At 45.0% G+C, this 40,624-nt stretch carries 40 protein-coding genes and 2 pseudogenes; 18 read left to right on the top strand and 24 right to left on the bottom strand.

Annotated elements, in window-relative coordinates; all coding sequences use genetic code 11:
• Positions 1 to 201: 201 nt before the first annotated feature.
• Complete coding sequence (locus tag PN466_RS01610; RefSeq protein WP_271936407.1) at positions 202 to 1,146, bottom strand: alpha/beta hydrolase; 945 nt, start codon at positions 1,144 to 1,146, stop codon at positions 202 to 204.
• 213 nt (positions 1,147 to 1,359) lie between these two features.
• Between PN466_RS01610 and PN466_RS01605 the strand changes: the two genes are divergently transcribed.
• Positions 1,360 to 1,950: a TetR/AcrR family transcriptional regulator gene (locus PN466_RS01605; RefSeq protein WP_271936406.1), complete on the top strand. Its 591-nt coding sequence runs from the start codon at positions 1,360 to 1,362 to the stop codon at positions 1,948 to 1,950.
• Between the two features lie 47 nt (positions 1,951 to 1,997).
• Here the strand turns inward: PN466_RS01605 and PN466_RS01600 are convergent, their stop codons facing one another.
• The 3 genes from PN466_RS01600 to arsC form a co-directional block, all read right to left on the bottom strand.
• Positions 1,998 to 2,384, bottom strand: coding sequence for a hypothetical protein (locus tag PN466_RS01600; protein ID WP_271936404.1), 387 nt, complete (start codon positions 2,382 to 2,384; stop codon positions 1,998 to 2,000).
• A gap of 87 nt (positions 2,385 to 2,471) precedes the next feature.
• A complete protein-coding gene (locus PN466_RS01595; RefSeq protein WP_271936402.1) occupies positions 2,472 to 3,095 on the bottom strand; it encodes an SMI1/KNR4 family protein in 624 nt (207 codons plus the stop codon).
• A gap of 114 nt (positions 3,096 to 3,209) precedes the next feature.
• Complete coding sequence (arsC, locus tag PN466_RS01590; RefSeq protein WP_271936400.1) at positions 3,210 to 3,629, bottom strand: arsenate reductase (glutaredoxin); 420 nt, start codon at positions 3,627 to 3,629, stop codon at positions 3,210 to 3,212.
• A 149-nt stretch (positions 3,630 to 3,778) separates the two neighbouring features.
• Between arsC and PN466_RS01585 the strand changes: the two genes are divergently transcribed.
• Together PN466_RS01585 and PN466_RS01580 are read left to right on the top strand one after the other, a co-directional pair.
• Positions 3,779 to 5,119: a M16 family metallopeptidase gene (locus PN466_RS01585; RefSeq protein WP_271936397.1), complete on the top strand. Its 1,341-nt coding sequence runs from the start codon at positions 3,779 to 3,781 to the stop codon at positions 5,117 to 5,119.
• 73 nt (positions 5,120 to 5,192) lie between these two features.
• A complete protein-coding gene (locus PN466_RS01580) occupies positions 5,193 to 6,512 on the top strand; it encodes a M16 family metallopeptidase (protein ID WP_271936394.1) in 1,320 nt (439 codons plus the stop codon).
• Positions 6,513 to 6,567: 55 nt separating this feature from the next.
• Here the strand turns inward: PN466_RS01580 and PN466_RS01575 are convergent, their stop codons facing one another.
• The 6 genes from PN466_RS01575 to PN466_RS01550 all read right to left on the bottom strand — a co-directional run bounded on the left by PN466_RS01575 (position 6,568) and on the right by PN466_RS01550 (position 12,531).
• Positions 6,568 to 8,091, bottom strand: a complete 1,524-nt coding sequence (locus PN466_RS01575; protein ID WP_390889957.1) for a carboxypeptidase M32 — start codon at positions 8,089 to 8,091, stop codon at positions 6,568 to 6,570.
• Between the two features lie 350 nt (positions 8,092 to 8,441).
• Complete coding sequence (locus tag PN466_RS01570) at positions 8,442 to 8,720, bottom strand: Nif11-like leader peptide family natural product precursor (RefSeq protein WP_271936390.1); 279 nt, start codon at positions 8,718 to 8,720, stop codon at positions 8,442 to 8,444.
• A 106-nt stretch (positions 8,721 to 8,826) separates the two neighbouring features.
• Positions 8,827 to 10,020 (bottom strand): type IV pilus twitching motility protein PilT, encoded by a 1,194-nt coding sequence (locus PN466_RS01565; RefSeq protein ID WP_271936387.1) that lies wholly within the window; start codon positions 10,018 to 10,020, stop codon positions 8,827 to 8,829.
• 24 nt (positions 10,021 to 10,044) lie between these two features.
• The gene (locus PN466_RS01560; RefSeq protein WP_271936385.1) at positions 10,045 to 10,704 is read right to left on the bottom strand and encodes a Uma2 family endonuclease; all 660 of its coding nucleotides are present in this window, start codon (positions 10,702 to 10,704) and stop codon (positions 10,045 to 10,047) included.
• Between the two features lie 60 nt (positions 10,705 to 10,764).
• Positions 10,765 to 11,766 (bottom strand): zinc-dependent alcohol dehydrogenase family protein, encoded by a 1,002-nt coding sequence (locus PN466_RS01555; RefSeq protein WP_271936383.1) that lies wholly within the window; start codon positions 11,764 to 11,766, stop codon positions 10,765 to 10,767.
• Positions 11,767 to 11,793: 27 nt separating this feature from the next.
• Positions 11,794 to 12,531 (bottom strand): 2-phosphosulfolactate phosphatase family protein, encoded by a 738-nt coding sequence (locus PN466_RS01550; RefSeq protein WP_271936381.1) that lies wholly within the window; start codon positions 12,529 to 12,531, stop codon positions 11,794 to 11,796.
• A gap of 280 nt (positions 12,532 to 12,811) precedes the next feature.
• Here PN466_RS01550 and PN466_RS01545 point away from each other — a divergent pair, with 280 nt between their 5' ends.
• Positions 12,812 to 14,062 carry a bifunctional sterol desaturase/short chain dehydrogenase gene (locus tag PN466_RS01545; protein ID WP_278002953.1) on the top strand — a complete coding sequence of 417 codons (1,251 nt, stop codon included), beginning with the start codon at positions 12,812 to 12,814 and terminating at the stop codon, positions 14,060 to 14,062.
• Between the two features lie 102 nt (positions 14,063 to 14,164).
• Positions 14,165 to 16,177 (top strand): adenylate/guanylate cyclase domain-containing protein, encoded by a 2,013-nt coding sequence (locus PN466_RS01540; RefSeq protein WP_271936379.1) that lies wholly within the window; start codon positions 14,165 to 14,167, stop codon positions 16,175 to 16,177.
• A gap of 281 nt (positions 16,178 to 16,458) precedes the next feature.
• On the opposite strand, the gene PN466_RS01535 is transcribed toward PN466_RS01540, so the two are convergent.
• On the bottom strand, positions 16,459 to 17,217 hold the full coding sequence (locus PN466_RS01535) for a hypothetical protein (RefSeq protein WP_271936376.1): 759 nt from the start codon (positions 17,215 to 17,217) through the stop codon (positions 16,459 to 16,461).
• Between PN466_RS01535 and PN466_RS01530 the strand changes: the two genes are divergently transcribed.
• Both PN466_RS01530 and PN466_RS25835 read left to right on the top strand, forming a co-directional pair.
• On the top strand, positions 17,204 to 17,512 hold the full coding sequence (locus tag PN466_RS01530) for a hypothetical protein (protein WP_271936374.1): 309 nt from the start codon (positions 17,204 to 17,206) through the stop codon (positions 17,510 to 17,512). The genes PN466_RS01535 and PN466_RS01530 overlap by 14 nt on opposite strands.
• 33 nt (positions 17,513 to 17,545) lie before the next feature.
• Positions 17,546 to 18,337 carry an OmpA family protein gene (locus PN466_RS25835; RefSeq protein ID WP_271936372.1) on the top strand — a complete coding sequence of 264 codons (792 nt, stop codon included), beginning with the start codon at positions 17,546 to 17,548 and terminating at the stop codon, positions 18,335 to 18,337.
• A 45-nt stretch (positions 18,338 to 18,382) separates the two neighbouring features.
• On the opposite strand, the gene PN466_RS01520 is transcribed toward PN466_RS25835, so the two are convergent.
• The 5 genes from PN466_RS01520 to ebsA form a co-directional block, all read right to left on the bottom strand.
• A complete protein-coding gene (locus tag PN466_RS01520) occupies positions 18,383 to 18,877 on the bottom strand; it encodes a YajQ family cyclic di-GMP-binding protein (RefSeq protein WP_271936370.1) in 495 nt (164 codons plus the stop codon).
• A 62-nt stretch (positions 18,878 to 18,939) separates the two neighbouring features.
• Positions 18,940 to 19,353, bottom strand: coding sequence for an MAPEG family protein (locus tag PN466_RS01515; protein WP_271936409.1), 414 nt, complete (start codon positions 19,351 to 19,353; stop codon positions 18,940 to 18,942).
• A gap of 19 nt (positions 19,354 to 19,372) precedes the next feature.
• A complete protein-coding gene (locus PN466_RS01510; RefSeq protein WP_271936367.1) occupies positions 19,373 to 19,876 on the bottom strand; it encodes a DNA-processing protein DprA in 504 nt (167 codons plus the stop codon).
• Between the two features lie 174 nt (positions 19,877 to 20,050).
• Positions 20,051 to 21,118, bottom strand: a complete 1,068-nt coding sequence (locus tag PN466_RS01505; protein WP_271936365.1) for a phosphotransacetylase family protein — start codon at positions 21,116 to 21,118, stop codon at positions 20,051 to 20,053.
• A gap of 35 nt (positions 21,119 to 21,153) precedes the next feature.
• Positions 21,154 to 21,537 carry a type IV pilus biogenesis protein EbsA gene (ebsA, locus tag PN466_RS01500; RefSeq protein WP_271936364.1) on the bottom strand — a complete coding sequence of 128 codons (384 nt, stop codon included), beginning with the start codon at positions 21,535 to 21,537 and terminating at the stop codon, positions 21,154 to 21,156.
• A 514-nt stretch (positions 21,538 to 22,051) separates the two neighbouring features.
• Here ebsA and PN466_RS01495 point away from each other — a divergent pair.
• The 6 genes from PN466_RS01495 to pstB all read left to right on the top strand — a co-directional run bounded on the left by PN466_RS01495 (position 22,052) and on the right by pstB (position 28,899).
• Entirely contained in the window at positions 22,052 to 23,476 is a 1,425-nt protein-coding gene (locus tag PN466_RS01495) for a glycosyltransferase (protein ID WP_271936361.1), read from the top strand.
• Positions 23,477 to 23,646: 170 nt separating this feature from the next.
• Positions 23,647 to 24,645, top strand: a complete 999-nt coding sequence (locus tag PN466_RS01490; protein ID WP_271936359.1) for a M23 family metallopeptidase — start codon at positions 23,647 to 23,649, stop codon at positions 24,643 to 24,645.
• A 520-nt stretch (positions 24,646 to 25,165) separates the two neighbouring features.
• The gene (locus tag PN466_RS01485; protein ID WP_271936357.1) at positions 25,166 to 26,068 is read left to right on the top strand and encodes a PstS family phosphate ABC transporter substrate-binding protein; all 903 of its coding nucleotides are present in this window, start codon (positions 25,166 to 25,168) and stop codon (positions 26,066 to 26,068) included.
• 115 nt (positions 26,069 to 26,183) lie between these two features.
• Positions 26,184 to 27,116 carry a phosphate ABC transporter permease subunit PstC gene (gene pstC / locus PN466_RS01480; protein WP_271936355.1) on the top strand — a complete coding sequence of 311 codons (933 nt, stop codon included), beginning with the start codon at positions 26,184 to 26,186 and terminating at the stop codon, positions 27,114 to 27,116.
• A gap of 23 nt (positions 27,117 to 27,139) precedes the next feature.
• Positions 27,140 to 28,078, top strand: a complete 939-nt coding sequence (gene pstA, locus PN466_RS01475) for a phosphate ABC transporter permease PstA (RefSeq protein WP_271936353.1) — start codon at positions 27,140 to 27,142, stop codon at positions 28,076 to 28,078.
• A complete protein-coding gene (gene pstB, locus PN466_RS01470) occupies positions 28,072 to 28,899 on the top strand; it encodes a phosphate ABC transporter ATP-binding protein PstB (protein ID WP_271936351.1) in 828 nt (275 codons plus the stop codon). The genes pstA and pstB overlap by 7 nt, the downstream gene beginning before the upstream one ends.
• A 40-nt stretch (positions 28,900 to 28,939) precedes the next feature.
• On the opposite strand, the gene PN466_RS01465 is transcribed toward pstB, so the two are convergent.
• Positions 28,940 to 29,140, bottom strand: coding sequence for a DUF2949 domain-containing protein (locus PN466_RS01465; protein WP_271936349.1), 201 nt, complete (start codon positions 29,138 to 29,140; stop codon positions 28,940 to 28,942).
• A 156-nt stretch (positions 29,141 to 29,296) separates the two neighbouring features.
• On the opposite strand from PN466_RS01465, the gene PN466_RS01460 reads away from it, so the two are divergent.
• The gene (locus PN466_RS01460; RefSeq protein ID WP_271936347.1) at positions 29,297 to 29,761 is read left to right on the top strand and encodes a GNAT family N-acetyltransferase; all 465 of its coding nucleotides are present in this window, start codon (positions 29,297 to 29,299) and stop codon (positions 29,759 to 29,761) included.
• A 136-nt stretch (positions 29,762 to 29,897) separates the two neighbouring features.
• Here the strand turns inward: PN466_RS01460 and PN466_RS01455 are convergent, their stop codons facing one another.
• The 3 genes from PN466_RS01455 to PN466_RS01445 all read right to left on the bottom strand — a co-directional run bounded on the left by PN466_RS01455 (position 29,898) and on the right by PN466_RS01445 (position 35,299).
• On the bottom strand, positions 29,898 to 33,053 hold the full coding sequence (locus tag PN466_RS01455) for an efflux RND transporter permease subunit (RefSeq protein WP_271936346.1): 3,156 nt from the start codon (positions 33,051 to 33,053) through the stop codon (positions 29,898 to 29,900).
• A 174-nt stretch (positions 33,054 to 33,227) separates the two neighbouring features.
• Entirely contained in the window at positions 33,228 to 33,878 is a 651-nt protein-coding gene (locus PN466_RS01450; RefSeq protein ID WP_271936345.1) for an efflux RND transporter periplasmic adaptor subunit, read from the bottom strand.
• 68 nt (positions 33,879 to 33,946) lie between these two features.
• Entirely contained in the window at positions 33,947 to 35,299 is a 1,353-nt protein-coding gene (locus tag PN466_RS01445) for an MFS transporter (RefSeq protein ID WP_271936343.1), read from the bottom strand.
• Positions 35,300 to 35,732: 433 nt separating this feature from the next.
• On the opposite strand from PN466_RS01445, the gene rppA reads away from it, so the two are divergent.
• Positions 35,733 to 36,437 carry a two-component system response regulator RppA gene (rppA, locus tag PN466_RS01440; protein ID WP_271936342.1) on the top strand — a complete coding sequence of 235 codons (705 nt, stop codon included), beginning with the start codon at positions 35,733 to 35,735 and terminating at the stop codon, positions 36,435 to 36,437.
• A gap of 38 nt (positions 36,438 to 36,475) precedes the next feature.
• On the opposite strand, the pseudogene PN466_RS26145 reads toward rppA, so the two are convergent.
• Both PN466_RS26145 and hemB read right to left on the bottom strand, forming a co-directional pair.
• A pseudogene (locus PN466_RS26145) lies at positions 36,476 to 36,649 on the bottom strand (zinc ribbon domain-containing protein); the annotation flags it as partial.
• A 43-nt stretch (positions 36,650 to 36,692) separates the two neighbouring features.
• The gene (gene hemB / locus PN466_RS01430; protein ID WP_271936341.1) at positions 36,693 to 37,769 is read right to left on the bottom strand and encodes a porphobilinogen synthase; all 1,077 of its coding nucleotides are present in this window, start codon (positions 37,767 to 37,769) and stop codon (positions 36,693 to 36,695) included.
• 162 nt (positions 37,770 to 37,931) lie between these two features.
• On the opposite strand from hemB, the gene PN466_RS01425 reads away from it, so the two are divergent.
• A complete protein-coding gene (locus PN466_RS01425; protein WP_271936340.1) occupies positions 37,932 to 38,297 on the top strand; it encodes an ArsR/SmtB family transcription factor in 366 nt (121 codons plus the stop codon).
• Between the two features lie 100 nt (positions 38,298 to 38,397).
• The gene (locus tag PN466_RS01420; RefSeq protein ID WP_271936338.1) at positions 38,398 to 39,015 is read left to right on the top strand and encodes a cation transporter; all 618 of its coding nucleotides are present in this window, start codon (positions 38,398 to 38,400) and stop codon (positions 39,013 to 39,015) included.
• A gap of 61 nt (positions 39,016 to 39,076) precedes the next feature.
• Here the strand turns inward: PN466_RS01420 and PN466_RS01415 are convergent, their stop codons facing one another.
• The gene (locus PN466_RS01415; protein ID WP_271936336.1) at positions 39,077 to 39,961 is read right to left on the bottom strand and encodes an alpha/beta fold hydrolase; all 885 of its coding nucleotides are present in this window, start codon (positions 39,959 to 39,961) and stop codon (positions 39,077 to 39,079) included.
• Positions 39,962 to 40,073: 112 nt separating this feature from the next.
• On the opposite strand from PN466_RS01415, the pseudogene PN466_RS01410 reads away from it, so the two are divergent.
• Positions 40,074 to 40,487: pseudogene (locus tag PN466_RS01410) on the top strand (Uma2 family endonuclease); the annotation flags it as partial.
• Between the two features lie 14 nt (positions 40,488 to 40,501).
• Here PN466_RS01410 and PN466_RS01405 read toward each other — a convergent pair.
• Positions 40,502 to 40,624: transposase (locus PN466_RS01405; RefSeq protein ID WP_271936408.1), on the bottom strand; the 123-nt coding region annotated here is incomplete at its 5' end.

Raw genomic sequence — 40,624 nt, 5'->3', positions numbered from 1 at the left:
GAGCGGCCGCTCGCCCCTACAGCGTAGCAAACATTTAAGGATTTGATATGACTTAGATTTTTGAGTTTCTGTTAGGAAAAACTGTCGCGATCGCGGATGCTGCAAGAATTCTAGAATTCAGTCAAGACAAGTGTTTTCCCAGTTTGACAGAAGAGTGAATTGATTAGGTAGAGGTCATACTATGACCTCTACCTAATCAATTCACTTGTTGAAGAACTCAGCCACGGCATCGGTTGACGCTTTTACAGCGTCTGGCTTGTAGTAGAAATCAACATGACCAAACTCATCGAAAGTCAGGACTTCATGCTCATTGGTTAGCTTCTCGACAAACTGAGTTGAGCAAATAGCTGTCCAGGCCGACTTGCTATATATAACCAGAGAAGGCTGAACAATCTTGTCTGCATAGGCTGCGCCTATAGAGAAGAGAGACTGCATGCCCTGATCGCCGATATGCATGTTGGTAAAAGTTTTAACCGCCTTCGGTCCTCTAAACCCATCTCTTCCATAGTAGTCATAGGTTTCAGCAGCCATTGGATTAACATTTAACTCAATATACTCTTCTCTTGATTGATCATCTGTAAGTCCAATAGGGGCAACATAGTCCGGTTCTCCTGTTTCATACATCTTTTGCATCGAAGCATTTGAGGCGGCAATTTGTTGATTTACCATTTCTTTGTTAGCCCATTGGAATTCATCCGCTGCCATCATGCCTGAAACCATAGCAATCTTCTTAATTCTATGATCTGTCACTGCTGCTGATGCGATAATTGAGCCACCTTGACACACACCCAGACCGTAGATTTCATCGACGAATGGAAGCGTTCCCAAGTATGAAACGGCATCCCAGGTATTTTCAATCAGCCTGAACATGTACCTTGATTGTTTGAACTCCCCTGGGAGTGCTGGAGAATCTCCCATCCCCAAGTAATCGAACCCCAAGAAGACGAATCCTTTTTTGGCCATTTCCGGTCCGTAAGTTGCCGGAATTTGATCTTTGACCTGTGGGAACGGGCTGGCGCTCACAATTGCCTTATACTTCTTGTTTTCATCAAAACCTTCGGGAAGGTAAAGATTGCCAACCAAATCCATTCCAAAGGATTTGAAAGTTACTTTGTTGTCGCCAGCAGTGAGAGTTTGGTTTGTCATTTTCTTTGTCCTTTCGGGTTGTTTGGCATTGAAAGCGTAATTTTTAACTATGCAGCTACTGTCAAGGCTGAGAGTACAGGTTCTTGCCATTTTTTATCCCATGTTCAGGTGGCAAAAGTAAAATTTTGTGTTTACATTATTCATACTAGGACATAAATTCAAAAATGTAAAGAGTAAATTTTACTTTTTGGGCAGAGCAACAGGTCAACCCACATGAAACTCACTGAAAAGAAACGAAAAAACATTATCGAGGCAGCCATTGAGGAGTTCCGGGAACAAGGGTTTCTCGGGGCAAACACCACTCGAATCGCCAAGCGTGCGGGTGTTTCGAGTCGTACGCTCTACAATCACTTTGAAAGCAAGGAAGAGCTGTTCGAGGCAATTTCTCAGATCATGATCGAGCGAAACACTGCCATGGAGCCAGTCGCCTACGATCCTGACCAACCGTTGGATATGCAGCTTGTCGATGCTTTGGAGCGCTATGTTGCCGCGATCGCCGAGCCTGAGACCATGGGGCTAAACAGGATGGTGATTTCTGAGCTTCTGCGCGATCTGGAAAGGTCGCGAGCATTCTTTGCAGAAATGATGACGCATGACTATCCCATCACCGAGCTCATCAAAGATGCCATGGAGGCTGGTGCGTTGCGTCATGCCGATCCTGAATATGCCACCAGCCAATTGTTGGGATTGGTAAAGAACTTCTTCTTCTGGCCGGAATTCCTCCTGGGTGAGAAACTGACACGAGAAGGGGTAATGCAAGACTGCGTTGCGATGTTTCTGTCTCACTACAAGACTGATCCATAAACTCTTGCATCGTATTTTCTTTTTGAGTGATTGGTAAAATTAAGTATTTACTCAATTTTGCTCTGGTCGTCTTTAGGATTCAATCCTTCTGATGCTGTTCCCCAGGATGGATATCTACCCATGACTGCTAAATAACCCGAAGGAATACCCCAAACCATAAAGCCGACAATGGCACGACCTAAATTATCAGTCTGGAAACTGTCAATAACATAGGCAATATAGGCGCAAAAAATGACTGTACCGATAATACGTAAGGTTACTGGATGAGTCTGTGCAAACAGGCAAGCAATGGCGATGACGATACACAGTATGGCCAGACCATAAAATACTGAAGCACCAGCAGGCAATCCACTCGGATCGAGGGCAGTCATGAAGAATCCCACTGCTGAGATTAATGAAACGATTGCGATCGCAATTCTAGATCCCTTGCTCATCTTGACTCTTTTTAGAATTTAGTGGATCGAATTCGGGGTAGTATAGACCTTTATTTTATCATAATGATGATGTAGTTCATCAAAATCTTAAGGATGATCGTAAAAATCTCCTGAAAAATGTTTTTCATATTGGTTAAGTGTTTGTTGGCGTACTCGATTATATTTGAGCTTAACCTCAGCCACTTTTTCCCGATCGACTTCTGTATACACCCGACCATTTTTTAGGATGGGTTGATAGGCTCCAACTTCATAACACTCTAAAATTGAGAATAACATAGCCTTGAGACTGTCATAAACAATACCATCATCGTGATAAACAAACCAAATTTGCCCACTTTCTTGTTTGGTCTTCTCTACTTGTATACAGTACCACTCTCCCTCAAAAGTAAAGAGTGGAAGTAAATCCTTTTGAATAAAGCCATCGTCCTGAAAGTCTTTCCATGTCTCTAAGGCCTCATCAAGGGTTAAAAAAGTGTGATAATGAAATAATTGACAGTCATAATCATCAAGATCGAATCCATCGTGCCACTGATAGAGTTCTTCAACTTCTTGAGGAAGGGAGAACGGAAAATTAAAATGGCACACTTTTGCTTGAATTTCTTGTCTTGAAAGTCCCGGTCTTAACTTGGCTCTTACTCGATCATCGATAGAAGTATAATTGAGGATTTTTTCCAAAATTTCAACTAAACTCAAATTACGATTCGCACTCATATTATCATCATCAAGAAAGAATATAAAGACACCTCTATTAATTTCTGTTTCCGAATTGGAATACATAGAGGTGAGCGTAAACTGTTAAATCCTAGATAGAGGAATAGAATCGAATTAACTAACTCGTTGACCCTTACTATCGATGATGAGTTCTCCATCTTCTTTAGCAAAGGGACCGGGGGGCCATTTTTCCAGAAGCTCGAGGACAACTTCGCTAGGACGACAGAGTTTAACCCCTTTTTCAGTACAGACAATGGGACGATTCACCAGAATTGGGTACTCTAGCATAGCATTGAGAATCTCTTCATCGGTTACATTGGGTGCTAAAAGACCGAGTTCGTCTGCTGGAGATTTAGTTTTGCGTAAAGCGGTCGATGGGGTTAAGTTAGCAGCAGCAAATAAAGCTAACAACTGAGGTCTTGTCCAGCCTTCTTTCAAATATTCGATGATGATGGGTTGATAGCCAGCCGTTTCAATCGCTTTGAGAACATTGCGGGACGTGCCACAGTCTGGGTTATGATGTATGACAATCATGGTTTTTTATTAGTTTTGAATTATTTATATCATTTTTAATTAATCTGTCACCCCGACTCAACTCGCCACTATTTTGTATCCTAAACTACAAAAAAATCAAAAAAAAGCGTGTAATATCTCGTGATCAAATAATATAACCTGTCAAACCCTTGGCACAATTATTGTCGCTCCCCCATTTTCCGGCTCGCACCCTAAAACTAGACAGTGGCTTAACCCTGATCCATCAGCAAATGTCAGCCACCCCCGCAGTGGTTGCGGATGTGTGGGTAAAAGCAGGGGCAATGCAAGAACCAGAAGACGCACCCGGACTCGCCCACTTCCTAGAACATATGGTGTTCAAAGGAACATCTCGCATTGGGCCGGGGATATTTGACCAAGTCATCGAAAATCGAGGTGGTGTCAGTAATGCGGCCACCAGCTATGATTATGCTCATTTCTACATTAATACTGCTGTTCATCATCTGGCTGATACCCTACCCTATTTAGCCCAAATTTTACTCCATCCGGCGATTCCGGAAGAGGAATTTTTGCAAGAACGAGAAGTAGTAATGTCAGAAATAAGACAAGTTCAGGACGATCCAGACTGGCTAGGGTTTTCTTCTTTGCTGGAAAATTTATATCCCGATCATCCTTATGGACGCTCTGTACTGGGAACGCAAGCACAAGTCTTAACCCATACTCCGCAACAAATGCAGGTATTTCATCAGCAGTGTTACCAACCGGAGAATATGACCGTGGTGTTAGTCGGAGATATTACGGAAACGGAAGCGATTCATTTAGTCAGTAAAAGTTTTGTGGGGTTTAAAAAAGAAAGGAGCAGTGAGAAAAAAGGAAGATCCCCCAAGCAATGGGTTCCATTATCGCCGCACCACCTCACCCCAGACCATAGCTACAAACCCCGAAAAGCACCTTCGATTTTTCCTCTAGAAACCATTCGTAGAAAGGAATTCAAGTACCCTCGCTTAGAAGAAGCCAGATTAATGATGGCATGGCTAGGGCCAGGAGTCGATCGCCTCAGTGACGCTTATGCTCTGGATTTAATTTCCGTACTTTTAGCCAGTGGACGGACTTCCCGTCTCGTGAGAGAATTACAACAAGAACAGGGTTTAGCTTATGGGGTTGGCAGTGACTTTTCTCTGCAACAGGATTCTAGCCTGTTTACAATTACAGCTTGGCTAGAGCCGAAATATCTGAACGATGTAGAATTGTTGATTCGCGATCGCCTGGATACCCTCCGCACAACCCCCATCTTGGAGACTGAATTGCGATCGTGCCAGCGTCAACTGTGTAATGATTATGCCTTCTCTACGGAAACCCCTAGTCAATTGGCAGGATTATATGGATATTACAATACCGTCGCTCAAGCCAGGCAAGCGGTGAGTTATCCCCATCGAGTGCGCTCTCTCACTCCCGAAGAAATCCAGCGTGTAGCTGGAGAATATTTACACCCCGATCGCTATGTTGTCACCCAGTTGAAACCGTTGTGGTGACGGTGTGGGGAGATGGGGGGATAGGGGAACTCGGAGATCGCCCATTACCCATGATTTTTAATTTTTAATTGACATGACAGTTAGTCTTCTCTCTTCACTTCAATCGAATCGAGCCTCTCGCTTGCAACTGAGCAATGGTATTGTGCTGTTAGTGGTAGAAAATGCGATCGCCGATATTGTTTCGAGTCGTTGGTTTTTGCGCTCTGGATGCAGTTGCGATCCTCCGGAAAAAGCAGGTATCGCTAACTTAGTCGCCTCCTTGCTCACCAAAGGAACCCCGGACTTTTCTTGGTCAGATATTGCCGAACAAATTGAGTCGGTGGGAGCAAGCTGTGGTGCAGATGCAGCCGCAGATTATTTTCTCATGAGTCTGAAAACCGTTTCTGGGGATTTTGTGCCTTTATTTAAGTTAGTCGCCCAGTTGATGCGATCGCCCACTTTTCCCCTAGAGCAAATACAATTAGAAAAGCGCCTAGTTTTACAAAGTATTCGCCAATCCCAAGAACAACCGTTTTCCTTAGCGTTCAAAGGCTTGCGCGAAGCCATGTATGGGGATCATCCCTACGGAAAATCGACTCTGGGAACCCTAGAAAGTGTTGAGCGCATTACCCAGAACGATTTACAAGCCTTCCATAAAGCCCATTTTCGTCCCGATAACTTAGTCATTAGCATCTGTGGACGGATTAATGTATCAGAAGCTGTTTCCTTAGTTGAGGATATCTTAGGCGATTGGGAAGCACCAGAAAAACCCATCCCTCAAGCGCCTTTTCCACCCTTCAATCTCGATCGGATGTCTGGGATATCTCCTGTCATTCAACCCCAAGACACCCAACAATCCATTGTCATGGTCGGCTATCCAGGCGCACCGGTCAAGAGTCCAGATTATGCCGTGTTGAAATTGCTCAATACTTATTTAGGTAATGGCTTATCGAGCCGCTTGTTTGTGGAATTGCGGGAAAAACGGGGATTAGCCTATGATGTTTCCGCCTTTTATCCCACTCGTCAAGATTTGTCCCAGTTTGTCGTATATATGGGGACTGCTCCGAGTAATACGGAAATTGCCATTACTTCCCTACAAGAAGAAGTCGAGCGCTTAAGCGAAACGTCCCTAACCCTAGATGACTTGAGTACGAGTAAAAATAAACTGCTGGGGCAATATGCATTAGGCAAACAAACCAATTCCCAGATTGCCCAAATTTTGGGATGGTATGAAACCATTGGGTTAGGAATTGAATTTGATGACCACTTTCAAGAAACGATTGCTCAAGTGACCCTTGACCAAGCCCAGGCTATTTCTAAAATTTATCTTACTTCTGGCTGTCTGTCGATTGTTGGCCCTGAACAAGTCGTTGGTGAAAACAATATCGTTGATTCGATTAACAGTGAGACATAGTTGTAGGGGCGAAAGTTTTTTCGCCCCTACTTGTGGTAATTAGGGTTTGCACTTATTAGAAATCATACAACTGCCGATATTTCTGCTGAATGTAATCCAAAAATGGGGTGATTTTCAGATCGCTACCTGTGACGTTTTGCATTAATTCTAGTGGAGTATAGACACTGCCAAATTGATAGATATGATCGATTAACCAGTTCTGTAAAGGGGCAAAATCACCTTGGGCAATGTTGTCTTTAAGGTGAGGAAGATCCTGGAGAGCGGCTTGATAAATTTGAGCGCTCATGATGTTTCCCAAAGTGTAGCATTGGAACATGGCTCCTAGCGTCGAGGTATACCAATGAACATCCTGAAGTACACCCAGGCGATCGCTCGGCGGACACACGCCCAGATCGGACTGATAGCGAGCATTCCAAGCATCAGGAAGATCGCGTACTTCTAACGATCCTTCTAATAACTCTAATTCGAGATCAAAACGAATCATCACATGAAGATTATAAGTAACCTCATCCGCATCCGTACGAATGAGAGATCGCTCCACCCGGTTGATCGCTCGATAAAACGTATCTAAGGACACCGGTTTCAGTTCCTCTGGGAACATTTCTTGCAATTGGGGATAAAAATACTGCCAAAATTCTGGCGATCGCCCGACCAAATTTTCCCACAGTCGAGACTGACTTTCATGGACTCCAGCGGATGTCCCTTCTGCTAAAGGTGTCCCTTCTAAAGTTCGATCTAACCCTTGCTCGTAGAAAGCATGGCCCATCTCATGGATCGTACTAAACAAAGCCTCCGTCAGATCATTCTCCCGTACACGAGTCGTAATCCGCACATCGCCGATGGAAAAACTGGTAGTAAACGGATGCAAGCTTTCATCCTGACGACCGCGATAAAAATCATACCCCACCTGCCGCAGGAGATTCAGGGTAAACTGCAATTGTTTTTGGCGATCGAACCCTTGTTGTACACAGGAGACATCGAGTGGAGGACAAGAGGAGATCGCCTCTACCAAAGGGACTAACTCCTTACGCAACTGGGCAAACAACGGCCTCAGCGTTGCCGTCGTCATCCCATAATCAACCTCTTCAATTAATGGATCGGCAATATGATCATAGCCAGAAAAAAAATTCGCATACTGGCGAGTGAAATCTAGGTTTTTTTCTAACTCCGCTTGCACTAGAGCAAAATTATCTTCTTCCTTAGCTTTAGCCCACGCTTCATAACATCGACTGCGATGGGCCGAAAACTGAGCCACAAAATCCCCAGGTACTTGGATCGCTCTTTGATAATTCCGATAAGTGAGGCGAATCAAACTTGCTTCTGGGGAACTATAATCCCAGGTTTTCTCCTGAGTCTGTAAATCCGCTAACAACTTTCCTAAGCTAGGATCGGTCAACTTCTGATGAGCAATTTGGCGCAAGAGGGCCATCTGTCGTCCCCTCGCACCAGCCCCTCCAGAGGGCATATAGGTCGATTGATCCCAATAGAGTACGGAAACAGCCGCATTAATATCGTAGATCTCGGTGACCCGCGTTTTTAGTTCTTCTAATTGAGGAGTTGTAGACTTCAGGGTTGCTATCATTTTTCAAAGAGAATGGGTTGAAGTGATCGGATTAAACTTTATCCAAGCAACACGATAAGATTGTGGCTAAAGTTTTTGTATATTGTCTATAGGAATGATGACACCCTGCAAAAAAATATCCTTTTTCAATTTAGTGGACAGATCCCTCTAGAGGGAATACTGTTTTACACCCTCAAGGAAACAGTACCCAGAGTAATCAGCCATCCAATCCGTCTCGATCGCTGGTTTCCTTTCTATAGCGCTGCGCGCTAGGGAATAGGGAATGGGGAATAGGGAATAGGTTTCAGTATTGAACTGGAGTCCTAACTGACTCTTTCTCTGCTATATCTTCCCACACTAGCCATCCATCAAGGCGATGTCGTTTTCGTGCGATCGAGCCAATTGACATTGCGTAACCAATGCCACACGCCCGTTGGCCGACGAATGGTAATCCCTTTAGCTTCACCCTGTTCATGGGCTACTTCTTCGAGTTCAGCTATTTCAAAGTCGTATCCCTCTTTATTTACGATTTGGATAAATGTCTCTGGGTTAGTCGCTTCTTCCAACGCTTCGCGTAAATCTTGATGTTCCGGCTTTTCATTGTCCATCACCTCGTGCAAAAACCGTATTACTTCCTCTTTAGACATAGAAATTGTCTCCTCCTTAATTTTGTAGACCAGTCGTAACTCTTGAGAATCTTACTGAGAATAATTGTACTGTATTGATTCAGCTCCAAAACTGAAAATTTTCTAACTATTGCCAATCCCGTGGAGATTGATGAGTATCATAACCTCCAGTCCTCATTAACCGATCCAACTCACCCGCATCAGCAGAAATCTTTTGTGCTTCCTCAATCGTAATCCGGCCATCTAAAATCAGTTTATACAGGGATTGATTCATCACACACATGCCCTCCATCTCGCCCGTTTGCATTAATTGGAACGCTTCCTCTTCAGCGCCTTTCAATAAATAATCTTGCATCGCTGGAGTATTCACCAAGATTTCATGGGCGGCTGTTCTTCTTCCATCCGTGGTCGGAAGTAGTAATTGAGCTACAACCCCCACCAGACAATCTGCTACCTGAATGCGAACTGATGGCTGTTCTTCAGCATTATAAAGGTTTAAAAGACGATTGATGGCATTAATCGCATTGCGAGTATGGAGGGTTCCTAACACCAAATGCCCGGTTTGAGCGGCTTGCAAAGCCGTATTTACAGTTACGCGATCGCGCATTTCCCCAATTAAAATTACATCCGGGTCTTCCCGCAAAACCGATCGCAAGGCTTGGTGAAAATCATGGGTATGCAAACCCACTTCCCGTTGACTGAGTAAACACTTATGGGATGGATGCACATACTCAATGGGATCTTCAATGGTGACAATATGCTTATGTTCGCTCTTATTAAGAAAATCAATCATTGCTGCCAATGTAGTTGATTTTCCTGACCCCGTTGGCCCAGTGACTAAAATGAGACCTTGTTGACTACAAATGATATTTTGTAGCACTTCCGGTAAACCCAATTGCTCGATGGTGGGAATCTCCAGACTAATCAACCGTAACACCATCGCTCCCCCAGTTAGGGAATCAAAACAATTGACCCGACAGCGCACCAATCCTTCATAAAATATGGCGGTATCTAATTCCTTATCTTGGGCAAATTGTTGCCGTTGCTCTGGGGTAAGAATATCAGCCAAATACTGTTCAAAGAGTTCTGGCGTAACCGCATTTTGCTCTTTTAACTTTATCATTTTGCCCCGCACTCGAAATCGAGTCACCTGCCCAACCCGAATATGAACATCTGAGGCTTTATTGGCGTGGGCGTGTTTAACAATTTTTTTAATTAAATTTCCGGGTTGAAAGGGTTTTGAGATTTGGGCTGGGTGGCTAGGTGGAGGCAAGGGTTTTTTTGTTAAATTTTGACCTTTATCGGTATCAGAAACAGTCATTTTATGGTTCTCCTCTGTTCGGCTTTAACCATTATCCCTTTTAATATTCTGGCACACAAAGTCGCGAAGGGTTTTCTCTGCTTCCATCTCGTCCTTTTGGGCTTCGGCTAAGAAATTATAGAGATATGCTTTTTTTACCCAAGGAAATAGGGGGCTGCGATCGCACTCTTCATAAACTTCCCCTTGCAGTTGATAAATCCGCCACTCTTTCCCGTTATAGCGCCACAACTCCAACACTCCTAAGCTGGCATAGAACTGATTTTTATCAATATCCGTGTGGGTAATGTCTACTTCGACCACCAAATTGGGGGGAGGATCGACCTCAAAATTGACCGGACGACCAGCCACTTGAGACTGATGTTGAATATAGTAAGCACAATCCGGTTCAGAGCTACGGTCTAGGGATTCACGGTTTATGGTCGTCGATCCCATAGTTTTAATTTTCATCCCCATTTCGTAGATCAAAATCAGAATAAAGCGTTCAATCAGTCGTAGGCAGAATTCATGGTATTCGGAGGGCACTGTAATTTCTAAAACGCCACAATCATAGGTTAAACGTGCCCCTCGACGTTCAGGTAGCGCCTGAAGGATTTGTTGATAGTTTTGCCAGTTCAAACCCGGTAAGGTGACCCGATGTTCCCCGATGAGGTCTTGGGTATATACTTGCCCTACAGTCATGACCATGGCTTTTATCTCCTCATGTCGTTGGAAGGGAATAGGGAAAAATTAGGTTTTTCCTATTCCCTATTCTTCAATCAACAGGGCAATTTTGCCCATCATTGAGCCGTTCTCTAGGAGTTCATGGGCGGCTGCGGCATCTTTGAGGGCAAAAGTAGTTCCCAAATGGATTTTTAGGTCTCCCCGATCAATTAAACGAGCGCACTGCTGGAGAATTTTGGCTTGATCTTGTTGAGCATACACCAGACCTTGCACCATGGGCGTGAGCATTAATTCTAAACTAATGCTCAGATTCCGGTCTCTGGCAATTTTCCAGTTAGTATCAGCGGCGGGAGACAGAATAGTGACGAGATCGCCATAGACGCGAACTGCGGGAAAACTTTGGGCAAAGGTTGCCCCACCCACGGTATCGAAGGCTACGTCAACTCCTTCTCCCGATGTCCAGTTGAGAGTTTCCTGAACAAAGTCGGTTTCTTTATAAAAGATGGCTCGATCTCCACCTAGGCTTTGCACAAAGTCAGCTTTTTCTACGGAGCCGATAGTGGTACAAACCGATGCACCTTGCAATTTAGCGAGCTGCACGGCCACATGACCGACTCCACCCGCACCAGCATGGATGAGGGTGGTTTGGCCCGGTTGCAGGTGAGCGCGATCATAGAGAGCTTCCCAGGCAGTAATTAGCACTAAGGGTGCGGCGGCGGCTTCTGCAAAGCTGAGGGAGGTAGGTTTGTGGGCTACAAACCGTTCATCCACAGTGGCAAATTGGGCGTAGTTTCCCGGATGGCTGCCGAGTCCAGCGTTGCAAAAATAGACTGCATCACCGACCTTAAAGTTTTGCACCCCTGATCCGATCGCCTCTACGACTCCTGCCCCATCGCAACCGAGAATGGCAGGCATTCGATCGGGGTAAAAGGTTCCTCGTTTTCGCAGTTTGGTGTCAATGGGGTTAACTCCAGCCGCTTTCAGGCGCACCAGCAGTTGGCGCTCCCCTTCGAGTTTAGGTTCCGGGACATCCTGGAGTTGTAGTACATCTGGCCTCCCAGGAGCGCTCATTACAATCGCTTTCATAAGTTACGTTGATCAACCTCCAAATGGTTAATGATGGGAGACTAAAACTCCAGGTTCTTTCTGAATCGGTAAAACATGTACACTATCGAGTTGGGCACAATACTCAATATCTTCTATACCATTTAAACTCAGTAGTCGCTTACCATGACTAGCCTGTTGGAGCAGCTCGACTAAGTCTTCTTGCCATTGGCGATAGAGGGCAATGGCAGCAATGACTTCATCGTTCACTTCCGAAACCGCAGAAGACAGGGGAAATTCCGTTAACAGACTATGGGCGATCGCCCCCGCACAAACGGTATCCTCTAAGGAGAATTGCCCTTCCCATCCCGATCCAACAATCCAGATACTCTCTGGTTCGTGGCTGGTAATATAATTGACGACTGATTGACGATTAATTAAGGCTCCAGTAATGACGCTTTTTGCTGCTTCTACCCGCTGTAGAGCGCGAGTTCCATTGGTTGTACTCATAAAAATACGCTTGCCTTTGACCACCTCTGGCGTACAACTTAAGGGAGAATTGCCAAGATCGCATCCTTCAACTTTTGCTCCTCCTCTCTCTCCAAAGCGTAGACGTTGATCTTCTGGCCATTCCGTACTGACATCCATCAGTTTCTGTATATCACTAAACACTTGTACCGCTTCTGCGCCAGAGTCAAGGGCTGTGGCAATAGTCGTCGTAGCCCTAAGAACATCTACAGCGATCGCACATTCGGGTAAATGGTCAGTCGGGGTTAATTCGGGCGTATGGTAAACAAAAAGTTTCACAACCTCACCTGGAGTTTTGAGTAACAGTCAACATCCCATTTTAGGATTGTTTGAACCTTTCCGCATTTAAGCGACAGTTTACCGCATATTCTGTAAGCTGAATGGTGATTCGTGAAAAGCAATTGTAAACTGAGATGAAACCCTTATAGTGCTGGGCGCTAGAAATAGGGCGATATAAAGATGGTGGTCTGTAGGAGTCTGTATGTTCAGTTGGTTCGTTCTACTCTTGTTTGCGTTAGATGGTCTATTATGGGCAGAGTGGATGAATACTCTGGATCGGTTGAGCTGGCTGAGTTTAGGTTGGGGCTTACTGGCGATCGCCGCTGTGGAGTGTGTACGTGATGGTTATCATGCTTTAGCCCATGTTTGGAAGCCCCTCTATCGCTTGCATGTTTGGCATCATCGGGTGTTTCGCCCCGATTTGACTCCCGTTAGCACAGAGATTTATCAAAAAGCCCATTGGTACAATGATGTGCCGGAAAGTCTGGTGATGGTACTCTCTGCCAGTTTAGGGTTGGCTATAGCTGTGTATTTCAACGATCAACTGTGGGGCATAGGGGCGGCCATTCTTTATTCTGCTACGTTTTTATTAACGGCCATCGGTCGAGGATCGGGAGTTCCGGGAATGGAGGAGTGGACAGACTCAACTCACCGTCCAGGGGCATTTGATGCTATTCCTAGCCAGGGAATGGTCAATCGTAGTTATCATTGGCGACATCATTTTGATAATCAGAATGCTTATTTTTGTGGCACGTTTACATTGGTGGATCGGATTATGGGAACGGCTTTATCTTTAAAGGGCAAAACGGTAGCGGTAACGGGTGCTTCTGGATCGTTAGGGCGATCGCTGCTTTATAATCTACACTTACAGGGTGCAAAACCCATCGCTCTCACTTCTGGAGAGGGTGATATTGAGATTACCATTGACTCTGAAGCTGTAGCTATTCCGACCATTTCTTGGCAAGTGGGGAAAGAGGCGGAACTAGAGGCTCACCTGCAAAAGATTGATATTCTGATTCTCAACCATGGCATTAATGTGCATGGCGATCGCACTCCAGAGGCGATCGAACAGTCCTATCAGGTGAATGCTTTTTCCACATGGCGGTTGATGGAGCAATTCCTAAAAACCATTCACACTAACCGAGATATGGCTTGTAAAGAAGTTTGGGTCAATACGTCTGAAGCCGAAGTTTCACCTGCTTTCAGTCCCTTATATGAACTCTCTAAACGCACCATCGGCGATCTAGTTACCCTACGTCGTTTGGATGCCCCTTGTATTGTTCGTAAACTGATTTTAGGGCCGTTTAAGAGTAATCTGAATCCCATTGGAGTGTTATCTGCTGATTGGGTCGCCGAGCAAATTATTCATCAAGCGAAAGCCGATAGTCGCAATATTATTGTGACAATTAACCCGATCACGTTTTTAGCGTTTCCGATTAAAGAATGGTGCAATTCCTTATATTTTCAATTCTTTAGTCAAAAAGCTACCTCTCTCGATCCAGAGACTGAAACCGAACAACAAGGGGTCTAGAAGTGGTTTGATTCTCCTCTGAAAAATGGGGAGACATCAAGATGCCCCATTCCCCATTGCCTATTCCCCATTCCCCATTGCCTATTGCCTATTCCCTCAACTATGATACCCAGATTATCTTTATCTAATCAGCTTTCCCTGCGTGCCGTTTTGATTGTGCCTTTTATTGTGCAAATTTCCGCCGCTGTGGGAATTACTGGGTACCTATCTTGGCGTAATGGACAACAAGCAGTGAATCAGCTCGCCGGTCAGTTACGGGATGAAGTGACAAAACGAACGCAACAACATCTCACCGATTATCTACAAGAACCGCCTCAGATTAATCAGGTCAATCGTCAGGCAGTAGAAGCGGGCAAACTGGATGAGGATAATGTTCAGCAACTACAAGACCATTTTTGGCAACAAATTCAGCTTTTCCCGAGGTTGCGAGAACTCTATATTGGCAAACCCAATGGCGGTTATTTTGCCATTAGTCGAGAGGCGGATCAAAGCTTAATTGTTAAGGAAGTACTGGGAGAAGACGATCAGATCGGGCGCTTCTATGCACTCTCAGAAAACGGCGATCGCCAGAATCTCATTCGCGAAACGGCTCCCTACGATCCTCGCCAAAGACCCTGGTATCAAGCCGCACTCGAATCCAGAACCGGGACGTGGAGTGATATTTATTTGTTTCGTTATGGCGCTCTCGGCATTACCGCCTCTGAGTTATTTTTGAATGCTGATGGCAGTATGGGTGGCGTGATGGCGGTGGATTTGGTTCTCAGTGGCATGAGTGAGTTTTTATCCACTATTGAAGTCAGTCCCTCTGGCAAAATTTTTATTATCGAGCGATCCGGTCTTTTAGTCGCGAGTTCAAGCACTGTTCCGCCTTTTCTCTTAGGTGCAGGGGGCAAAAATCCACAACGATTAATGGCTCGTGAAAGTTCCGATCGCTTAATTCGAGAAACGGCTGAGTTTTTGATGCAGGAGAGACAGTTAGAGAGCATCGAAGAGGTAAAACAATTGAATTTTGGCCAGTCTAGCGATCGCTCCTTTGTGCAAGTTTCGCCCTATCAAGATAATTTGGGCTTAGATTGGTTGATTGTGGTGGTGGTTCCAGAGTCTGATTTTATGGGTCAAATTTATGCCAATACCTGGCGCACGATTCAACTGTGTTCCCTGGCTCTGCTCATTGCGACTGGGTTTGGATGGATGAGTGCCCATTGGATTAGCGAACCCATTATGCAGCTTATCGACGGCTCTCAGAAGTTAGCGAAAGCTGCATTAAGTCGTTGTAATAATGATACCTTAGCCCAGAATGTGGAAGTCAGAGGGGTGCAAGAGGTAAAAATCTTAGCCCACTCTTTTAATCAAATGGCTTCCCAACTTCAAGAGTCTTTTGCTGCCCTGGAAAGAAGTAATCAAGAATTAGAGTTACGGGTAGAAAAGAGAACCGCAGATTTGCGTCGAGAGCGAGAGAAATCAGAAGAATTATTACTGAACATTTTACCAGAGGCGATCGCAGAGAAACTAAAGCAAGAAACTCAGGCGATCGCCGAATACTTTGAATCGGTCACTATCTTATTTTCCGATATCGTCGGCTTTACCACCTTATCGGCTCGCCTAGCTCCCATTGATTTGGTTAATTGCCTGAATGAAATGTTTTCCAGTTTTGACCATTTAGCCGAAAAACATGGATTAGAAAAGATCAAAACCATTGGGGATGCCTATATGATGGTTGGCGGACTGCCTATCCCTCAACCCGATCATGCCGCAGCTATGGCAGCCATGGCATTAGACATGCAGAAAGTAATGCAAGACTTTACCCTAGAAAATGGGGAAGCTCTACAAATTCGCATTGGTATCCACACCGGACCGGTGGTGGCTGGAGTCATTGGAGTCCGCAAGTTTAGTTATGATTTATGGGGCGATACCGTGAATACAGCCTCGCGCATGGAATCTTCAGGAACTGCGGGTAGAATTCATGTCAGTTATCAGGTTTATGAGGTGTTAAAAGACCGTTTTCAGTTTGAAGAACGGGGCATCATTTCGGTAAAGGGCAAAGGAGAAATGAAGACCTATTGGTTGGTTCAGAGTTATAGCGCTTTGCGCTTTGCGCTAGGGAATAGGGAATAGGCTTTCGGTACATAGCTTTGAGGATTCAATACTCTCTCTCATAACGCCAGCAAAGCGCTGTAAGAACCTATTTATCAACCCAAAATATAGTTGCTTCAAAAGGAAAATGATACGATCCTTCTTCTATCCGTCTCCGAAAAAGGAGAGTCAAACCTCGATTCTTTCGTCAGCAATCGCTGGTTATAATGAGGCAAATTCCTCGGAATCTCGGAAAATGACAGAAGAGGAATCATAATTACTCTTTAGCAACTATTAAATTATTAGGAAATTCTCGTAGTAAGCTAACGATGATAGTGGGCTTGGGGGCCGGCCCAAGCTTCAGCGACCGAACGACCAAAGGTCTGAGGCCGATCATCTGTTGCAAGGAGTGTTTTACCCTCTGGATTGACTGCCCACATTGGCCAATTTTCATCTCCGAGAATACCGGCTCTAAATAGCACATGATTGGCATTATTGGCTGACCAACCGAGCAATACAGCATGGCTATAATTCACTTGGGCTGGGGCTACTGTTTTCGTTTGATTGAGATGACGGTTCCAAATAACTGCATAATCCGATACCGTAGAAGAACTAAACACTCCTTCAAACTGCCGCGCCAAGAGGCGATCGCCCAATTCCGACCAAGACACGGGTACTAACATGGTAATCACCCCGGGCAATTGAACTTCTGGGTTCCCATCAAACGGATTATTGGCCAAAGGAGAACTAGCCGTCACCACCTCTAGATTACCGGTTTGCAAATTCTCCAAAAACATCACACTCGTGACTCGACTCGAATGCAGTTGCGATCGGATCTGAAACTGAATCCGACTATAGGCTGCATATTGACCATCTGGAGAGACCAAGGAAGGAGTGCGATAATAGCGAAGTCCTGAACCTTGGGTTGAAGAAACTTCTGCGTGGGTATTCATGACCCAACTCCAGGGGATGGGATAGGGACTATCGAGGGGATCGCTATATTCTGAACTTGGATTCATGGGGTTTGCAGCAGCTTCAGGGGTAGAATTACCAGAGGCCGAATCTGAAATGGTCCCAGCCATTGCAGATTTAGGCAGCAGCAGCAGTAAAAGTGCTAACAGCAGCACGGAGGGTTTAGGTAAGAGCGATTTTAGGCTCCATGGGAATTTAGGCATTGAACTTCAAGCTCGCGAATGGGGGATGTGTGAGAAGCAAAGCCCCAGTGAGGAGTATAAGTCCTTCCTGTCTCTACTAGAGTACAAGGAATTAGGCTTTAAAAGGAAGGGATCTTCAAGAGATTTAAAATTTCTTTGTGTTCTGGCCGCGATCGCCTTCCTTACGGTACGATTTTTGTGGTCTTTCGATCTGAGTCCCTAATAACACATTCAGTTGATTGTGGATAACCTATCTGTGACTGAAGCATCTGATTCTCCCAATCCTACTCCTACTCCCCAGAGAACGGTTGTTACGTTTCTCTTAGTGACGATATTTCGTCTGTTGTTGCTAGGGGTGAGCAGCTCTATTGCCTTTCTAGTGGGTATTATCATTGCTTTCTTTTACCCCGATCCCTATCCACAAATGCCCTTGATTGAACGGGTGTTTGAGCAACCGTTTAATCCCCTCAATGCTCAATGGTGGCAATTTCGTTCCTCAGCCACCTTACTTTCGGTTAGTCCAGAGCAGCGTCAGCAAGCTCTAGAAGATTTAAACCAACTGCAAGAAGACTTAACCACCTTGGAGGAGCGTCTCACCGAGTTGGAACTTCAACTCAATCAACCCTTAGCCCAAAAACCGATTCAGACTCGTCTGAGCTTACTAGAGCAGCAATTATCCGGTCAATCGGGTTACGCTTCCCGCAAGAGTTTCATGGTGACGCTACCGAGTGACTTGCTCTTTGAAGGCGATCGCACTACCCTAAATCCTAAACAATCAGACTTACTCAATAGCATTATCGCTGAATTACGCAATTTCCCCGACTCTACCATTCAAATTAACGCCTATACCGATAATTTAGGAGATGCCCAAGAAAACCTAGAACTCTCCTTACAACAAGCAGAATCCGTCTATGAATATCTCTATATTGGATTAGGAGATGGCTACCATTTTCTCCGAGTTGGTTATGGAGAAACTCAGTTTTTAGTCCCCAATGACTCTGACTCTACACGACAACGCAATCGTCGCGTGGAAATTATCATTGAATAGGGGGAATGAGGGATCGGGAGACACGAATATTACCCATTACCCAAACTAACGATAATTGGTAAACTGCAAAGCTACGGGTAAATCTTCCTGTTTCAACATTTGCATTACCTGTTGCAATTCATCCTTAGATTTTGATGAAACTCGCAAAGAATCCCCTTGAATCGATGCTTGCACCTTCTTAAATTGATCGCGAATGCGCTTATTGATCTTTTTCCCCAAATCCTGATCGATACCACGTTGAAGCTTAATTTCCTGACGGACTCGGTTGCCTCCAGCAGCCTCGATATCCCCAAATTGGAAAATTTTCAAGGATAGGTTACGCTTGGCGGCTTTAGTCCGCAAAATGGTAGAGACTGACTCTAACGTTAAATTACTATCCGTATTGATGGTAATTGTAGTTTTGTCCACCAATTCTACAATCGTCTTTGAGTCTTTTAAGTCATAACGCGATTTAATTTCCCGTTGCGTTTGGTCTAGAGCATTAACTAACTCTTGTTCATCAAAGTCACTAACTACATCAAAGGAATAGGAAGAAGCCATAGGAATAATCAAACACTAGCGGACACAATTAGCCTATCCCCCATTCCGGGGAAAGCCAAAATTTAGAGACTCACTTGAAGCAAGCTTAAGGCAAACAGAGTCAGACTACATAACGACCCAATGCCAAACATAAGCGATCGCCCCAAGGGAATATTGAGAATATAAAAGATACTATACAATCCACGAACGATCAAGAATACTCCAGCCGCATAAGCTGCCACCATAGAGTCTATCCCAGTCGCATAGGCCATACCCGCAGCAGCGGCAAAAATCATAAACGCTTCAATGGAATTCTGGTGGGCCCAATTGGCACGTTTGGCATAATCGGGCAATTGATCGCTCAGCGCTCTGGGAGTTTCTAAATACTGCATCCCCCCTTGAAACCGAGCATAGGCGACCCAAAAAAAGGGAAAATAGATTAAAAAAGCTGCTCCAGCGATCGCATAGAGTAACAGAGCAGAGACAGAAACGGACAAATCCATCACCTCACGATCGTTAATCAAAATAAAACAAGGTTACCACTTTACGTTGCTCTTCCGCATCACGGCAAGTTTGCAGTAAGGTCGTACTATCATGGAAGGCAAAACAAATCAGTTGCTGACATCGGGTAATAATTTCTGCATTACACAGGGAACTGGCTTCAGCCAGAGATAATTCATTGTTCTCCGGTTTTTCTACCAAGTGAATGACTTGTTCCAGGAGTTGCCGAGATTCTCTGGGTTGACGGTCTAAGCTTTGAGGTAGAATCACCGTCAGCAAGTTGGGATCGGCTCGCATTGCTCCTCGGACTGAAGCAAAATTGGTCCCTGTTGCTCCGGAGGTAATGATATGGTTTCCCGATAGAACCAAGGAGTAACTCATCGTTTCAATCAGATGTTGATGAGTTATGGGAACATGGCGAGAACCGAGGATGGCCAGCCGCTTCGATCCGGTTTGCTGGATTGTTGCCAGTTCTTGCTCTAGGGTATCAAGTTTAGGAATTTCTAAGGATTGACTCAATGCCAATAACAACTAGGCGCTACAACGGAGTTATTCTAGCAGATAATTTGAATTTGAGGTGAATTTGGGGGCAATATGCACTTTACCATCGGACCTTATCTCCGTGTCTGGAGTGTCTCCATACCTCCCTGTCCCCCCATCCTCCCCATGCTCCCCTTCTTCCCCATCTCCTACCTAGGCGAGGCAACCTAAAAGTCGGTCTAGGTCAAAGTGGGCAGCGATTAACTCAGAAATACACTTGACTTTGACTGGCTCGTGAAGGGGAACTGTGCCGAAGGCATTATCAATGATTTCCACAGTGGTCAACGTGTCGAGGTCTACCGTAAGAATGGGAATTTCCAACTCGTCAGCTCGACTAATAATTAATTCTGAGGGAGAGAGATGACCCGTGAGGATTAAACATTGGGTTGAGGTTTCTAGGGCGGCCAATTGAATATCCGTGCGATCGCCCCCCGTGACCACTGCCATATTTTGTCCTTTACGGAAATATTTCAGGGCTGAATTGACATTCATCGCTCCAATGCGTAGACTTTCGACCATCAAATCTAGGCGATCGCTTCGACAGAGTACGGTTGCGTTTAGACGATCCACCAATTCTCGCACGCTAATACTTCGCAATAAATTACTCCGAGGCAGTTGGCCAAGAACGGGAATACCCTGAGATTCCAAATAGGGCACATAGTCTTGGGGAAACCGCTCGATAAAGTCTTCCGTAATATCGTTGACAATAATACCGAGGAGGCGATCGCCCAAACGCTCTTTCGCTGAAAGGGCCTGATCGATAATCTGTTGTGCCTCAAAGGAAATTACTAACAGAATTCCGGCTGAGAGTTGATCGGCCATCTGCGCTAAAGACAAACCAAATAATCTCCCCTCATCGAGAGTTCCCGGTCCTTCCAACAGCACCAACTGATCGGGTGCAGTCGGATAATGTTGTGCAAAACTGCCCTGAGGATTATCTGAATTAGTCTGAGTTAATCGCTCTTCAATGGTCTGGCAATCCATTGAGACTAACGTTGGATAGAGGCGATCGCTCGGTAACTCTAGAATCTGAGCAATAAAAGAGCCATCTTCATCCATCCCTTTACCCATCAGCTTTCTATGTCCAGTAGATAAGGGCTTACCATAGGCGATATCCCAACCTCGCTTTTTCAGTTGTGCCCCAATGCCTAATAAACTTGCTGACTTACCACTGTAAGATTCTAGGGAACCTATCAGCAGATATTGACTAATACCGGTCACGCACGCACTCCCAACTGTTTAATCATCATTAATCCTTAGTCATCTAATCGTAATAGTTTTCGGTAGAACGTTTGCGAAAAATCAACCGTTTTCGTTCTTCGCCAAGTCACATACAACTCAATCAAAAACTCAATAAATTCATGATTGGGCAGTTTCACCTCATACGTCAGCTCTGACTGACCATCAAACTGCATCCGACAGACCGTCTCATCTGCGGGGAGTTTCGAGACAATAAACCAAGTAGCTAGAAAAGGGATACTCTCTCCTCTTTCAATCCGGCGTTCCCCTTCCAACGAAGTTTTTTCATACAAACCTATGGCATAGGGTAAGGCAGCACGCTTACCACCTTGGTAGTAAGGCTGATAAACGCCGATAACTCCGCCTTGGGCAGGTTCAATGGCACTGAGATCAGTAGTCATAAAAGTTGTACTTACACGCCCGGTCTTAACAATAAGGGTTCTACAGTTTATCCTACCAAAGAATTTGGGTTTAAAGCTCCGTCCTGGAAGGACGGCTTTGATGCCAGGAAACGACTAGGTAAGCTTCATTTGAAAATCCAAAGACATCGTTAAGCACGAGAACTCATTCGTTCCCAACTTGCAAATTGGAAGTATGCCAAGATACAGTGGCGGCGATGAACATTTTGCACAAAGGCATGAAGAAATTGGGTGAAAATTGGACTCAATACGGTACTGTTGGGCAAGCAGAAACCGCTTCTAATTCAGAAGGAACGCCAGGGTTCCTGTCTCACCCATGCTTGTTGCAAGGAAACCCAATCAAGTAAGTGATCTCGTCAGAAACCTGGAATAAATGAGAATCTCCAGCCTTTAGCGAAGCGGAGGCTGGAGAGTATGTCAAAATAAAGCACATCCTCTCTGGTCTCAGAGGGGATCAATACAAATATTCAGTCAGGATAAGAGCCTCCATAACCTTATGTCGGAGAAGTCCAATTCTATCGGCGATCGCCAGAACAGCCCTGATAGCGATCCTCAAGTCGTTCAACCCACCTCCAGAGATTTCGTGCAGCAGGACATAAGCCCGTCCTGTTTTGATCGGATTGTCTATGAAGGCCGCAGGCGGAAAGCAGCGGTGTTATTAATTGTGATTTGGAGTGGGACGATCGCCCTACATTTGCTCTCTTGGGGTTTGTGGCTGATTTGGGGAATGGTTGCCCTCATGGGAATTCATGCCATTCGAGTTTTAACCGCTAAACCCAGCAAACCTTTAGAACCGTTGGCTCTGGACTCTCCTTCTGATGTGCCTTTAGTCTCTTTGTTAGTAGCGGCCAAAAATGAGGAACGGGTGATTGCGCCTTTGGTCAAGATGCTCTGTACTCAGGACTATCCCTTAGACCACTATGAAGTCTGGGTGATTGATGACAATAGCAGCGATCGCACCCCCCAAGTGTTGGAAAGTCTTTGCCAAGAGTATCCCCATCTGCGGGTGATGCGACGCTCGGCCGAAGCAACTGGGGGTAAATCTGGAGCGCTCAATCAGGTATTACCCTTAACTCGAGGTGAGGTACTGGCGGTTTTTGATGCAGATGCCCAAGTTGCGCCAGATTTATTACGACGAGTTTTACCCGGGTTCGATCGCCAGGAGGTTGGCGCAATTCAACTGCAAAAAGCGATCGCCAATGCTCCGGTGAATGTTTGGACTCACAGTCAAGCCTCGGAAATGGCCCTCGATTCCTATTTCCAGCAACAACGAATTGCCCTAGGAGGGATTGGAGAGTTACGAGGCAATGGTCAATTTGTCCGACGCACGGCACTCGAACAATGTGGGGGATGGAATGAAGAGACGATTACCGATGATTTGGATTTAACCCTACGCCTGCATTTGGAACAGTGGGATGTAGACTTTATCCTCGATCCTCCCGTCCAGGAAGAAGGGGTCACCAGCGCTTTAGCCCTATGGCATCAGCGCAATCGTTGGGCAGAGGGCGGATATCAACGATATATGGATTATTGGCGGTTGATTTTTAGTAAGCGGATGCCCTGGATAAAAATCTGGGATATGTTTATGTTTTGGATTATACAATACTTTATCCCCAATGCAGCAATTCCCGATTGTTTGATGGCGATCGCTAAAAATCGCCTGCCCGTTTATAGTCCCATGACAACTCTGATGGTCGGCATGTCTATAATTGCTATGATTCAAGGGATTCGTCGGGTTAATCGAGTCAAGGGCGCGGTATCGAGTTTACCTACGCTGCTCTGGCAAACCTTGAGAGGAACTATCTATATGCTCCATTGGCTCTTAATTGTGGCTAGTACATCTGCCCGGATTGCGGTACGTCCCAAAACCTTAAAATGGGTCAAAACCACTCATAAAGGTACTGTGGTTGTTGATAGTTAACCCTTAACCATTAATAATTAACCATTAACAATTATTAATGGTTAATGATTTAAACTATCCGGAATACTCACCCTTAGTATAGAAAGAGCCGATAAGATAAGTCTTCAATCTAAGATTAACGCAATCGTTTGGATCTTTGGGTCTTGGGAGGAATAATAATGAAAATAAGTATGCACTTGGCTATATTGGGGTTAGCGGTCGCCCTCTTACCCTTAACCCGTGTATTCATTCCTCAACAAAAATCCATGGCCCAAAGCTGGGGTTTGTCGTCATCTGCCACCGACACCTGTACCTTAAAGAACCGATTTATCTTTATTCAAAATACCCAAGATCGAGATATTCCTGAAATTAGCCGCCTCACAGGAATTCCCAAGCATCGGATGCAAGCGTGTCATTTATTTCAACAATTAGGAAGCCAACAAGAACCAGTCGAGGGTCTACAAGCCCTGACCGATGGGCAAAGTATGGCTTCTATTGTTCTTCCCTTAAGAGATCGAGGGTATCAAGTCTTTTCCCATTTTGCCATTGGTGCTGATGGTGTAATCCCCACTACAGGAGGCTTATCGACCGCTCAAGTACCAGAGCGTCGATTTCCACAACCCTCTCTAGAACCCCGGAATCCATGGGAAAATCGAACCGAAAATCCAACAGAAAATGGCGATCGGGCTTGGGTTTCTCCTCCCTCCTCCCTGGAAGAGCCCCAAAATCAGGCTCCTAGCCAAACAACCTGGCTTTATCCCCTAGAAAATGCTCGAATTTCCTCCGGTTATGGATGGCGTACCACTGGTAGATGGGGCAGAGAACTCCATGTAGGTGTTGATTTTGTGGCTCCCATCGGTACTCCAGTCAGGGCTACCGCAGATGGTGAAGTAACGTTTGCCAAAGAATCGGCTGGAAACGGAGGGTTAACCATTACCCTATTACATGCCGATGGTACACGCACTCTTTACGCCCATCTATCAAAAATTTTAGTTCGTGAAGGAATGCAAGTGCGTCAGGGCGACACCATCGGTTTAGTGGGAAATACTGGACAATCGACCGGCCCCCATCTGCATTTTGAAGTCTATCCCCCTGGGGTGTATGGGCAGCCGATCGATCCTTGCAGTGCAGAGTATTTAAATTGTAGTAATGTAGCTTCTCATTCTCCGAATCAATTGCGTCAACGCTAATACAACGCTAATACAACGTCAGTTTTGGTTAAGGGCGTTTTGCGACTGATTTGACGAAGGAGTCGGGATTACAGTCAATGAGAGAATAAGGGTTTCAGCTCATCTAAGACTGGCGTTAACACAGTCTTTCACGCTAGGGAGTAGTGAATAGTCTTGTGGTACATAATCTCTCTTCTGTTACTCTAGCGAGAACAACAAACCTTATACAAACCTTAAGATTTTAAGCAAGATTAACATTTGTATAACTTCACGAATGACAAATTATTCCCTTATATTTTAGGCTTTCCCACCCACTCGGTTATCCATATCTCTACCTATAACTTCGATAAGATTAACTTTTTCTTAAATTAATGTTATTGATTAATTTACATGAAAGTTTCAAAATTCCAGTAGATTGCAAAAAGCGATAACCACTCACTCTATTGAGTCTCGGAGTTCTATGAAATTACTACGCAGTCCCATTTCATTGTTCAGTATTTTTTCACTTATAGCAGTCACAATCAGCCTAAGTGGATCAGTCGTGCAATCTCAAAGCCGGCCAACCATCAAAATTGATGGCTCCAGTACGGTATTCCCGATCACTGAAGCTGTGGCAGAAGACTTCCAAAAGTCAAATAATTCCAGTAATCCCAATAATGCTAGAGTTACTGTCGGTGTTTCTGGAACGGGTGGCGGTTTCAAAAAGTTTTGCTCCACGAACCCCTCAGTACAGACTCATATTTCTAATGCGTCTCGTCCAATTAAGCCATCGGAACAACAAGCCTGTAAACAAGCCGGAGTTGAGTATATCGAATTACCCGTTGCTTACGATGCCATTACTATAGTTGTGTCAAAACAGAACACCGCTGTCAGTGATATTAAAGTTGATGAACTGCAAAAAATGTGGCTGTCCCAATCCCAACGACAGGGAATCAAGAAGTGGAATCAAATTCGTTCGAGCTGGCCTAACAGCGAATTCAAGCTCTACGGCCCTGGGTTAGATTCCGGGACATATGACTATTTCAAAGAAGCGATTTTAGATGACAAGGACATTCGTTCGGACTTCTCGGGTAGTGAAGATGATAATGTTTTAGTCCGTGGGATTCAAAATAATCCCAATGCGATCGGCTATTTTGGTTTAGCCTACTATAAAGAAAACACCGACAAACTCAAGTCCCTGAAAATTAATGGAGTAGCTCCTACCACAACTACGGTTAATAACGGGAGTTATAGTCCACTCTCTCGACCCATTTACATCTATGTGAATAAGGCTGCTGCTGATAAACCTGAAGTCAAAGCTTTTGTAGAATATTATCTACAAACTGCCTCTAAGTTTTCTGCTGAAGTCGGCTATGTTGCCCTTCCAAATAATGATTACAGCAGCGCACAACGTCGTTTTACTAATCGTCAAACGGGTCGAGTTCCCTTAAGAGCTGGATTATAATTCTGCTCGATTCATGATGGGTAGGAGTGATTTTATGATTACTCCTACCGTTGTATGTTTTTTCGCAACGGCCCATTAACTATTACCCATTACCAGCGCGAAGCACTATCACATAATGAGCGATCGCCCCATTCCCCTATCTAACAGCATCCAATACTCTACCCGAAAAACTCGTCTCTTGCGAGAGAAAGCCATTGAGTTTATCTTATTTCTGGCAGCTTGCTCGACGGTTGCGACCACTATCTCAATTCTCTTTCTCCTGACCAAAGAATCCTTATCTTTTTTTGAAGAAGTTTCCCTGGTTGAATTCCTCACTGCACCAGAATGGACTCCTCTGTTTGGAGAACAGGCCCGTTATGGTATTTTATCGCTCCTATCAGGAACCTTAGTCACCGCAGGGATTGCCATGATGGTTGCTGTTCCATTAGGAACCGTTGCTGCGATTTACCTCAGTGAATTTGCCCACCCTCGTCTGAGAGAAATCGTTAAACCGTGCTTAGAGCTTTTAGCCGCCATTCCCACTGTGGTCTATGGATATTTTGCGCTCCTGTTTGTTACCCCACTACTGCAAAAAATCATCCCCACCCTTCCCATCTTTAATATGCTCAGTGCGGGCTTAGTCATGGGAATCATGATTACCCCCTTTATTAGCTCCATTAGTGAAGATGCCATGCGTGCCGTTCCCATCGGTTTACGAGAAGGGTCTTATGCCATGGGAACCACCCGCCTGCAAACTGCTCTGAGAGTCGTCTTTCCGGCAGCAATTTCTGGCATTAGCTCCTCCTATATCCTTGGAGTATCGCGGGCAGTCGGCGAAACCATGATTGTGGCGATCGCTGCCGGAATTCAACCCACCTTAACTCTAAATCCCTTAGAAGAAGGTGCAACCATCACCGCCTATATTGCTAGTGTCAGCATGGGAGATCTACCCCACGGAACCCTAGAATATCAAACCATCTTTGCTGCTGGATTAACCCTTGTTCTCATGACTTTAACCTTGAATATTATTGGACACTTTTTGTCCAAATATTATCGAGAAATCTATTAAGCTTAGTAACTTAGTACAATCGTATGGCTCAGGACACTCTACAAAGCGAAAATTTACAAAGTATTAGGGCTAATATTCAGCAGCGTCAACTGATTAATAGCCTCTTCGGTGTTCTCGGATTACTGGTAATTTTTATTGCCGTAATCGTTCTCTTATCCTTGACCATTGCCATGGCCATGGATGGCGCTGCCCGCATCACCCCAGACTTCTTTATCTCATTTCCCAGTCGGAAACCCGAACAAGCTGGGATTTTATCCGCTTGGGTCGGAACGAGCTTAGTGATGTTGGTAACTGCCTGTGCGGCTGTTCCTCTAGGAGTCGCTTCCGGAATTTATCTAGAAGAATATGCCGCCAAAAACTGGATTTCCGACATTATTGAAATTAATGTTACCAACCTAGCTGGAGTTCCTTCTATTATCTATGGATTATTAGCGCTAGGATTATTTGTTTATCAACTGCAATTGGGACAAACGGTTCTCACGGGTGGATTAACCCTTTCTTTGTTAATTTTACCAGTAGTTATTGTCACCACTCGCGAATCCATCCGCGCTATCCCCAATAGTTTAAGAGAAGCAGCCTATGGACTCGGGGCAAGCAAATGGCAAGTTATTTGGGATCACATTTTACCCTATTCCTTTGGTAGTATTCTCACCGGAATTATTATCGGGCTATCGCGAGCGATTGGACAAACTGCTCCATTGATTACCATTGGTGCTTTAACGTTTATTGCGTTTTTACCCGATTCTCCTGTTAAAAGTGAATTCCCATTTATTTCATTGGCTTGGTTACAAGCACCGTTTACCGTGATGCCCATTCAAATGTTTAATTGGGTATCGCGTCCTAATCCTGAATTTCAAGTGAATGCAGCCGCCGCAGGAACCGTTCTAACATTTATGACTTTAGCCATGAATAGTCTGGCAATTTATTTGCGGTATCGTTTTCGTAGAGGAATCAAATGGTAGATTACACACCAGAAAAGTTTCGTAAATCCAACTCCTCTACTTCTGGAGAGCCAGAAGCGAATCAGGTGAGCTTCAAAGCAGAAGTAGAAAACCTCAATTTTTATTATGGCTCTGTCCATGCTCTTAAAGGGATTAGTTTACACGTTCCTGAAAAGAAAGTTACTGCAATTATCGGCCCCTCTGGATGTGGGAAAACAACCTTGTTACGTTGTTTCAATCGAATGCACGATTTGTATCCAGGCAATCGTTATGAGGGAGTGATTAAGCTAGATAGCGTGAATATTTTAGGACGCAATATCGATCCCATTGAAGTCAGAATGCGGGTGGGTATGGTATTTCAAAAACCGAATCCATTCCCGAAGTCTGTTTATGAGAATGTGGCGTATGGGCTGCGAGTACGCGGTATTCGCAAGCGGAGTACTTTGGATGAAAAGGTTGAAGAGGCTCTGCAAGGGGCAGCTCTTTTAGATGAAGTGAAAGATCGTCTTCATGATTCTGCTTATAATCTTTCGGGAGGACAACAACAACGATTGTGTATTGCTCGTGCGTTGGTCACTAATCCGGAGATTATTTTGTTTGATGAACCGACTTCGGCGTTAGATCCGATCGCCACAGATAGTGTAGAAGCACTGATGAGCCAATTGAAAACTCAAGTAACGATTTTGATTGTGACTCACAGTATGCAGCAAGCGGCACGGTTTTCAGATTATACGGCGTTCATGTATTTGGGAGAAATGATGGAGTTTGGCAAAACTGAGGAAATTTTTTCTCAACCCAAGAATAAGCAGACAGCAGACTATATTAGTGGTCGAATTGGCTGATTAGCTAATTTTACGGCAAATGTAAGGCGATCGCTCTCCCTTAGGCTTGTGAAAAGAGCCAATCATAGATTTTATCGAGTTGCTCTAAGGTAATCAATCCATATTGCCATAGGGTCATTGGCAATAAGCTGGGGCTACTATCATGATGGCGCAACGCCAAGCGAATTGAGGTTGCTGGCAGTTCTAGGTCGCGTTGCAAGAATTGGATAAGGGGTTGGAGGGTGGTAGTGGGAGTAAACATGATCGTATAGGGCAAAAGACTTTATTTATCTATGGTTCTATCTTCGCTAATCTCCCCCGATCTGCCAGTGACAGAGTGAGGAAAATCCATGTGAGTTTTCAGGTCATTTCCTGTGATCTGATACCATTTCTCAGGATGCTCTAAGGAATAGTGTTAATGATACGAGATCTTGCAAGAGATGATAGAGAACGAGTCGTCTACCTTGCCAGGGAATTGGGGATGTTTGATGCTGAGGGTTTGGATCTGATTGATCAGACCCTATCTACACATTTCCAAGGGGAAAGCAACCAGTTATGGTTAGTTTCAGAGGGTACAGAATTCGAGGGAGTTATTTATTGTATACCGGAGCCAATGACCCAAGGCACTTGGAATGTACAAATGTTGTTAGTCAGTCCAGACTCCCATGGGCAAGGTCACGGTCAAGCTTTGATGAATGCAGTTATAGACGCACTCAAAGAGAAAGGGCAAAGGTTGCTTATTGTAGAAACATCGAGCCTCAGTGAATTTCAAAGAGCTAGAGACTTCTATCAAAAGTGTGGGTTTACAGAGGAAGGTAGAATTATGGATTTCTACAAGTCTGGAGATGATAAAGTTGTTTTTTCAAAGAGCCTGAGTTGCTGAGTATGAAAGAAGGAGCAACGTGAGTAAGCTACAAGTGCGAACCATAACCCCTCACTTGCTCCATATTTCTTATATGGCAGAGAAAGCGTCGATTAGACAGAGTTCAATACTGAACCCTATTCTCTACTGCGTAGTGCTATAACCGTTCTAAAAGTGATTTTTCATGCTCGCTCACCCAAGTCTTGAGGGTAGATGGGGAATATTTAGGCATCAACCATTTGCCAAATTGGGCATAGAGGGCTGGAATAACCAACAACGTTAAGGCTGTAGAGGTAAACAATCCTCCTAGAACCACAATGGCCAAAGGTTGGAGGATTTCATTTCCTGCTCCAGAGGCGATCGCCAAGGGCAACATCCCCAAAGCTGAAGTTAGTGCTGTCATTAAAATTGCGTTCACTCGGTCTAAAGACCCCTTAACAATAACCTCTTTCAAACCCATGCCTTGAGATGCTTTCTTATTGTAGTTATCTACCAGCAATAAGCCATTGCGAACAGACACCCCAAACAAGGTAATAAAGCCAATCAGAGAGGCGATAGACATTACGCCACCACTCAAAATAATGGCAATAATTCCGCCCACCAAAGCCAAGGGTAAATTAATCATAATCCCGAGAGTTGCAGGAAAAGATTTAACCGAGAAAAACATCAAAATGGAAATGATAATCGCGGCTAAGATGCTGTAGACCAAAAGATTATTGCTTGCATTTTGTTCGGCTTCAAACTGACCGCCATATTGAATAAAGTAGCCTTTAGGTAATGGTATGGTTTTCCGAATCGTGGCTTGAATATCACCAACCACGCTACCTAAGTCCCGTTCAGCGACATTCGCAGAAACAACGATTAAGCGCGACACATCTTCTCGATTGACGACATTAACTCCCATGCCATAATCAATTTGAGCGACATCGCCTAGCGTGATAGTTTCTCCTGTGGGGGTAAAAATTGCAATAGCACGAATGGCATCTAGATTATTGCGGTCTGATTCAGCTAAACCAACGGTAATATTAATGAATTGCTGATTTTCCGGCACTTTTGCAACAATTCGACCATTGAGTGCTGTTTCTACAACCTCAGAAATATCTGCCATTTGCAATCCATAATCAGCGGCTGCTGTGCGCTCATAATGGATTTGGACTTGTCGGATGGGTAACTGAGGTTCGAGTTGCAAATCTACCACTCCCTCGATGGGAGCGATCGCATCTCGCACCTGTTCACCAATCTGACGCAGTTCAATCAAATCCGGGCCAAAGATTTTAATGGCGATCGCGCTTCTGACTCCCGATAATACTTCATCCATACGGTGCGAAATAAAACCCCCAATATTGGGAGCGACCCCAGGTAACTTTAAGAACTCCTCCCGTAACTCTTGTACGCTCGCCTCCCTGTTGTTCAGAGCCAGATCGCTCAGTTCAATATCTACATGGGCCATACTCACTCCAGCTCCATCTGCATCTCCTGGGGCACGTCCCGCCCGTACCTGTACCCATTCATACAGGGGATTGTCCTGAAGCGAATTATACAGAGCCATCCCTGCTCGGTTGGTCATCTCCAAAGATACGCCAGGGAACAACACCATCGAATTGACCATAGATTTTTCCTGAAACTCAGGTAAAAATACCCGTCCCAAACTGGGAACAATAGTAATTGTGGCCACTAAAGCGAATAGGGCCAAACCCAGAATTACTTTAGGCAATCTCAAGGATAGATTTAAAAACGGACGATAGAGACGGATCGCCAAACGAGAAATGAATGTCCCTTCTTGGGGTACACTTTGGTGTGCCAACAAAATCGCACAGAGAGCAGGAGAAAGGGTCATTGCCACCAGAGTAGAGGCAGCAATAGAAAGTAAATAAGCTAATCCCATGGGGGCAAAAATCCGACCTTCTACCCCAGTCAAACTAAAAATGGGCGCAAAGACCACAATAATAATTACCGTGGAAAAAATGACCGCTAATCTAACTTCAACGGAAGTTTGATAGACCACTTCAAAGGGATGTTTTGGATTCTCTTGTGCTTGGTTACGGCGCAGTCCGCGATAACAGTTTTCCATATCCACGATCGCATCATCCACCACAGAGCCAATAGCAACCACTAACCCGCCCAAGGTCATGGTATTAATGCCGAGACCAAAAGCTTTCATGAAGAGTAAACCAATCAATAAGGATAGAGGAATGGCACTGAGGGTAATCATGGCTGTACGCCAATTCATCAAAAACAGCAGCATAATCACCGAAACAATAATGATTCCTTGCAGCAGAGAACCACTAACGTTTTGAATGGCAGAATCAATAAAGTTAGCTTGACGAAAGGTTCGGGTAATTTCGACATCAGCAGGAAAACTTGACTGTAAAGAGGCAATTATCTTTTCTACCCCTTGAGTCACCGTAGGTGTATCCACATCCGGCTGCTTATTAATCATCATTACTACCGCCGGTTGCCCGTTAAAACTTGCATCCCCTCGCTTAAGAGCTGAACCCGTTTGAACCGTTGCCACATCTTGAAGCAAGATGGGTTGACCGTTTGCAACTTTGACTACTGACTGCTGTAAATCTTCAATCGATTGTATTTGTCCGATACCCCGAGTTAATAGCTCTTGACCCCCCCCAATCAGAAAACCCCCTGGTGCATTAGAACTTGCTTTTCGAGCCGCTTCAGTGACTTCCGTGAGAGAAACATTCAGGGATCTGAGTTTTTCTGGGTTAACTAACACTTGTTCTTGCCGTTCATCTCCTCCATAAAGAGTCACTTGGGAGACTCCTGGAACCGAAAGAATCTGATGAGTGAGGGTCACTTCTACCCAATGACGTAACTCCATCATGGAGGTTTGTCCTTGAGGGTTGACGGTGAAGGCGTATTGTAAAATCGTGCCTAATGGGGAGACTAAAGGCGAAATTTCTGGGGGATGGGCATTTTCAGGAAATTGACCTTGGATTTGTTGCAGTCGTTCAGTGACGGATTGGCGCGATTTGTAAATATCGGCACTTTGGTCAAAGATGACTTGTACCATCGATAATCCGACTTTAGAAGAGGATCTGACCGTTGTCACATCGGGTAAGCCATTGACGGCACTTTCAATGGGTACAGTAATTTGAGATTCGACTTCTTCGGGAGCAAGCCCTGGGGCTTCGGTTTGAATATCGACTTGGGGAGGAGCAAAAGCGGGAAAGACATCTAAAGGCATTTGGCTAATGCTAAAAATGCCCCAGATGCTGATCAAAATGGCACTGACGACAATGAGCCAGCGTTGGGCAATGGAATTTTTGAGAATTGTATTAAGAAGGGAATTCAGCATGTTCTAATTGAGTTTCAGTATTCATCTTCTAGATGAGGGGGACAACAGCGATCTCCAACCCCAAACGCTTCGGTCATGTAGCAGAGAAAGAGTTGGTTAGGACAGTTAGGTTATGGTTTGAGGCAATAGGCAATAGAAAATGTCCTAACTCTCCTTTTCTCTGCTATATATCTCTCAATTTTTATTAGAAAAAATTTCCTTCTTTTTGCTACCATTGCCCATCGCCACAAATGTGCCACTGACTAATACAAGGCTTCCACCTACAATTGTGGCGATCGCCTTCCAGGACAAGCCACCCGATTGATTCTCTGTGGTTTGTCCTGACTTTTGAATCATATTACCCGTGCTATCGTGACTATGGGGAATGCCTTGAGCATCCGCTTGAGCGTGGGTTGGAGCGGTTGTCTCTGGTTCAGCCGTTTTGGTTTTGCGAGACTCAGCATACAGGGATAAACTTCCCTGAATCACTAATTGCTCTCCAATGGATAATCCTTCAGTAATTTCGATGAATTCACCTTCGGTTACCCCTGTTGCGACTTCTACAGGCTCATAAAAATTCCCGTATTTGACAAACACCAGTTGTTTGCCATCTGCTCTGACTAAGGCTGTCATGGGAATCATAACAGCAGAACTGCCATCTGATGCTGCGGCGATCGAGGTAACCACAATTCCTAACAGGGAATCAGTTTCAGGGTTGATTTGCACTCGTTCAATTCCCCCAGTGGCTTGAAACTCATCTCCATGACCAACATGGGAAAGCACAACGTTAGGGGTACTCAGCGTTAAGGTAAGACTCAGAAGACTAATTAATGACCAAGATTTCATAGTAACTCCTCACATTGAAGCAGGATTGATTGCAAACTGTTCGCAGTCTGGCATAGGAGAAGTGAAATCTAAGTGAAATTGCTTGCGGCATTATGGAAATGTATATGAGTATGTGCGTCTTTACTAGCTACTCGATTTGAAGAATGATCGTGTTGATGATATTCATCATGATTATGTTGATGTTCATGCCATTGTCCCTGATTCCAATCAGATTGCTGTCTGGGTTGAAACTTGAAATAAACTAATCCAAAAACCATAGCTCCAATGAGACTACTGCCCAAAAAATTAGTATTAGCCCAATGATTCTCTATCCATCCTACTAAAGGATACGAAAAAAACCACCAAAGATGACTCCAGGCAAAATGTGCCCCATAAACTCTCCCTTGCACTTCAATTGCGACTCGATCTGCAATTAATGTCTGGGTTGGCACATTGACGAGGGTTTGTCCGACTCCTGCTATCAACCAGAAGATTAATAAACCGGCTAAACCGACAAAATTTGCGGGTAACAAAGCTAGGGTAATTAAAATAGCTCCGACTGTGGTTAATGCTGTCTTTTTTATCTTTTGTGGAAAGGTTCCTAAGCTGATAGATGTTAAGGTTGCACCAATGCCAAAGGCAGTCATGACCCAACCATATTCTAATTTTCCTAATCCCAGTATCCCTTGGACATAACCCACAGTATTGACAAGAATTGCTGCCCCTGAGATCGCGACCACAAATTGCATGAGTAGACTATGGCGAATGAGAGTATCTTGCCATAAACACGTGGTTCCTGTACTTATATCCTGTAGTGTTCTGCTGACTGTTTTCTTCTTCTTTTGACTTGGATTCACCATTAATTGCCCTGGTAATATTAGAATCAGAAGACCAGCAATCATAAATGTTATCCCATCTAAGAAAAATACGGATTGGATTCCGACAAAGGCAGCAGCGCTACCAGCTAAACCTGGCCCCAAGACCCCTAATAATTGATAGGTAGCACTAGATAGGGCGATCGCTTTAGGATATTGTTTCTCGGTTGCTACTAGGGGAATGGTTGCAGTATAAGTGGGGGTAAAAAAGGCTCCAAAAATATTAAGACCTAAAACAATACTATAAATTTGCCAAGCTTCGGTGACAAACGGAAATGCACATACGATGGCCATTCGTGCAAAATGGGTAACTACCATGATTCTTTTACGGTCTAGTTGATCGGCGATTACTCCGGCAAGGGGAGCGAGGACGACAAAGACTATGACTCGTAAAGTGAGAGCGATTGATAATATCAATCCAGATTTTTCTCCGACTAATTCAAATGCTAATAAGGCTAATCCTAACCAGGTGAATGCATCCCCTACTAAATTAATAGTTTGGGCTAAATAAAGGCGGGTAAAAAGGGGATTTTTTAAGCAGTTTAGGAATCGAGGGATTTTGAACATGTTTAACCGGTAGGGTGTGAAAATAGTTTTTTAGAAACTTACCATGGAGAAGATGAAATCCACATGAAATGTTAAGATTTGGACCTATTCAAGCATGAACTATAGCGTTTCTCTCTTCTATGAGGTACAGCTTGAAGCCTTAGAACCTAAGCTATACAAGCTATTGCAAAGCAAGCCTATTGCTAGAGAGCCTAGCGCGAAGCGCTATAGACTCCCTCTCTGCATAAAAAAATTCAATTGAAGGCAATTGACAGCGATACAAAAATCGTGAAAAATAGAATCGATTACGAAGAGACTTCTTGACAAATTTAGGAGATAAAAATAAAAATACAGGAGTACTGTATTCCTGTTTACTTTATGCCCAGATTATGTAAGCGGTCTAACAATAGAACAGAAAATAGAGGCAAGTCTATTTAAGTAATCTAATTAGAATATGAGAATTTTATTAGTAGAAGATGAAGAAGATTTGGGACTGGCGATTAAGCAAGTTTTAGTCAGTGAAAAATATGTTGTCGATTGGGTCTTAGATGGTCTGGAAGCTTGGTATTATCTTGATAGTGAATGGACAGATTATACTGTGGCAATTATTGATTGGTTATTACCCAAGCTTTCAGGATTAGAATTATGTCAACGGCTAAGAGAGGAGAAAAAGACTGTACCAGTGCTGATGCTGACGGCTTTGGGGGAACCAGAAAACCGGATCGCGGGGTTAGATGCAGGGGCAGATGATTACCTGGTGAAACCATTTATCATGGACGAGTTACTGGCTAGGCTGCGGGCATTGCAGAGGCGATCGCCCCAATTCCAACCGCAGACCCTAATTTTAGGTCATTTCAGCCTCGATGATGGCAATACTTCCCTCACTGTGAACGTCACGGAACCCCCCCAAACCATTCCCTTGACGGTTAAAGAATTCCAGATTTTTGCTTACTTGATGAAACATCCCGATCGCATTATTTCAGGGAGCAAAATTCGCAATCAACTTTGGGATCTCGATGCCGAACCCATGAGTAATGTGGTCGCCGCACAAATGCGTTTAATCCGACGTAAATTAGCCAGTTATAACTGTGTTTGTCCTATTGAAACGATTCGAGGCCAAGGGTATCGCTTTAATTCTTTGTTATCGGGACGTAATTGATATCCTCCTCGGTCTGAAGACGCGGGGATTCCTAAACCTCACAATTTAGGTTTCTGCTTCTTTGCAGTTGCCTTCACAGATTTACTCTGTTCTCGTCTTATGCTCACTCCACAGACTGACACCGCGAGCCACGCGGCCAAGATATTCTTACTCGCGTTAATGTCTCGGTCATGGGATGTTCCGCATTCAGGACAATCCCATTGCCGAATATTAGAAGTGGGCGATCGCCATAAAATCGTCCACTTCTCTTCTTGCTTAAGCTCGCAAGGCTAGGGCAACGGCTTTAGCAAAATAGGTCAAAATGAGATTAGCACCTGCCCGTTTCATGCTAGTGAGGGTTTCTAACATCACCTTTTGTTCATCAATCCAGCCCTGCTGTCCTGCTGCTTTGATCATGGCGTATTCCCCACTGACGTTGTAAGCGGCAACGGGGAGATTGGTGTGTTTTTTCATGCGATTAATCACATCGAGATAGGCGAGAGCAGGTTTGACCATAACTATGTCTGCACCTTCGGCAATGTCCAAATCCACTTCCTTGAGGGCTTCTCTGGCATTGGCTGCATCCATTTGATAGGTCTTCTTGTCGCCAAACTTAGGAGCCGAATCCAGGGCATCGCGGAACGGTCCGTAATAGGCCGAGGCATATTTAGCGGAATAAGCAAGAATACTCACGTTGATCCACCCTTCTGCATCCAGGGCTTGACGAATAGCTCCCACTCGCCCGTCCATCATGTCTGAAGGAGCAACAAAATCGGCTCCAGCTTCTGCCTGGACAAGCGCCTGTTTTACCAACACGGCAACGGTTTCATCGTTGAGAATTTGCCCATCTTTGACAATACCGTCGTGCCCCTCACTGCTGTAGGGATCGAGCGCCACATCGGTGATTACTACCATTTGGGGAACAGTCTGCTTGATAGCGCGGATCGCACGGGGCACTAAGCCATCGGGATTGTAGCTTTCAGTGCCGAAATTGTCTTTTTGGGGATGGGGAATGAGTGGGAAGAGAGCGATCGCCCCAATCCCCAGTTCCTGAGCCGCCTTCACCTCGTCCAACAACAAATCCAGAGAATAGCGGAAACAACCGGGCATCGAAGGAATTTCTTGCTGCTGTCCTTCTCCTTCCATTACGAAAAGCGGATAAATGAGGTCATCTACCGTCAGTATGGTTTCGCGCACCATTCGTCGCAGTGCATCAGTACGACGCAGACGACGAGGACGCTGTACTGGAGGGCAGCTAGCGGTATTCCCTGGATCAGTTTTATTTTCAGGTGCAACTTCAGGAGTATCAGCTATGGATTGGAGCGGTGGAGACGAAGTTGATAAGGATGACATATGCCAATAAGTGTGAGAACGATTATCATTCCTAAACATCTTACACCACTCGGTTCAGGCAAGGACAATTGCAATTCAAAGTGAGTACAGGAAGTTGAAGTAGTTAGCAATAACCTGACACCATGGCGGTAGTATTGAGATGTAGTCTGAGCTTTAAGACGTGTGCCCCAGTCAAAGTCAAACGATATCTGCCAAGTCCGTTGCGTCAACGTTGATTTGGTTTATCAAGCGAATCAAGCCCTGCCAAGCAATGATGTGCTGGAAGAAGCCCAAATTTTGTTTAGTGCCCTAGCCGATCGCTCGCGCTTGAAAATTTTGTATACACTCAGCAGTGAGGAAGAATTGTGCGTTTGTGATGTGGCGGCGCTACTGGATATCAAGATAGCCACTGCTTCTCACCACTTGCGAAAGCTGCGCGATCTGAAGATTCTGAAGTATCGAAATGAAGGCAAACTCGCTTATTACTCTTTGAAGGATGAGCGCGTGGCCGAGATTCTTCGTCATGCCTTGAGTCAGCTCATCGAGTAACACGCTACTCAAGTAAAACATTCAAATGAATATTTGAATATTGTTTACTTTATGATAACGTTCAAATATCCGTTTGAATGTTTGAATATAGGAGGGCAAGATGGGAGATCACTGCTGTCAAGCTAAGGCGACTGAGCTGTTGAAGCTAAAGCAACGACAGGCCAAGGTGCTTTGGATTGTTCTACTGATTAATGCTGTGATGTTTGCGATCGAGTTTGGGGTGGGGATTCGAGCTGATTCTTTGTCGCTAACTGGGGACTCGCTCGATATGTTGGGAGATGCATTGGTTTATGCCAGCAGCTTGTATGTCATCAACAAGAGTCTTAAAGCTCAAGCTGGAGCTGCCTTCCTCAAGGGAATCATCATGTTTTTATTTGCGATTGGAGTTTTCGCAAAAGCCAGTTATCAACTCTTTATAGGTGCTAGTCCTGAAGCGTCGATAATGGGCATCATTGGGGTTTTGGCGTTACTGGCCAATTTGCTGTGTCTGTTGCTGCTAACGCGCCATCGGCAAGACAATCTCAACATGTCTTCTGTTTGGTTGTGTTCGCGCAATGACATCATTGCCAATGTCGCGGTTCTAGTTGCGGCGGCGTTGGTTGCTCTAACCCATTCCATCGTGCCAGATTTAGCAGTGGGTGTGCTACTCACGGTTGTCTTTGCCAAGTCAGCCGGGAAGGTGTTGTCGCAATCTTGGCAGGAAATGCAACAGGCATAGTGAGCGATCGCGCCCAGAAGCGCGACCCTTGCCAAAATCCGTAGCCGCCTATTCTCACCCCTTAGTTTTGCAAAAACGCCAGAGCGATATGGCCCACATCAACTGCGTATTCTTCATAGACTCCCAAAGTACCGGGAACTCGGTGTTGTTGAATTTGGGGTAGTTTTGCTAGGACTTCCATCTCCGCGTTAGATTTTGGGGGAGATTGCTCCGGGATAATCAGTTCTACAGGCAAGGAGAGCGATCGCCCTACCCTCAGCCATTCCTCCCGATCGCTCATTGGGTCGAGTCCTCCGGTAACAAAAGCAGCGGGGGCAAATCTAGCACCGGGTTGCTGCGTGATTTGATGTTTGACCGTCATAAACTCTGGCGTAAGTTTATCGGGATCAACATACACATGACGCTGATACATCCACTTCAAAAACGCGGGGTGAGTGTTGAGGGCATAGAGTGCTTGTCCCAACAGGGGCGATCGCACCAAAGTTCTAACTCCACTGGCCACAGCAATCGGTGCCCCCATCGCTCGCAATGGGCCTTTCCAGGTGGGTGCAACGAGCAGCAGCTTAGAGCAATGGCTGGGCTGGTGTTGGGCAAGTTGCATGGCATACCCTGCTCCATGGCCAGCAGCGACGATAGCTAGGGGGTGGGGGCAATACTCTTGCACAAAATCTTGAAGCAACTGCTGGTAAAGCGATCGGCCATAGTGGACTCGGGGGCGATCGGACTCTCCAAACCCCAACCAATCTAAAGTAATGACTTGAAAGTGCGGGGCAAGAATTTGGGCAATCCCTGCGAGTTCGGTGCGACTGGAAACGGTGCTAAAGGCGGGCAATAACAACACAGAAGGCCCTTGTCCGAGGGTTTCATAGGCAATGGTGTGCGATCGCCCTTGGTAGAGCCACTTATAGGACTGGTGTCGAACGCCGATCGAGGTCAGAGAAATCATGGGTATCTACCGTTTTGAATGTTATAACATTAAGCGATCGCAGCTTGCATCTTTTCCTGCAACTCTTCCAGGGTAAGATAAAATGGTGACAAAATAGCCGTATGAGGTAGCAATGACGATCGCCCGAGCTAACCCTCAATCTAAATCCCTATGGCTCCAACTTCCCCAGGAATTGAACTTGCGCGTGACATCGGAGCAGTTTGCAATGCTGGCTGCGACGAATCGCGAACTTGGATTGGAGAGAACTGCAACAGGAGAATTGATCGTGACACCACCAACGGGTAGTGAAACGGGCAATCGCAACTTGAAACTCAGTTACTTCCTCGCCCGGTGGATTGAAGAAGAAGGGGGTCATGGTTTAGCGTTTGATTCTTCGAGTGGGTTTGAACTCCCTAATGGAGCAAACCGTTCTCCTGATGCTTCATGGGTACGCCAAGAGAGTTGGGACGCTCTGACCCCAGAGCAACGCAAGGGTTTTGCCCCCCTATGTCCGGACTTTGTGGTTGAATTGCGATCGGAAACTGACCCAAAAATTGGGTTTCAAGCCCCGCCCTTTAGCTTCGCTGTGGGCGGCTTTTCTCCTTGTTGTTGAATGTATTGCTTAATCTTTTCTATCGGCGCACCTCCACAAGAAATAGCAAAATAACTCGGAGACCAAAGATG

This window comes from Roseofilum reptotaenium CS-1145 (assembly GCF_028330985.1).
In the GTDB taxonomy this organism is placed as follows: domain Bacteria; phylum Cyanobacteriota; class Cyanobacteriia; order Cyanobacteriales; family Desertifilaceae; genus Roseofilum; species Roseofilum reptotaenium.
This window is presented reverse-complemented; position numbering and strand designations above follow the sequence as displayed.

Excerpts from the sequence above, each read along its gene's own strand:
- PN466_RS01610 (WP_271936407.1), bottom strand. The coding sequence starts at position 1,146 with ATGACAAACCAAACTCTCACTGCTGGCGACAACAAAGTAACTTTCAAA.
- PN466_RS01605 (WP_271936406.1), top strand. The coding sequence starts at position 1,360 with ATGAAACTCACTGAAAAGAAACGAAAAAACATTATCGAGGCAGCCATT.
- PN466_RS01600 (WP_271936404.1), bottom strand. The coding sequence starts at position 2,384 with ATGAGCAAGGGATCTAGAATTGCGATCGCAATCGTTTCATTAATCTCA.
- PN466_RS01595 (WP_271936402.1), bottom strand. The coding sequence starts at position 3,095 with ATGAGTGCGAATCGTAATTTGAGTTTAGTTGAAATTTTGGAAAAAATC.
- arsC (WP_271936400.1), bottom strand. The coding sequence starts at position 3,629 with ATGATTGTCATACATCATAACCCAGACTGTGGCACGTCCCGCAATGTT.
- PN466_RS01580 (WP_271936394.1), top strand. The coding sequence starts at position 5,193 with ATGACAGTTAGTCTTCTCTCTTCACTTCAATCGAATCGAGCCTCTCGC.
- PN466_RS01570 (WP_271936390.1), bottom strand. The coding sequence starts at position 8,720 with ATGTCTAAAGAGGAAGTAATACGGTTTTTGCACGAGGTGATGGACAAT.
- PN466_RS01565 (WP_271936387.1), bottom strand. The coding sequence starts at position 10,020 with ATGACTGTTTCTGATACCGATAAAGGTCAAAATTTAACAAAAAAACCC.
- PN466_RS01560 (WP_271936385.1), bottom strand. The coding sequence starts at position 10,704 with ATGGTCATGACTGTAGGGCAAGTATATACCCAAGACCTCATCGGGGAA.
- PN466_RS01555 (WP_271936383.1), bottom strand. The coding sequence starts at position 11,766 with ATGAAAGCGATTGTAATGAGCGCTCCTGGGAGGCCAGATGTACTACAA.
- PN466_RS01540 (WP_271936379.1), top strand. The coding sequence starts at position 14,165 with ATGATACCCAGATTATCTTTATCTAATCAGCTTTCCCTGCGTGCCGTT.
- PN466_RS01530 (WP_271936374.1), top strand. The coding sequence starts at position 17,204 with ATGGTCCCAGCCATTGCAGATTTAGGCAGCAGCAGCAGTAAAAGTGCT.
- PN466_RS01535 (WP_271936376.1), bottom strand. The coding sequence starts at position 17,217 with ATGGCTGGGACCATTTCAGATTCGGCCTCTGGTAATTCTACCCCTGAA.
- PN466_RS01520 (WP_271936370.1), bottom strand. The coding sequence starts at position 18,877 with ATGGCTTCTTCCTATTCCTTTGATGTAGTTAGTGACTTTGATGAACAA.
- ebsA (WP_271936364.1), bottom strand. The coding sequence starts at position 21,537 with ATGACTACTGATCTCAGTGCCATTGAACCTGCCCAAGGCGGAGTTATC.
- PN466_RS01495 (WP_271936361.1), top strand. The coding sequence starts at position 22,052 with ATGTCGGAGAAGTCCAATTCTATCGGCGATCGCCAGAACAGCCCTGAT.
- PN466_RS01490 (WP_271936359.1), top strand. The coding sequence starts at position 23,647 with ATGCACTTGGCTATATTGGGGTTAGCGGTCGCCCTCTTACCCTTAACC.
- pstC (WP_271936355.1), top strand. The coding sequence starts at position 26,184 with ATGAGCGATCGCCCCATTCCCCTATCTAACAGCATCCAATACTCTACC.
- pstA (WP_271936353.1), top strand. The coding sequence starts at position 27,140 with ATGGCTCAGGACACTCTACAAAGCGAAAATTTACAAAGTATTAGGGCT.
- pstB (WP_271936351.1), top strand. The coding sequence starts at position 28,072 with ATGGTAGATTACACACCAGAAAAGTTTCGTAAATCCAACTCCTCTACT.
- PN466_RS01465 (WP_271936349.1), bottom strand. The coding sequence starts at position 29,140 with ATGTTTACTCCCACTACCACCCTCCAACCCCTTATCCAATTCTTGCAA.
- PN466_RS01460 (WP_271936347.1), top strand. The coding sequence starts at position 29,297 with ATGATACGAGATCTTGCAAGAGATGATAGAGAACGAGTCGTCTACCTT.
- PN466_RS01455 (WP_271936346.1), bottom strand. The coding sequence starts at position 33,053 with ATGCTGAATTCCCTTCTTAATACAATTCTCAAAAATTCCATTGCCCAA.
- PN466_RS01450 (WP_271936345.1), bottom strand. The coding sequence starts at position 33,878 with ATGAAATCTTGGTCATTAATTAGTCTTCTGAGTCTTACCTTAACGCTG.
- PN466_RS01445 (WP_271936343.1), bottom strand. The coding sequence starts at position 35,299 with ATGTTCAAAATCCCTCGATTCCTAAACTGCTTAAAAAATCCCCTTTTT.
- rppA (WP_271936342.1), top strand. The coding sequence starts at position 35,733 with ATGAGAATTTTATTAGTAGAAGATGAAGAAGATTTGGGACTGGCGATT.
- hemB (WP_271936341.1), bottom strand. The coding sequence starts at position 37,769 with ATGTCATCCTTATCAACTTCGTCTCCACCGCTCCAATCCATAGCTGAT.
- PN466_RS01420 (WP_271936338.1), top strand. The coding sequence starts at position 38,398 with ATGGGAGATCACTGCTGTCAAGCTAAGGCGACTGAGCTGTTGAAGCTA.
- PN466_RS01415 (WP_271936336.1), bottom strand. The coding sequence starts at position 39,961 with ATGATTTCTCTGACCTCGATCGGCGTTCGACACCAGTCCTATAAGTGG.